Raw genomic sequence first — 57671 nt, 5'->3', positions numbered from 1 at the left:
CCTGAATCTCGACCAATAATGGGCGCGTCCCTTCCCACACCACCATCACTGAGCTGCCCGCCGTCACTTCATCCCCTCGGCTCAGGAAGATCGCCGACGGGTTACTGACCTCGCGCAGACCTTGCTCGGTCATGGCGAATACGCCCAATTCATTGACCGCGCCAAAGCGATTTTTGTGGCTACGCAAGGTGCGAAAACGTGAGTCGCCGTCGCCATCGAGCATCACCGAGCAGTCAATGCAGTGCTCCAAGACTTTCGGCCCCGCCAGCGAACCGTCTTTGGTCACGTGGCCTACCATCACGATGGCAACCCCGCGAGTTTTGGCAAAACGGGTAAGATAAGCTGCGGTTTCACGCACTTGCGCCACACTGCCCGGTGATGATTGGATATCCGCCATATGCATCACCTGAATGGAGTCGATCACCATCAGCCGCGGTTGTTCTTGTTCGGCAATCAGGCAAATCTGCTCAATGCTGGTTTCAGACAGCATATTCAGCCCGGCAGTGGGTAATCCTAGACGGTGCGCGCGCATCGCCACCTGTTGCAATGACTCTTCGCCAGTGACATACAGGGTTTTCATGGTTTCGGACAGTTTACACAGTGTTTGCAGCAGCAGAGTACTTTTCCCCGCACCGGGGTTGCCGCCAATCAGAATGGCGCTGCCGGGCACCACGCCGCCGCCCAGCACCCGATCAAACTCAAGAAAACCGGTTGAGAAGCGCGGTAATTCGTCCAGACTGATGTCGGATAATTTCTGAACCCGACTGACTCCGGCATCACCGGCATAGCCGCCAAAACGTTCATTGCGGGTCGAGGATGTCGCCGCCGCCAGCCGAATTTCGGTAATGGTATTCCAGGCATTACAGGCGCTGCATTGCCCCTGCCAGCGCGGGTAATCAGCGCCACATTCATTACAGACGAATGCCCGTTTTGGTGCTTTAGCCACGTTTCACCTCAATCAAATAATCAACATCTGCAGTTATTTTTCGTCACGCTTTAGACTGCCGGTCAGGATACACAGCACACTCAGCAAATCGCCGTGGCGGATAGCTACTTTTGCTTTGGCATAAACCTTTGGTTTAGCATGAAAAGCCAGACCCAGACCGGCGGCTTTCATCATTTTCAGGTCGTTGGCACCATCACCGATTGCCACGGTTTGCGCCACCGGGATATTCAATCTTTCGGCCAGCTTGAGCAGGATGTCGGCTTTGTATTGCGCGTCGACAATCGGCCCCAGCACTTTGCCCGTCAGTTTGCCGTCTTTGATTTCAAGCTCATTGGCGGCCACTTCGACCAGCCGCAGTTTATCGCGCAGATATTCGGCATAATAGGTAAAACCGCCGGAAGCAATTGCCACATGCCAATCTAACGCCTGAAGCTTGCACACTAAGCTGGTCAGCCCCGGCATCAATGGCAGTTCGTCACGCACCTGTTTGAGAATATTGGCATCCGCCCCTTTCAGGGCCTCGACGCGCTGGCGCAAACTGGCGGAGAAGTCCAACTCGCCTTGCATCGCGCGCTCCGTGACCGCTGCCACTTCTTCACCAACACCGGCCAACTTGGCAATCTCATCAATACATTCAATTTGGATGGCGGTGGAATCCATGTCCATCACTAACAGGCCCGGTGTGCGCAAATGCGGAATCGCGCCCAAGGGAGCCACATCCAGCCCGCTTTCATCGGCCAGCGTTTTAATGCGCGGAGTCAAACTACCCGCCAAACGGATAACTTGATAATCTTCCACACACCAGGCAGAGACAATCACCATTGCCGCGCCCAGTTGACGTTGGAAATCAGTAATGCGCTTTTTATCCAGTTTTCTGCCGTACAACAGCCAACCTGTATGACCAGCACGATAATCCAGCGGCATAACTTCATCGCCACTGAGTGAAAGTGGCAGACCCGGCCATTGATAGATCTCGGCGGGAAGATCGCAATAGGTCAGACTATTAGACATGAATGGCTCCTGTAAAAAACGGGGTAAAGGCAAGACAAAAGGACGCATCAAGCTATCCTATCGCCCTTGCTTCTGGCAACATAAAGTCATCAAATACGGCAAGGAACCTGCATGGCTAAGGCTAAATTAAAATTCCGATTGCACCGCACCGCCATTGTGTTGATTTGCCTGGCATTATTGGTTTTGCTTATGCAAGGTGCATCCTATTTCAGCCTCAGCCATCAACTCGCCCGCTCGGAGCAGGTTGAAGAGCTGGCAAAAACGTTGGCAAAACAAGTCACTTTCAGCCTGTCGCCGCTGATGGATACCAGTGATGATGATATTGATAGCCAGAAAGTCGATGAAATTCTGCAACAATTGACTCAGTCAAGCCGCATATTGGATGCCAGTGTATATCAGATTGACGGTACTTTGGTTGCCAGCGCGGGAGAGAATGTCAAAGTTCGTGACAGACTGGCTTTGGATGGTAAGCGCCCTGGCAGTTATTTCAATCACCAGATTGTGGAATTAATTCCTGGGAAGAGTGGGCCAACCGGGTTTCTGCGCATGACGCTCGACACCCACGTGCTCGCCACAGAATCCAAGCAAGTGGATAATACCACCAATTTACTGCGGCTGATGATACTGGTGGCGTTGGCTGTCGGCATTATTCTGGCTCGCACCTTGCTGCAAGGTCGCCGTAGCCGCTGGCAGCAATCGCCCTATCTACTGACCGCCAATACGCCAGTGAAAGAAGATGAAAGTGAGGATGAAACGGCGGAGTCAGACAAGAAACCGGATGATAAGAAACCGGATGATAAATAGATTCAGCGGCAGAGAGTTCTGCCGCTGAAGAGAAAAACTCAGTAATAAATTACTCTTTGTCGCCCAGCAAAACAGATTCCAATGCAATCTCAATCATGTCATTGAACGTGGTCTGGCGCTCAGCGGCGGTGGTTTGCTCACCGGTGCGGATATGGTCAGACACGGTGCAGATAGTCAGGGCTTTCGCGCCGAATTCAGCAGCAACACCATAGATACCAGCCGCTTCCATCTCCACACCCAGAATGCCGTATTTCTCCATCACATCAAACATTTGTGGGTCTGGTGTATAGAACAGATCCGCAGAGAAGATGTTGCCCACACGGACATTCAGACCTTTCGCTTTTGCCGCATCAACAGCATTGCGAGTCATGTCGAAATCAGCAATCGCCGCATAATCGTGGTCTTTAAAGCGCAGGCGGTTTACTTTGGAATCAGTACAAGCGCCCATGCCAATAACCACATCGCGCAGTTTAACGTCAGCACGAACCGCACCACAGGACCCCACACGGATGATTTTCTTCACGCCAAAATCAGTGATCAATTCTTTTGTGTAAATGGAGCAAGATGGGATACCCATGCCGTGACCCATGACTGAAATTTTGCGCCCTTTATAGGTGCCAGTGAAACCCAACATGCCACGCACATTGTTCACTTCGCGTACATCTTGCAGGAAAGTTTCGGCGATAAATTTCGCACGCAGCGGGTCCCCTGGCATCAGTACAACGTCAGCAAAATCACCCATTTCAGCATTAATATGTGGCGTTGCCATAATTATTTTCCTTAAAAATCATATAATTAAAATTTATATTACCGAACTATCCATCGGCAATCAAAGCATATTCTTCCCGTAATCCATTGGGGAAAGATCGAAATACTTGGCAACCGTCTGCCCAATATCAGCAAATGTCTCACGATGCCCCAATGAGCCAGGTTTCACTTTCGGGCCGTAAACCAAGACCGGAATATGCTCACGAGTATGGTCGGTGCCCGGCCAAGTTGGGTCACAACCATGGTCAGCAGTCAGGATCAAAATGTCATCTTCTTTTACCAGCGCCATCAACTCTGGCAGACGGCGGTCAAACAATTCCAGCGCGGCGGCATAACCCGCAACATCGCGACGGTGACCATAAGAAGAGTCAAAATCAACAAAGTTAGTGAAAACTATGGTGTTGTCACCGGCTTTTTTCATCTCTTCGATGGTGGCATCAAACAGAGCATCCAGACCAGTAGCTTTCACTTTCTGCGTGATCCCGACGTGGGCGTAGATATCGGCAATTTTACCGATAGAAACCACTTCGCCGCTCTTTTCTTCTACCAGTTTTTTCAACACCGTTGGCGCTGGCGGTTCAACAGCCAGATCATGGCGGTTACCGGTACGCTGGAAGTTACCGGGCTTATCGCCGATGAATGGGCGCGCAATCACACGGCCAATATTGTAGCCGCCTTCAGTCAGCTCTTCGCGGGCGATTTCGCACAGTTCATACAGGCGATCGAGGCCAAAAGTCTCTTCATGACAAGCAATCTGGAATACTGAGTCCGCAGAAGTATAGAAAATCGGTTTCCCGGTTTTCATATGCTCTTCGCCCAGTTGATCAAGAATCACGGTGCCAGAAGAGTGACAGTTACCCAAATAGCCCGGCAAATTGGCGCGTTTGACCAGTTTTTCCAGTAATTCTGGTGGGAAGCTATTCTCCACATCACTGAAATAACCCCAATCGAACAAGACGGGGACACCGGCAATTTCCCAGTGGCCCGATGGAGTATCTTTGCCAGAAGATAATTCGCTGGCATACCCATAAGCGCCAATGATGTCTGCATTTTTATCCAGCCCTACCGGGAATTTACCGGTAGATTCTTCGGCGGCTTTACCTAACCCTAAGCGGCTCAAGTTCGGCAGCTTCAATGGGCCGCTACGGCCGACATCAGCTTCGCCACGGGCGCAGGCCTCGGCGATGTGGCCCAGTGTATCGGCTCCTTCGTCGCCAAATTTCTTAGCATCAGCACTCGCGCCAATACCAAATGAGTCTAATACCATAATAAATGTACGTTTCATCATTTTCTCCTGCATAGGTTCACACGCTGTGCGGCACCTTTAAATAGGGTGTTTATTCAGTGATACGGCGATAAATTACCGGGGTTTCTTCTGGCTTTTTGTCGCCCAGAGTGATTGCTGCCCGCACCGCATCAGCCGCCTGCTGCCAGTCATCTTCATTATTGGCGTGAATCACGGCTAATGGCTGCTGGCCATCAACAGTAGCGCCCAAACGGGCCATATCGGTAAGGCCCACACTGTAATCAATCGGGTCAGTTGCCCGGCGGCGACCACCGCCGAGAGAAACCACGGCCATACCTAATGCTCGGGTATCCATGGCAGTGATGATTCCTGACTGTTCGGTAAATACCGGTTTGCTTAACATCGCGGCGGGTAAATAACTGTCATAACGCTCGACAAAGTCGCTCGGGCCTTTTTGCGCCGCGACCATGCGGCCAAAGATTTCCGCCGCTTTGCCGTTATCCAATACAGTTTGCAACTTAGCACGGGCATCGGCATCATCTTGCGCCAAACCACCGGACAACAGCATCTCGACACACAGCGCCATGGTCACTTCCAGCAGACGCGGATTGCGATATTCACCCGTCAGGAAGCGCACCGCTTCACGCACTTCAACCGCATTACCGGCGCTGGAAGCCAAAACCTGATTCATGTCGGTCAGCAGCGCGGTAGTTTTACAACCCGCCCCATTCGCGACACCGACAATGGCCTTGGCTAAATCCTCAGATAGCTGATAAGTCGGCATAAATGCACCCGACCCCACTTTGACATCCATTACCAGCGCATCCAGCCCTTCAGCCAGCTTTTTAGCCAGAATAGAGGCGGTAATCAGCGGAATGGAATCCACCGTGGCGGTGATATCGCGCGTTGCATAAAAACGTTTATCTGCCGGTGCCAGTGAACTGGTTTGGCCAATGATGGCGACGCCGACATCCTGAATAATTTTGCGGAATGCACTGTCATCGGGGAAAATATCAAAACCGGGGATAGCTTCCAGTTTGTCCAAAGTCCCGCCGGTGTGGCCCAAACCACGGCCCGAAATCATTGGTACATAGCCGCCGCAAGCCGCCACCATTGGGCCGAGCATCAAGGAAGTCACATCACCCACGCCGCCGGTGGAGTGCTTGTCCACAATCGGGCCGTTAAGATTTAAACTTTTCCAGTTCAGAACTGTGCCCGAATCGCGCATTGCCATGGTGAGCGCCACACGTTCGGGCATGCTCATATCATGGAAATAAATAGTCATCGCCAGAGCAGCAATTTGCCCTTCGGAAACCACGTTATCGCGAATGCCATTGATAAAGAAACGAATTTCTTCTTCGCTCAGTGCCTGGCCGTCGCGTTTTTTACGGATAATTTCTTGTGCGAGAAACAAGGTATCCCCCTGCTTATGAAATAAAAGCGGCACAGCGGACAACATAGCCCGCAGTGCATCTGCTCAGTTCAATGACTGAGATAATGATTAGTAGCCGGTGGTTTTGCTGTTGCTCTGATGACCTAACGTCGTCAATAAGCTACCTAACAGACTGGATGCGCCAAAACGGAAATGGCGCGCATCAGCCCAACCTTCACCCATTAATTGATCAGCCAGCTGTAGGAATTCCGCCGCGTCTTGCGCAGTACGCACGCCACCCGCCGGTTTAAAGCCCACGGTTTTCGCCACGCCCAAGTCACGAATGGTGCGCATCATGATACTGGCACTTTCCAGCGTGGCATTTACCGGCACTTTACCCGTGGAGGTTTTAATGAAATCTGCCCCGGCTTTGATAGCAATCTCGGAAGCCTGGCGAATCAAATGTTCTTGCTTTAACTCACCGGTTTCAATGATAACTTTCAGCAGCACATTGGCCGCTGCACAAGCTTCTTTGCACTGTTTCACCAGTTCAAAGCCGACTTTATCATTACCCGCCATTAAGGCGCGGTAAGGGAAAACCACATCCACTTCATCAGCACCGTAGGCGATCGCCGCCTGGGTTTCCGCCAGAGCGATGGCAATATCATCATTGCCGTGAGGGAAATTGGTGACCGTGGCAATGCGGATTTCAGGTGTTCCCTGTTCACGTAATGTTTTACGCGCAATAGGAATAAAGCGAGGATAAATACAAATTGCCGCGGTATTACCGGCAGGACTTTTAGCCTGATGACACAGAGCAATAACCTTATCGTCGGTATCGTCATCATTCAGGGTGGTTAAATCCATCAAACTCAGTGCGCGTTTGGCATAGCCGTTGAGATTCGCACAGGCGGTTAAATCGGTCATAAAACTCTCCAACACTATTTCAGCCCCGGCACCTTGCCAAAGCTGAGCATTTATTTATGAGCCGTATATACCCGTCATACTTCAAGCTGCATGTGCGTTGGCTGCCGTCGTTCACCCCAGTCACTTACTGCTGTAAGCTCTTGGGGATTCGCTCAGTTGCCGCCTTCCTGCAACTCGAATATTTAGGGTATAGCTCTGGCTCAATACGTTGGCGAGCGGACTTGGTTCCTTGAAGATAGCCCCGTATGGGTGGCAATTGAGATCCATCTCACCGCACTAACTTATATACTCTTCATCTTTCAAGTCGCAGATGTGTTGGCTACTCTCGCTCACCCGAATAACTTACCTATGTAAGTTCATCGGGACTCTCTCTTTTGCCGCCTTTCTGCGTCTTGAAATCTATTGTGTATCGCTCTATTTGAACACGTTATCAGCACATGAGATGTGTTCGGATTCACACTAATCAATAGTAACTTGTAACGAAACGAGATTATATGTGATTGGAATCACAAAATAACCTGATTTATGGCTTTATGCCAGTAAATGCCCACTTGCATCAAGGATAGCTTATGGGCAGAAATACGCAGGATTATGGGCCATCTTATCAAGACGGCCCTGTGGCAAAATTACAGGGCCAGGAAGAAACCGGCAATAGTGGCACTCATCAAATTAGACAGAGTCCCTGCGGCCACCGCTTTCAGGCCAAAACGCGCGATATCATGGCGGCGGTTCGGTGCCATACTGCCTAATCCACCCAACAAAATGGCGACAGAAGACAAGTTGGCAAAACCACACAATGCAAAGGAGATAATGGCTTTCGAATGGTCAGAAAGTACCTGTAAACCAGCCGCGCGCACCAACTCTTCGGCTTGTAGATACTGACCGAAATTCATGAATGCCACGAATTCGTTCACAATAATCTTCTGGCCGATAAAGGAACCAGCCACCATCGCCTCGCTCCAGGGAATACCGATCAGATAGGCAATAGGTGAGAACACCCAGCCGAGGATAAGCTCCATAGAGAGTTGTGGATAATCAAACCAGCCGCCAATCCCACCGAGAATGCCGTTTAGCAATGCAATCAAGGCAATAAAGGCCAGTAACATCGCCCCAACATTCAGTGCCAGTTGCAGACCGGAAGCCGCGCCCGACGCCGCAGCATCAATGACGTTAGCCGGCCGGTCATCTTCAGCAATTAAGGTGGCCGCATCCACATTATCGCGGGTTGTTTCAGTTTCTGGCACCATTAATTTTGCGAATAGCAGCCCACCGGGTGCGGCCATAAAGGAGGCGGCAATCAGATATTCCAGCGGCACGCCCATTTGCGCATAACCGGCTAATACCGAACCGGCGACTGAAGCTAAACCGCCACACATTATTGCGAACAATTCAGATTGCGTCATGGTGGCAATATAGGGGCGCACAACCAACGGAGCTTCTGTTTGTCCAACAAAAATATTGGCCGTTGCAGAAAGAGATTCAGTACGCGAAGTCCCTAGCAGCTTTTGTAGCCCACCACCTAATACTTTAATCACCAATTGCATCACGCCGAGATAATATAAAACGGCAATTAATGAAGAGAAGAAGACAATAACGGGCAATACTCGCAGGGCAAATACAAAACCGCCGCCGCCAAAGACTTCAAACATTTTGTCGGAAACCAAACCGCCAAACATAAATGAAATCCCTTCATTGCCATAAGCAATAACATTCGCGACACCTTCGGACATCCCGCCCAAGATACGACGCCCTAGCGGTACATATAACACCAGCGCACCGATAGCCACCTGGAGAATAAACGCCCCAACTACAGTGCGGATATTAATCGCCCTAAAATTACTTGAAAGAATTACAGCTATTAATATCAGTACTGCCATTCCGACCAAACTCATGAGCATGCTGATAATCCTGTTAATGATTTGTATTAAAATAATGTGGGATGGATTATACCGGCATGATCTGGCGTTCAAACAATCTCGGTCACAAATAAACACAACTAAAAGTAACCGTAAGGTAATTATCGTGACAGGGATCACATTAAAGTAGCAAGCAAAGTGTAGCTCGCTAACTATTAGTGCGATTTATTCAGTGAAATCCAAAATTAGCGTGCGGATTTATCGGCTGGCGGCAATTGAAATAAGCGCTGACTGTTGTGCAAAAGGTGAGCAGAAATCTCTTCTGGTGCTTCTTGCCGTAGCTGGCACAATGCAGCGAACACATTAGCTGCTTGCTCTGGCCGATTAGGTTGGCCCTGAAAACCGGCGAGAGGCATATCCGGCGCGTCCGTTTCCAGTAATAATGTAGACAGCGGTAATTCAGCCATGACATTTCGCGTTTTCTGCGCCCGTTCATAAGTGATGGTTCCGCCCACACCAATGTAATAACCCAAGCGAATGAATGCTTGTGCCTGCGCTAAACTGCCCGCAAAACCGTGTATCACCCCCGTGCGTGGTACCGCAGCTTTACGCAATGCTGAGGCCAGTTGATCATGCGAACGGCGCGAATGCAAAATAACCGGGAGATCATGCTGCTTGGCAAGCTTCAACTGGGCGTTTAAAAATGCCAATTGGCGTGGTAACTGCGGCTCATCCATATAGAGATCCAGGCCAATCTCCCCCACCGCCACCAGTTTTTCTGTTTTATCCGCCAGCGCTGTGGCCAGAGTGGCTAAATCAGCTTCCTGATGCTGCGCAATATATAATGGATGCAGACCCAGCGCGGCAAATAATGGCGGATAGTTAGCCGCCAACTCGAGAATACGTGGGAAATAATTCGCACTGACGGCGGGCACAATAATTTGCCGGACATTCGCCGCTGCCGCACTCATTAAGCTGACCGTTTCCGCGCCGCTGAAGGGCGGAAAATCAAAATGGCAGTGTGTATCGATAAAATAGGATGTATCGATAAAATAATGTGTATCGATGACATTCGACACTTGCCCGCTAATCAATGCCATTACGCGCTATCACCTTTGGTTCTCGCCACATCATCCGGCGGCAAGATAACCTCCGCTTGCAGTGACTTCTTTTTGCTCCGTGTCGCTGCCGGAATAATCAGCCCACTGTCTGCCACTGTCATCTGTGGCGGAAGAGCATGATGTGAGATTTTTGCGGCGTCGGCTGGCGCGGTAATATCCGGCGATTGAATGACATCAAATGAAAAATCATCATTATCAATCAACTCGGTCATATCTGGTTGGTTAATATCTTGCGGCTGAATAATTCGACGAGAAAGAGAAATCGAAGCTTTCTCACCGTGGATTTCAGACTGAGCCAACTGATCCCGAGGCAGCAACCAGTGGCCGACAGTGGCCAGAAAATAACGGCCACAACGACGCCCTAAATGATAATCACGATTCAACGCAGGGATCCGGCTCCCTAAAGCATTACTGGCCAGCGGCTTAGGCGGGAAAATTTCGAAAATGCGCAAGTCACCCGGCGGTTTTTCAATAAATTGCTGAATACGATGATAACTCTGCTCATGCTGCTGCATAATTCGCACCAATTGCTGCAAGCTACTTTCACTCAGCCAATGCTCCATCCGCTTCATCCATTGCGGCGTATAATAAGCCTGCGAAGGTACAGTGCGGATGACCACTATTGTATCGGCCCCACGGCGATAAGCTTCTTCGACCGGGATAGCATCACTAATACCGCCATCCAGATAACTAACGCCATCTAAATCAACCCCTTGACGATATAAACCCGGAATAGCACTGGAGGCTTTAATTGCCGGCAACCAACTTTCTCGAGTGGGGGATATATAGGTAGGTTCGAAATCATCACTGCGGCAAGCGCACATGAGAAACTCGCGGCCCTCACGTAGATGCTGTTCGGCTTGATCCATCGCCAGCGGCAATTGCTGGGAGGTGATATCCACCAGCCAATCGAGATCAATCAGGTGCCCACCACGAACAAAACGCAGTGGATTGAAGAAGTTGGCAGTGGTGGTGTAACGGGTAATGACACGGCGCGCGTAGCCAGGTTGGCCGCAGATAAAAGCAGAGAGATTTTGTGCGCCAGCGGAGGTGCCAATCATCAGATCAAAAGGGTTAAAGCGGGCGCGCTGGAATTCATCCAGCACACCGGCTGTAAAAATTCCCCGCTGCCCGCCCCCCTCGCAAACCAATGCCATTTTACCGGGTTGGTATGGTTTATAGGCGAGTGGCTCTATATTGCCGAGCGTGATAGGTATTCTGTATCCCACCATCCATCCTTAATTCCGTTACAACAGGTGTTGAGGATACCTCTTCTTGCCTGTACTGTAACCCTCGCCCCGGTCTAAAGGCGTTTACGTCCTGTAAACAAGCTGATGAGAAATAGAATAATACCGACGACAAAAACAACTTTTGCGGCCCAAGCTGCTGTACCGGCTAACCCACCAAAACCTAATGCTGCCGCGATTAGTGCAATAATCAGAAATATAATGCCCCAGCGAAACATAAGCTTCTCCTTCCCGTTTGAAAAAATGACTTCGTAAACTCACGTTCAAAAATCACTCTTTAACTCTTCTGTCTATTTAACAGTAGCGTATTTGACAGAAGTCGTATTATTTGGATTTATTGGATAAGTTATTTGGCTGACTAACTGACTTATTAACGAGTATTTCGCGGGCTATATTGTTGCCCCACGAAATACTCATCAGCCAGGTAATAATTAAGGCTTGATGCTGAGGTCGTTTTTAACGCTTTTTACGCCATCAACGGCTTTAGCAATACTTTCGGCACGTTCGGCCTGAGCTTTATTCTCAACATTACCGGACAATTGCACCACGCCATCAGTCGTTTCTACTTTAACTTTACGTGACGGTACGATGTCATCTGCCAGTAATTTGGCTTTAATTGAACTGGTGGTTGCCGCATCACCAGCATATTCGCTAACTGATTGGGTTTTCTGATCTTTCACATGTAACTTGTCACTGACAGATTTAACGCCTTCAACATTTTTGGCGATATCAACTGCGGTTTCAGCTTCAGCTTGAGAAGTGACAAAACCAGTCAGCGTCACCACACCATGGTTGGTTTCAACTGAGATATCAGTGCTTTTAAGGGTTTTCTCTTCCAGCAATGCGCTTTTTACTTTAGCTGTTGCGGCGCTGTCACCCATGTAATTATCGACTTTCTTCATCGAGCTATCGAGTTTCGCACCGGCGCTGTCCACAACGTTGTCAGCCTTATTAAGCATCGTTTCTTCAGCGAACACGCTACCACTTATCAGTGCGGTACCTAAAACAACAGCCATCATTGAACGAGCAAATTTTGTGTTTGTCATCGATTTCTTCCTTTTTGTTTGGAATCCAAAAACCGGAATAACGCCCCCAGATTTCGGATTCTTACGCCACCTTATATGGGCGGACATTTGATGAATACTTTACGATTATTGCAGGTTAACTGACTCGAATTTAGTACAAGCCTGTCCTGCCGGTACCTATAAAGATAGAGCATCCCAAGAGAACTACTGTCGGAATCGCCCTAAAATCAGAATATTGCTATTAAGTAGGAGTTATCTTAGAGAGGTAATAATGAGGAAAATTTATGAATCGGGGCACGGAGTACCCCGATAGAATGCAGCTTGCGGCTTGATTAATGCTCGCGCGTTTTACGGAAACGAACTTCCGGATAGCGCTCTTGCGTAATATTAAGATTAACCATGGTTGGCGCGATATAGCTCAAATTATCACCACCATCCAATGCCAAGTTAACCTCATTCTTACGTTTAAACTCTTCGAATTTCTTCACATCGTCACATTCAACCCAACGCGCGGTTGATACGTTAACGGATTCATACACCGCTTCCACGTTGTATTCGCTTTTCAGCCGTGAAGAAACCACTTCAAACTGCAACACACCAACAGCGCCAACAATCAGATCATTGTTGGTCAGGGGACGGAACACTTGCACCGCGCCCTCTTCTGACAACTGAACCAATCCTTTGAGCAACTGCTTCTGCTTCAATGGATCACGCAGACGAATACGGCGGAACAATTCAGGGGCAAAGTTCGGAATACCGGTGAACTTCATATCTTCACCTTGAGTGAAAGTATCACCAATCTGAATGGTACCGTGGTTATGCAGGCCGATAATATCTCCTGCATAGGCTTCTTCAAGGTGGGAACGGTCACCGGCCATAAAGGTCAATGCATCTGAAATCACCACATCTTTCTTGGTGCGCACCTGGCGCAGTTTCATGCCTTTGTTAAAGCGGCCAGAAACCACGCGCAAGAAAGCCACACGGTCGCGATGTTTCGGATCCATATTGGCTTGAATTTTAAAGACAAAACCGGTGAATTTCTCTTCAGCAGCCACGACTTCGCGAGTGTCAGTTTTACGTGGCATTGGCGCTGGTGCCCACTCAACCAGGCCATCCAACATATGGTCGACACCAAAGTTACCTAATGCTGTACCAAAGAATACCGGGGTTAAATCGCCCGACAGGAAAGCTTCATGATCAAACTCATGAGATGCCCCCTGAACCAGCTCCAGCTCTTGGCGGAACTGTTTAGCCAAGTCTTCACCTACGGCAATATCCAGATCCGGGTTATTCAGCCCTTTAACAATGCGTACTTCCTGGATGGTGTGGCCTTTACCGGTCTGGTACAGATAGGTTTCATCTTTATAAAGGTGGTAAACCCCTTTAAACAACTTACCGCAACCAATCGGCCAAGTAATTGGCGAGCAAGCAATTCTCAGCTCGCGCTCCACTTCATCCAGCACTTCCATCGGGTCGCGAATATCGCGGTCCAACTTGTTCATAAAAGTCAGGATCGGCGTATCGCGCAAGCGGGTAACTTCCATCAGCTTGCGGGTTCGGTCTTCGACCCCTTTAGCCGCATCAATCACCATCAAACAGCAGTCAACGGCGGTCAAAGTACGGTAAGTATCTTCGGAGAAGTCTTCATGCCCTGGGGTATCGAGCAAGTTCACCAAACAGCCGCCATAAGGAAACTGCATCACAGAAGTGGTGATGGAAATACCGCGTTGCTTTTCCATTTCCATCCAGTCAGATTTGGCATGATGGCTGGAGCCACGGCCTTTTACTGTACCGGCGGTCTGAATGGCGTTGCCGAACAACAACACTTTTTCGGTAATAGTGGTTTTACCGGCATCGGGGTGGGAAATGATGGCGAAAGTACGTCTTTTCGCAACTTCCAGTGCGTATTCACTTGGAGACATAGTTTGAAATTCTACTTTTAGGCCGCCCTGCTCTGGGCCACACATCTTATTGATACGCGGCCCAAGCAAAGCAAGGCATTGATTATGGCGCTATACCCCTTTACGTGAAAAGCCGCGTTATCAGCAGCGATTCCTATCACTTTTGGGTATAAGTGGTTATAGCGCGGTATTTTCCCTGATTTATGCGGGATAGACAATTTTTTCAAGACAAACAGTCGTTATTCAAGACAGAAAATCGGCAAAAAGGCGCTACCCCATCGGTAAGGCCATCATAATCGCGTCTTCACGGCCATCCGCACTGGGATAATAGTTGCGGCGCACGGAAACCTCGTTAAACCCGAGGCTCTCATACAAGGCTATTGCACGTGTATTTGAAGCCCGGACTTCAAGCCAAAACGTGACAATATTACGCGTTTCCAACTGCGCAATGACATGCTCAAGCAGCAAACGGCCACACCCTTGGCGCTGATACTGCGGATCAATAGCAATGTTAAATAAAGTTGCCTCATCCAATACAATTTGGGTGATAGCAAAACCCGCCATTTGCTCGCCAATATTCAGCTTGAAATTGAGGTAGCGCTCGCCTTGATTGCTGGCTAAGGTTTTCGCCGTCCACGGGAAAGCATGGCTGGCTTGCTCAATTTGGTACGCGGTGGCCAGATCGGCTGGCGTCAGGATAGAAATCTGCTTCATGATGACAAATCTGCTGCCAAAGTGTGCGCTTAGCGCTCGCGTCTTGATAAAGTCCGGTCAATGCCGGACTGTGTAACTGCACACCCGCGACCGCAAGCGGTTCACTGATGCCCAATCGCCAACTGTTGCATTGTGTCTCTTCGGGTAACATCGCTACCCTTTCCGGCGTCAGTGCATAAACTTGACGGGAAGTCAGCCCGAGGCTGCGCAACACATCGCACAACAACGGATCATCCTGATCAGGAAGCGGGTCTGCTACAATCAACAGGCGGGTATCGTCGGGTAAACGTATGGCGATTTCGCCCTGTAAAACGGCCGGGCGGCGCAATGTCCACTGCGTAATTCCAAGCTGTTTTAACAGCAAGTCTCGTCTTGATGCCATGCCCTTTCCTGTCAAAGCGACCCGAATTTCAGCGCTATGCTAGCAAACCCATCGAACATGCGCCAACAAACCTCTATAATCGCCGATTATATTCTTAAGGAGCCAAAGACTGATGTCTGCATTAACCCCAGCCAGTGAAGTGATACTGCGCCATAGTGATGAATTTATAGCCCGCCACGTGTTGTTTGCCGGTGATTTACAAGATGCGCTGCCAGCGCAATTTGATGCAGCCGGGATACGGGTTCACACCAATCAATATCACCACTGGCAATTACTGAGCAATACGCTGGAAGAGAATGTTCAATTCGGTCTTGTGGCGACCCCTGAAACAGTAGCAACCTGCGATACGCTGGTGTATTACTGGCCAAAAAGCAAACAGGAAGCCCAGTTCCAACTGGCGAATTTACTGTCTTTACTGCCCGTCGGTACCGATATTTTTGTGGTGGGTGAGAACCGCAGCGGCGTGCGCAGTGCAGAAGAAATGCTGTCAGATTTCGCACAATTGACCAAAATTGATAGCGCCCGCCGGTGTGGTCTCTACCATGGCCGTTTGGATAAACAGCCAGAATTTGATGCCGATGCTTGGTGGGAAAGCTATCAGATTGGCGATGTCATCGTAAAAACCTTACCTGGGGTCTTCAGCCGTGATTCGCTGGATTCTGGCAGCCATCTGCTGCTATCTACATTCAGTGAGTCGTTTAAAGGCAACATACTGGATGTGGGTTGTGGTGCCGGCGTGTTGGCCTCAGTGTTGGCGCCAAAAATGCCAAAAATCAAATGGACTCTGAGTGATGTATCCGCAGCCGCGATTGAATCCAGCCGGGCAACATTGGCGGCAAATAATATCGACGCACAAGTGATTGCCAGCAATGTCTATTCTGACATTAAAGGCCGCTTCGAGATGATTATTTCAAACCCGCCTTTCCATGATGGGATTCAAACTAGCCTGACTGCGGCTGAGTTGCTGATCCGCGGGGCTACCGCGCACCTGCATGTGGGCGGTAAATTGCGTATCGTGGCGAACTCCTTCTTGCCGTACCCTGCTCTACTGGATGCCGCCTTTGGTAGCCATGAAGTGCTGGCGCAGAATGGCCGTTTTAAGGTCTATCAGGCAACTGTCGGGCGTCCGCCACGCGATACTAAGAAAAAACGTTAATATTATCAATCAGTAATGTTAAGCGTTAAGATAAACCATCCCTTCCGCGCCGTAGCGTTCCCCTGCTGCGGCTTGGAATGGGAAGACTGCATCTAAAGCCGCCAACTCTTGCTCACTGAGCACCACATCCAATGACCCCAAATTCTCCTCCAGATAAGTGCGCCGCTTGGTTCCAGGGATTGGCACGATGTATTTCCCCTGCGCCAACACCCAAGCTAATGCTAATTGTGACGGCTTAACCCCCTTGTCTTGCGCCATTTTTGTTACTGTATCGGCCAATGCCAGATTCAGAGCAAAGTTATCACCTTGAAAACGTGGGTTATTACGGCGGAAATCATCAGCGGCTAAATCATTCGGGCTGCGTATTGCACCGGTCAGAAAACCACGGCCTAATGGGCTATAGGCAACAAATCCTACCCCTAATTTTTCGCAGGTCGCCAAGACGGAAGTTTCCACATCTCGTGTCCACAGTGAGTATTCACTCTGCACCGCAGTAATCGGGTGTACCTGATGGGCTTTTTCTAATGTTGCTGCCGAGACTTCACTCAAGCCAATGTAGCGAATCTTACCCGCGGTGACCAAATCAGCCAAAGTCCCAACGACATCCTCGACGGGAACCGTCGGGTCGCCCCGATGCTGATAATAAAGGTCAATAACATCAACACCTAAGCGCTTGAGACTACCCTCAACAGATTGGCGAATATAATCCGGGCGGCTGCTAACACCGCGAACCCTTGGATCTGTTGGGTCGCGCACAATGCCAAACTTGGTGGCTAAAAAGACCTGATCCCGCTTGCCCTTAATCGCCCGACCCACCAGCTCTTCATTAGTAAAGGGGCCATACATGTCAGCGGTGTCCAGCAGAGTGACGCCCAACTCCAGTGACCGGTGCAAAGTAGCAATGGACTCATTAATATCCTGATTAGTAGAGTAAAAATCACTCATTCCCATGCAGCCAAGGCCCAAAGCAGAAACCAGCGGGCCATTTGAACCTAATTGACGTTGTTGCATTGCGATACTCCCCATTAGTGGTGTCGGAAGAAAGTGTGGTTGTTTCGTGAGGAAAGATAAATAATGCAGATCACTCATCACTGTTCAAAAAACACCAACAATAGGCGAGCGCAGTTATGGACCAAATACAAGCCATGCAGATTTTCGTGCGGATTGTTGAGTTGGGCAGTTTCAGTCGCGCAGCAGAAAAACTGCAATTGCCGCGTGCCACGGTCAGCCACACCCTAAAGCGGTTAGAACAGCGGTTAGGAGTTCGCTTACTGGTGCGCACCACCCGGCAAGTGAATATCACCGCCGAAGGCACACTGTATTATCACCGTTGCCTGCAATTATTGTCGGCATTTGAAGAGGCAAACTCGCTGTTCAGCCACCAGCGGTTGCAACCGGAGGGGAAAGTTCGCATTGATATGCCACACTCACTGGCGCGCAATGTGGTCATCCCGGCTTTAAGTGATTTCTATCAGCGCTATCCTCATATCACACTGATTCTTGGCGCAAATGACAGCACCATCGACCTGCTACGCGAAGGAGTCGATTGTGTATTGCGCGCCTGGTTGCCCCACGATGAACAATTAGCTGCACGTAATATTGGTCAGCAACCACAAATTACCTGTGCGTCCCCGGCTTATTTGGAAAAATACGGTATTCCAATGTCACTGGATGACTTAGCGGGTCATCAAGCCGTGGGCTATTTCTCACAGTTAAATAACCGCGATTACCCGCTGGAGTTTGTTTATCAAGGGAAGGTTGAAAACCGTGTTTTGCCCAGTATTTTGAGTGTCAGTGGCGCAGATGCTTATATTGCGGCTGGAGTTGCAGGTTTGGGGTTGATTCAAGCGCCAACGGCGGGAATTCAGCATCAATTAGCACAAGGCGAATTGATTGAAGTGCTTTCCCACTTACCTCCGCCGGTAATGCCGCTGTTTATCATGTACCCTCCGGGCCGTTTTTTGGCCCCAAGAGTTAGGGTGCTAATTGACTGGCTAATCGAACTATTCGCCCATTATCCGCCCAAATCAGATGACTTTGGGGACAAAACATAAAATCAGAAAGACTTCAGTAATCAAATCAATTGCTCAACATATGATGCTTTTTACAGCAAACACCCAAATGAGGGGAAATAAGTATTGACCTGAACGCGAAAATCTCTAGAATTCGCCTCCGTAGTACAGATTTATATTGCACAGCACATGCGATGGTGGCGGAATTGGTAGACGCGCTAGCTTCAGGTGTTAGTGTTCTTACGGACGTGAGGGTTCAAGTCCCTCCCTTCGCACCAAGCTGGTGATATAAATCCTAAGTTTTACTCTTTTCAAGACATACCCTAAATAGTTCGAGTTGCAGAAAAGCGGTAACTGAGTAAATCTCCAAGAACTTACATAAGTCAGTGACTGGAGTGAATAAAAGTAGCCAACAAACATGCAGTTTGAAGTATAACGGGTACATGCAGTAAGAAATCATTTGGGCGATGGTGGCGGAATTGGTAGACGCGCTAGCTTCAGGTGTTAGTGTTCTTACGGACGTGAGGGTTCAAGTCCCTCCCTTCGCACCACGATGATTTCTAATTTCAGCACGACCTAACTTCCCCTTCCCTATAGCAATATTTTTCAATGCGTACTAATACCGCCACGTAAAATTAATTGTGCATCAATACTGCGACTATACCCGCCAAAAGCGCCAGACAAGATGGCAATAATAGAAAATGCCGTAACCGTGCGTGATACAGCATGCTCACAGTCGCCAGCATGGCAACTATAATCAAAACCCGCAACTGGCCCACAGTGATATCAGCCCACCCCAGCACCGGTAACAAAGCAAAAGGCAGTAACATCCCCCAACCACTGGACATCCCACGACTCAATAAACCGCTTATCCCCCATGAACGGTAAACTGCAAATCTGGCTGTAGTCATAATATCGCCCACCCAAGTGATAATGATAACCAATAGCATATATCACTCTGGCACAATCTGCATCATGAAGTTATTGCAAGAAAACACCTGATTCGACTGATCCGATGCCATTGACACCATCTATACATCAGATTTAGAGGAGTAAATTGATTAGTCGATCGACATCATGATGACAGGGTGAAACAAAAATGGTAATTTTGATTAAGAAAATTCCTAAATCAATGTAAAAACGCTTCAAACAAAAATAATTACTTAAAATAACTATTTATCGTGATGCTTAAATAAAAGGGCTTCATGAGGATATTGTTTATTTGTCTACTGACAACGCGGCATTATGCAGAGTGAATTGAATATGAATAGCCATTCCTACGATCAGCTTCTGAAAAGTAAGCATCGGCTCTCTTTGTTGCTTTTTCTATTTCTTAATGCGTCGTCAGCTATTTTTAGTATGATATTACCCGCCCCTGAAACACCGGCAGTGACATTACCTATCGTTATGATCACGTTTATCAGTCTCAGTGCAGTGGGGTATTTGGTTTTTATTTCGAAGAATTATGCCGATAAATTGAATTTATTTTCAATTACTCTGGGTGTGCTCTGGGCTTGGCAAATCATTCTTAAATACGAATATCTGGGTACTAATGAAAATAACTACTTATTGCTCAGCCTGTTTACCATTTTCTTTATCAGCACTATTGCGCTGTCCGATAACTTTCTCGCCTTTTGTCTACATACCGCCCCGCCTGCACTTACTGTTATTTTTCTGGATGATTTTCAAAATATTTTCCGCATCATATTCACCGTCATGTTGCCTCTGATTGGCTTTTCTTTACATCATTTGATGCTGCGCCGCAGTGATGATTTCACCCGCAAACTCGTGGCACACCTTTATAACGAAAGAGAAAAATTCAGCGATTTAAGCATGATAGACCCGCTCACCAGTTTGTATAATCGCCGGGGATTGGAAAATAAGCTTGAGACACTACTCGCACAGTCTCCCGGTAATCATTACGTGCTGCTACTCGATATCGACCACTTTAAAGCTTATAACGATAACTATGGCCATACTATGGGAGACCAAGCATTGGTGCGCGTAGCGGTCGCTATTCGTGATGCTGTCCGTTCGCGCGATATCGTGGTGCGCTATGGTGGCGAAGAGTTTTTAGTGTTGCTGACACATGTAAGTGAAGAATATGCCACACAGTTAGCTGAACGTGTAAGACAGAGAGTTTTAGGGCTTGATATTCCACATGTTTTCAATCATAAAGTGTCTACAACCGTCACTTTAAGTGCTGGGATTTCGCCGTTGCAATCCTATGATTTAGCATCTTCACTCAAAGCCGCAGATGAGGCACTTTACCGGGCTAAAAAAGATGGCCGGAATAAGGTTGCGTTTGCCAAAGATGAATTATCAAAAATTGAATCTTCGCCCTGACAAAATGACTGAAAGTGGCGCTTAATGATTAATTCTCATGTAAATGCATGGGTTGAATACTGCGGTATTATATTTTTCTTTTATTTTGTTATTAAACCCTTTCATTGCATATACAAAAATAGCTTTCTAACGCATCTGGTGATAGATAACATCTATCCCGTCATACTTCAGACTACATGTGTGTTAGCTGTTTCATTCCCCCCAATCAATAACTGTGTAAACTTTTGGGGACTCGAGCTATTGCCGCCTTCCTGCAACTCGAATTATTTAAGCTAATCATTCTAACTTTTCCAATCAAAACATAATGAGTTTGTGATTGACTCTATTATTCCCATCTTAGTGCCTATTACTCCTCCCAATGAAGCCCCCGTGTTGATAAAATCAATACGGGAATATAAGTAATGATTATCATTTATATTATATAGAGATAACTAAGGGAAAGTGCGCAAAATGGAACGAGAAGAGGACACATAAGTCCGGCAAATAACTCTCTTACAGGGTTTATCCTAAGCAGCTAAATTAGAAAGCAACTGCCCCTAGACAAAGAAAGTCCGTGGCTCACCGATATACATACCTGAGTTATTATCATTGGAGCGAGTGAAATAGCGCTGATCAAACAGGTTTTTTCACCCCCTGCGCCCAAGGTCAGGTTTGACCAAGCCGTCTGAGCTAATGTCACCGCCGGTTGGCAACATCTGTCACCATGATCGGAGCAGCTAAAACAGAAAATGATGCGGTGATCGCCAGATACACAGCGACTAATGATAAAAACCAGCTAACAATGCGACCGAGCATGAAATTTTCTTGGGTAAAGTTGAACGCTATGATAATCCATATCTTTTGAGAAACTAAATCATTGTCTGCGGTGTGACGATAAATTCTTTTCAAGAGGGGAAATAGGGCTTATTGGGTCATTTCACATAACTTGAGAACTGCGTATTACGTGACTCCGCGCATTGCGGCTATCTATCAAGGCCAGTTAGAATGAGTTAATAGTGACTAATTCACTCGGTGAAAGCATTAATCTGTGAAAACCAATAAACGTATTAGCATCAATGACATTGCCAAATCGGCTGATGGTATCGAAGAGAATTCTCTCCGGTTTTTCCCTCAATGAGCAGCACTGAGCCGCTTGCGACTCCGGCGCTAGTAGGGTCGTGGCAACGCTGCCAAAAACTGATGCAAGCCCAGCAATGGCGGGTTCCTCACCGTGCGGTGGGAGCAACTTTTCAGTCAATTTGTCAGCGAAAAAATGACTTACTGGTGTTAGGCCAAGCCGCACTGGAAGATGCCTATGAATACATGGAATCGCGCCACTGTGTTCTGCTAATTCTTGATGAAAGTGGCTGCACCTTGTGGCAATGCGGCCATCCACAGACCATCAGTCAGTTACAAAAATTGGGCATTGATAGTGGTAGTTATTGGGCTGAGGGATTAATCGGCACCAATGCACCCGCTCTGGCAATAGCTGAAGGACATCCAATACAGGTCAGCGGCCAGCAACATTTCAAGCAGGCGCTGCATCCGTGGCAATTTTGTGCCACCCCGGTGTATGACAATAGTGGCCGTCAACGGGCTGTGATTGTTCTGGGAAGTTTACTGGTTGATAACGCCGCCAGTGACTTGCCGCTGACACTGGCAATTGCCCGAGAAATTGGCAATTACCTCCACGCCGACACCTTATTGGCAGAAACTAACCGTCATCTGAATGAGCTCAATGCCCTGCTTGATGGGGTTGAAGATGGTGTCATGGCTTGGGATCAACGGGGGTGTCTGTTGTATCTTAACCGCCGTGCGGCCGCTATTTTGCAACTCGATGAAACCAGCAGCCTCGGCAAGCCCGTCACAGATTTACTCACCCTCCCCGCCTTGCTGACCCAAGCTATTTTGCACCGCAATCCTCTCAGCCATGTGGAAGTGACCTTTGAAAATCAGCAGCAATTTATTTCTGCCTTATTGACTCTCAAACCCATTCCCGATGGCGATCGCTGTGGTTTTATTGCACTTTTACATCCGCAAGAATTACTTCGGCAAATGATTCATAACCAATTAGGCCGAGCCAGTTATACCTTTGATGACATGCCCGTCGCGTCTCTAGAAATGCGCCGTTTGATTCGTTATGGCAAACAGGCTGCCAAAGGCCGACATCCCATTTTACTGCATGGGGAAGAAGGTGTCGGGAAGCAACAATTGGGGCAGGCAATTCATAATGCCAGCAATCGAGCCGCTGGCCCATATATCGTATTGAATTGTCAGGCATTGCCACAAAATCTTATGGCCCGAGAATTTCTTGGCTGTGATGCCAGTGAAGGCGAATCAGGGCAGCCCAGCAAATTTGAATTAGCCAACGGCGGCACTTTATATCTGGAGCAAGTCGAATACTTATCACCAGAAATGCAGTCGGCTCTGCTGCAAATGGTCAAAACCGGCATGGTCATGCGGGTAAACTCCAATCGGGTGATCCCAGTGGATGTGCGGATCATTACAGCTACTGGCGCAGACCTGCCTTTGTTAGTAAAACAAGGGCATTTTCGCCGCCAACTGTTCTATACCTTGCAATCTTTCGAGCTCCATATCCCCCCTTTGCGCCAACGTCAGCAAGATATTCCGCTGCTGGTTCAGCATACGCTGGCAAGTCTTGGGCAACATTTTCACTGCCAATATCAGCCAGACGAAAATGTGATTCGCCAATTGTGCCAATACCCATGGCCTGGTAATGATCAGGAGCTGAAAAGTGTGGTTGAGCGAGCCGCCATGGCCTGCCGCAACAACCGTATCAATCTCAATGATTTGCCAGAACATCTGCTAGGTGAAAAATTATTGTTGGAGCCGGATATGCCGCAACCTCAGCCAGTATTATCACTACAAGAATTAGAAAGGCAGGCTATTATTCGCGCCGCATTAGTCTGCCAAGGACAACTGAATGAAATGGCCGTTTTATTGGGAATAGGCCGTACAACATTATGGCGAAAAGTAAAATTCCACCGATTGGATATTCACCAATTCAAGGGTGGTGAATCGTTGCCAGTTTAACCTCTATAAATCCCCCTCAGTGACAAATCAGCACCAGATTAAACCCACACAACATTACTATCAATTTTGGATAAGTTTTGCGTTAACAGAGCATAAGACAAAAGTTAGAATTAATTCCATTTTGATGAATGGGGTTTAAATTATTATTGAGAAAACAAAATAATTACTTATCTTTTTAACATGATTTACAGAAATTAAAGATGATATTAAATATGCAGATGAATAAATAAAACCCGTTATTTATAACCGTTAGTCATTAAATATGTCTTTATAAAATCACCGATAAAAAACATCAAAAAAATATAGTTTGATAAACATGCATACCGATGCGCATTTATAAAAGCTTGCTGAAAAGAGATCTTTGAGATATAAAAAAAGAGAAATAAAAAAAGAGAAATAAAAAAATTTAACACACCCTTATAAAACAAATTAATTAATATATATAATTTTGTATTATTTATTTAAATTAATATCATTCATCAATAACAACCTAGTAAGGCAGGATATTTTTATCATGGGAATTAAATATAAAATAATTCAATTTAATATAAATGACTTTGGTGTGAATATAAAATCAATTCAAAAGGAACTATCATTTGAAAAACTAGATTGGGACACTAATGATATAAAATTATCTCAATTGAGATTTCTTATCAGTAAATGTTTTGGAAATAGAAAAGTAATTCTTCAGGAGGCACAACGCTATCTTGATGACAAGTTGCCCCCCAAGGGTATCCAGGCACTGATATCTACTTTATCGGTACCTGATAAAAAAATCTTTTACGCCTATAAGGCCTTTAGAAAAAGAGGAATCTGTCAATTCATTGTTGAATATATCGATAATAAATGGGTGATCAATAATATTGACCTGCCCGCATTAATCAACTTTACTCAACATGCTGACCATCAGTTAGATTTAAGGCAATTAATACGTCACTTTCCTCCTATGGATCAGGCCGCAGCCGAATCTCCGACATTAAAGATACTGATTAAGAGTTTTGTAGAAATGCTGTGTGAATGTGAACCTAAGCGAGAAATAAAAAAAATTGAAGTCACTTGTCATCAAGTATCGTTGATTATTGATAGCTCAATACACTCAGTGTCCAATTCACCTGAAGGTTTACATCAGGATGGTAGCGACTATATTGTATCCGCATTAGTTATTGATAAATATAATATTGAAGGCGGGGCGAGCAAACTTTACTGTACAGAAAAAGATGAAGTTATTAAATCACACACATTAGAACCGGGTGAGGGGCTATTCCACATAGATAAAAACTCAACTATTTGGCATCAGGTAACACCTATAAAGTTAAAGAAACCATCAATAAAAACAGGATATAGAAATATATTAGGATTTGATTTCAATTATATATTGTAATTATAACCTCATACAAAATAAATTTAATGACTATATAAAATGCAAAAAAAACAAAGTATCATATTATCGTTACTCTTTTTTATCCATGGTGTCACTTATGCCAGCTTGGTTCCATGGATTCCAGATTTAAAAGAAAAATTCAATCTCAGTAATTATATGGTTGGCATTATGATCTCAGCTATTCCAGCTGGATCAATAATTTTTGGATTATTCGCCAAGAAATTTATAAATTTCATTGGATTATATTTAGCAACAAATGTAACTTTTCTATTTTTAATCATTTTCATATCAACAGTCGCATTTTCATCATCATGGTATGAAATAACATTATTACTTTTTATATTCGGCGTTTTTGACTCTTGGGGAGACACTTGTATCAATGTACAGGCTCTCAATATACAAAAATCTTATGGGAAAAGTTTGATTAATCGGCTTCATGGTGCTGGCAGTATTGGTACAATCTGGGGAGGACTTATTGCAGTAACGGCCATTGGGTTAGGGTTTTCAATGGAGGAATTTAACCTTACATTACTCACTTTAAATTTAATAATGTTAGTTATTTATATTCTATTATTTAAAACAGAATATTTACAGAGTAAGTTTTCTCTTCGTAAAAATACCTCAAGAGGGACAAGACTATCAGAAATACAACTCTATATCATAGCCTTAATTATACTGGTATTTACATGCAGTATAGAGGAAACCGCGAGTATCTGGGGTGCAATATATATGAAGGAAATTTATAATGTTTCATCAGTCATTTCTGGTTTACCTTACCTTACTTGCCAAATATGTATAGTGATTGGTCGTATTTTAGGCGATCACTTTACAAATAAATTTGGTAAAATGACCATTTTAAGATATGGACTTATATTATCTATACTTGGGATAATTTTAATAATAAGCTTTTATTCCACAATCATTACAATCCTTGGTTTTTCTCTCATTGGATTAGGAATATCTGTTATATTCCCGCTAACAATATCTTTTATTGGACAATTACCTAATATAAATGCAACAAGTGGGATTACTTTCGCCACTTGGATGTCAAGAGTTGGTTTACTGATTACGCCTCCTTTAATCGGCTTATTAGCAGATTTGACATCACTGAGAATAGCGTTTATCGCCATACTGATTGTTTGCGTATTAATATTTTCGTTAATTAATATTTTAGCAGAAAAATCAATTCGACTGGATAGTTGATATTAGGAAAAGATAATGGACAAAATGAAATGGGCAGTTATATCCGGAGATGGTCTGCCAACAAGCGGTTTATTAACCATTTTTAGAAATGCGGCTGAAATAGCTATAAAGCATAATATGATAATGAATGAAATACCCACAGATCTTGGGTTTTCATGGCGACCAGATAAAGTTAATTTTTTCCCTCACGGTAATGCTGAGTCACACTACCCAACATGGATGAAACTCAGTTCTTTTTATCAGTACTCAATGTGTAATGAGGACTTTGGTAGTGATTTAATCAATATAAGGAAAAAAGTAGCTAAATATGAGCATTTAACTGAAGCAGAGATAATTGATGTTCAAAAGAAAATAAATTTAATTTCTGAATACTATAAGGATTATTTTATTAATTGGCTTGAGGATAATAGTGTTGACTGGGTTTTTTGTTTGAATATGACACTCTCTGATGCAGTCCCGGTTAACTTGGCTATCCATAATGCTGCAAAAAATTATTTTGAAAAAAAAGGCCATGGCGGTGTCATTTTCTGGGAACATGATATTTTTGGTAGCTATGCTATTTATGAGAATACCAAACGATTATATCCCCAAAACCCTAATATTTTGACTCCAATACCTCAGAATAACTCTCACACTAAATGGATAGTCGCGTCTGAAGCACTGGAGAATGAATGTAGAAACTATCCAACGAAACTGACAGCAGACATTATCCCCAATATATTACCTTCTATAGATAAATATTCTTTCAATAAAACTCATAGTGAGTTTTTAAATCAACATAACATAACCAAAGGTTCATCTGTTATTATTGTTCCTGTAAGGGTATTTAGAGTCAAAGGTATAGAGATATCAATTAATCTATTTGGCGCACTCATTGAGATTTATAAATCAAAAAATTTATGCTCTCCTAAGCTACTTATATTTGGAAGTATTAACGAAGATCCTGAATATGCAAGTTTCCTAAAGGAACAAGTTGATGTATTGCATCTTAATGATGACATTATTTTTTTAGATGAAGTCCCATTGCAGACTTATAAGAATAAAAATAATAAATGGTTTTTAGATGAAATAGATTTACTCATAATATGTCATGTTCTATCGGGTGCAGTTTTATTTACTCCAAATGTAGAAAATGTTGAAAGTGTCGGTTTAGGACCCGCGCTTGCAGCCATCGCTGGTGTCCCTTGTGCTGTGACAGAATATACCGCGTTCACTGAATTCTATGGTTCCGAATATCACCATATAAAAGTCAATCCGGCCTCCCCTGAAGATGCCGCACAACAGTTATTTGAATGGATGCGCATGCATGCGGCTGGAGATGCAGCTATTAAAATGCGTTTAGACAAAAATAAAATTCTTATTCAATCAAAATTCCCTAAAGGCCCATGGCTAGAGTTTATATATAAATTACAAAGAGAATTATATGGTTTTAATTTAAAACCATTGGTTTTTAAATAAAAACGTTCCTACTAGAGGATGCATAATGAAAAATATAGATTCGATAACACCCACAAAGATAACAGAGATCCCTGACAGAGTTAATATTCTGATATTAGGTGGAGGAATGTCAGGATTAGAATTAGCCAAACATTTAAACAATAGAAAAGTTGAAAATGTTGTTGTTATAGAGGCCGGCCCCGCTGACGATTGCAATCATATAAATGCAGGCGAAGAATATCAACGAGCTAATGAGTTTTGGAAGAATGAAGACTTAGATAAATATGCTTACCGCTCATGGTGCTCCTTAAGTGAACCTCATTTTTCAAAAGGAACATGCTTACGACGAAGAGTGGGTGGCCGATCACTCTATTGGCATGGTGTTATTTTACCAATAGAAGCCGAAATTCTCGAATATTGGCCTGCAATAATTGTCAGTGATTTAACAGAAAGCTGGTTAGAAGGCCCCCCTCTCTATACACAGGTACAGTCCGAAATATTAGCATGGGCAGAAAAGAGCTATGATGCTAACTATTCTTTAAATTTTGCTGGCTTTGAATTTAAGATAACCCCTCAAGTCACTAAAATATTGGGGGAATCTGGCCGTTGGGAGGCTTACTCCCCATTATCCTATTGGAAAGAAGACACCCCATACAGTGACCTCCCTCTTATCATATCTGAGTATGAAGCTGAATCCCTTATTATTAGAAATGGTAAATGTATAGGGGCTAAATTAAGAAATATAAAGAACAATAGGATATACGATGTGCTAGCGGATAAATGCGTTCTTGCTTTAGGCACCATTGAAAATTCACGCTTAGCCATTCAAGCACTTTACGACTCTGGTAATTTAATCGAGAAAAAAATAACAGGCGTTGTTGATCATATAGTACAGGGATTTAATGTCACCTTTGAATACAATAAAGCCCCAGAAAGAATTGGGAAGTTAATTGAGAGTCATCCCGACACTATATTTTTTAGCCCTAGTTTATCTGGGGAGAGATTTAATTTATTTTTTACTGTCAGTGAATCAGATTTTGGCATTGAATTAGAAGTATGGACAATGGGTGAGCAAATACCCTCCAATCATGGGAATATCAGTGTAGAGACAAGTGATGACGTCATGCCATTAACTATTGCGTGTGATTTCAGTGATGTTGACAACAGTCTAATACAAAAAGAAAAGGACGAATTAAATATATTCTGGCGTGATGTATGTAATGATACAAAAATCCCATTTGAACCTTTAGATTTTGAAGCGGGATTTATTATTCATGCCCGCACTATGGGAGATGTGCACAACCAGTTTTTTTCACCATCAAGGATCGCCAATTACAATGTGCCCATAACTTGGATTAGCCCTCTAGGGACAGAAAATCATGAAAGTAGCACTTTACCCTTAGGTGAAATATTAAATAACAATCATGAATTTAATCATATTAAGAATCTATTTGCTATCGGCCCAAGTACATTCCCACGACCAGGCGCAGCTAATCCATCATTAACAACACTCGCGATATCACGTAGGCTCGCTTATTTACTTAACTAACGACTTAACTAACTCTGTTATAAATTAATAAGGATATTAATTATGAAAAAACCAATTTACATTCTTGGTACAGTTTTATCCCACGATGGCTCAACCTGTCTAATGAAGGATGGGGAGATTATATTTGCAATTGAAAAAGAAAGAATATCAAGAATAAAGCATGATGGATTTAATGACAATATGACTATTCAGTATTGTTTAGATGCCGCAGGTATTGAATATAATGATCTTTCATTAATTGTAGAACAAAACTCTCACAACCCACTTTTTAGCGATCAATTAGAATATAGAAAAAACAGGGAACTCCCCCCCATGGTTCCTGTTGTAACACTTTCCCATCATTTAGCTCATGCTTATAGTGCAATAGGCACATCCCCATATGATGATATGGGTGTTGTCGTTATTGATGGACATGGTGGCAGTGTAGATAATTGTAATGACATGATTACGAGTATCCCCGGTACAGGTAATATTCATATTAATAATCGGTACCGCTACTGGGAAACATGTAGTTATTATGTCTATCAAAATGGGAAAATGATGCCGATATTTAAAGACTTTTCTCGCTGGGTTAACAGAAAGGACAGAAAAACCTATCCCGTTTCAACATGGGAAATAGAAAACTCTATTGGGGAATTTTACGAAGGAATAGCCCTGTATATTTTTGGTGAACTTGACTGTGCTGGTAAATTAATGGGCCTGGCTCCCTATGGAAGAGCAAATATTATTAACTGGCAACCTTTCTTTTTCAATTCAGGGAAAGTGATACTGCGTAATGATTGGTGGACAAATATAGACCCACTCCTGAATACTCATCCGACACATTTTCAAGATAACTTCCAATATTATGCAGATCTGGCGCATTGGGCACAAAATAAACTTGAAGAAGCCTTATTTTACCTGTTTAACTATTATTATCAACTTCATCCTATGGCGAACTTTGCTTATGCCGGTGGAGTTGCGTTAAATGCCACGGCGAATGAAAAACTCATTAATGAATGTAAGTTCGATAATTTATATATCCAACCTGCGGCTGGTGATAATGGGCTTTCTATCGGGTGTTGTTATTATGGTTGGCTGGAAGTCCTCAAGAAAGAGCGGGTTAAACATTCTGGTTCAACATATTTTGGAAAAAACTATAATGATATTAGCGTAGTGACAGAACTTGAAAAATATACTGATAAAATTGAATACACTTATTGTGAAGATATTGAAACCATGGCGGCCGATTCCATTGCATCTGGTCAGGTCATTGCCTGGTTTCAGGGGGAGTCAGAGTTTGGGCCACGCGCCTTAGGTAATAGAAGTATTTTAGCAGACCCCCGCAGCTCACAGATGAGAGACCACATTAATGCCAATGTGAAGTTTCGCGAGGATTTCCGACCTTTTGCTCCCGCGGTGTTGTGTGAGAAAGTGCATGACTATTTCCATTTGAGTCATGACAGTGACTACATGCTATATATTGCCGAGGTAAAAGAACAATACCGAGCTGATCTCCCCTCAATTGTCCATGTCGATGGCAGTGCTCGTGTTCAAACTGTTAAAAAGGATATCAATAGAAAATTTCATAAATTGATAACCTGTTTTTTTGAAGAGACTAAAATACCTATTTTGCTTAACACCTCACTGAATACTAAAGGTATGCCCATAGTAGAAACTCCAAAGGATGCGATTGATTTATTTTTGAATTGTGGTTTAGATCTTTTATTTATCAATAATTATAGAGTATCGAAGAAGATAAGTTCCTGACTAATAATTACATATCTATAAATCATATTTCTCGTTAAAATTCCGAGGTTTATATGCAAGGAAACATATTTCCACTTCACAAAAAAAACAACTTTAAAATAGGTGTTATTCATCTATCTACAGAAGGGGTTCAAATTTTTGTTGGTGGTGTCGGCTCTTATATTAGAGGGCAAATTCAAGCACTTCCTGATATTGTAGATTTATTGTCTATTCATGACATCTGGCTAGAACCACATTTTATTGAGATTGCATACAGCAAATATAATATTTTTTTTGATGCTGATAGTCACGCCCATTATATAGAGAAAATTCATGAAATGGGCGGTACATTCTCTACTGTACCAAACATGACATTAGGGAATGCGACGGGGTGTTTATGGCCCTACGGTGATGCTTTTCTTGGCGACATACAAAACTGGAAAATATCCTCGGCCGCTGCTGCTGCAAAAATTATTGATATCAGCGAAAATTACGATATTACCCTGGCATTCTGTCATGAACTGCCATTCTCATTTACGCCGTTAATTGCCAGCTTACATACCGCAGCAGAAGAGATAAATTTAAAGGTTATTTATGTTTCTCACGGCACCGCATTTAATCATGAAATGCCACTACCCAATCCCGAACGGCTTATGGCTGAATCATTACCCATTCAATGGGCAAAGGTTGATGCTAATATTAAAATCGGTACTATCAGCAACTTTTTGGCTAATCATTTAGTTTCACAATATGGTGCCGATCCACACACATTTATACCGGTTCCCGCTGGGATAAATATCAATGACCCCTGGTTCCGAATACGCAGTGAACAAGAAATCTGCAGCACTCTATCTTCTTATGGAATATCACTCGAATACCCACTGGCTATTACGTTAGGGAGAGGCGTGTATTATAAGCGCTATGATTTGTTACTGAAGGCAGCCAATTACCTGGGTAATGATATCCATGCCGTAATCGTGAGTGATCCTGTTTTACCGGAATTATCAGTATTAGCTAGCCAGTTGGATGTACGCACTTCGATTATAAATTCGTTTGATCGCGAACTGATGGCTTGCCTAATTCAGTGGCGTAATACCCGCGTGTGCGTTCTTTCTGCCGAAAATGAACCGAATGGATTAATTCCTATGGAATCACGCTGGTTAGCCAGAAAGCAGGGGGCTATATTAGTTGTCGCCGACTCAGGGGGGCTGAGTGAGCAAGTTGAGCACGGTATTAATGGGTTCCTACATATTCCAGGAGATGCTGCTCATTTAGCGGAGGTCATCCACCATATTGGCCAATTAACGGAGTTTGAAATAGAGACCATCCGGCATGCAAGCGCCACACTAATAGAAGAGCAATATAACTGGAAAACCCAGATTTTGACGCCACTGCGTAGTTTAATTCCACAAATAGCAGCCCTAAATTAAGGCTGCCATTTCAAAGCGTTAAGTTGAATCAGGGCAATGCCGCTCACTGGAGTTTAAGTTCTCCAGTGGCGGTATCTAATAGGGCTTTTTGGCCATTATGGCGGCTTTCAAGGCAACCAGTAGCACCCACTAACATCGGAATATCTAATTCGGTGGACAAAATGGCGCTGTGAGAGAAAATATTTCCCTTACTTAAACAAATTCCTTTTACTTGCTGGCGATTCAGCCCAATCATTTGTGACGGGAATAGCTCCTCAGCTAATAACAAAATTTCACGGTCTAGGGTAAGGGCGACTGGCGGTAGCCCCGTCAAATGGCCCAGAGTACGATTCAGAATATCGCGAATATCCAGTTCGCGGACGCGCAGATAGTCATCATCCAGAGCCAAATAGTCTGCCGCCATGCTCATTAACTCATCCTGTAATGCCGACTCTGCACACACTAACTGCTGTTCTATCCGCCGATCCATCGCCAGATAGAGCTCTTCATCATCAATTAGCATGGCATGCGCATTAAAGATAGCCGCCGCCTGAGCACTAATTTGGTGTTCTGCCTGCTGCGCCAATTGCTGTAAATCAGCCATGGTATGCGCCAGAGCCTGATGTAATCGCAGTTGCTCGTTAGCAATTTGCCCAGCATTAATTGTCTGCGGTAAGAATACCGGAATAGCAGGTAGCCACTGGAATATTGGCGCGCTGATAGTCCCACGCGGAACCATTACACCAGTAAATCCGCTGTCAGTGGTGGTGACCAATTCGCCAAAGTGCTGATGCGCCAGCAGCATAAAAGCATCCAAGGCTTCACCCGCTTGCTCGCCACTGGCTAGCAAACGAATAGTATCGCCTTTGCGTACTTGTAAAATGGCGAGCTGATTCAGGCTACGTGGATTCACACATTGACCATTTTTTTCTAGCAGTAAATCCGCTGTAAATGGCGCTAATACTTCAACCAATTTAGCCGCTGGCCGGACATGTAATCCATTAGGATTGCGCACCACCCAACTGACACTCTGTGCATCAGGGGCCACCTTGATAGCTTCAGTCTGGTTGGTACCAGGTGTGCTGACATTTTCACCGAGTTGCGCGGCTTTAGCGGCCAAAGCTTCCATGGCTTCAGCGCGAACCTCGCTCAATGAGGCCCCGGACGAGGCGGCAACCACCGCAGCCAAAGTCCCTTCGACCAGCGGAGCTGCGCAAAGCTGCACATTTTTTGCCATCTCTGGGTCTAATAACTCCAGCGCCGTTTCAGCACTGAGTAATGCGCTGCCTAAATCCATCAACACTAATACACCCGAGGAAGAGTAAACCGATTCAATGGCTTCCATCACTTTAATGGCGTCCGTGCCGATAGGATGATCCACATCGTCTACACCGGCGGCTACCGCTAACTGGCAGCCCCCTTGTGTCATTTGCTGTGCCAGTTCGGCCACACCCTGAGCCAGCAGCGCGCTATGAGAAACTACAACGAGATTGACCATCTTTCCTCCTGATAACCTTATCGGCTGAGCCACATTAGTGACTGGCAACCTGCCATAGCGCTTGCATCATCAACATCGCTGATGTCGCCCCAGGGTCTTGATGACCAATACTTCGCTCGCCAAGATAACTGGCGCGGCCTTTGCGGGCCTGCATAGTAATAGTCCCTGCCAATGCTTGCTGGGCACTTGCGACGGTTTGCTGCAAAGCATCCACCAGCGGCACACCCTGTTGATTAGCTTGCTCAAGTTGCGAGACCACTGCCCACCAAACATCGCACATGGTTTTATCGCCCGGCTCAGCTTTACCGCGCATCACCACCCCTTCGACCCCGTCTTTAAACATCTGGCAAACTGCTGGAAGATCAAGGCTTTGTTTAGCATTGGTACTTTGGGCTGCACGGATAAAGAAAGTCCCGAATAAGGGGCCGCTGGCTCCCCCGACACTTGAAAGCAGGGTCATACCGGTATTCTTCAAGATAAAACCAATGTCTTTATCGGCAAAAGAGGGCAGTTTTTCGACCACTTTATTAAAGCCGCGATTCATATTCAGGCCGTGGTCGCCATCACCGATGTCGGTATCCAACTGTGTCAGGAAATCCCGCTGTTCGCTGAAAACCTCAGCGCAGAGCTGTAACCAACTGACAATTTGTTGTTTGGTAAGTCCCATGGTTTTCTCCTGATGCATTATTTTTTAACCAGCGCCGGTGTATTCACCGGGGCATCCCACAATGACAGCAGCTCATCATCCACTTTCAAAAGCGTGATGGACATGCCCTGCATATCCAGCGAGGTGCAATAAGAGCCAATCAATTTGCGCTCAATGGTCAAACCAAAATCGGCGCAACAGGCCGCTAGACGATGCCAAACACCATAAAGTTCCGATAGCGGCGTCGCACCCAAATTATTGACCAGAGCAATGACTCGATCGCCTTTCGCCAGTGGTTGTTTGCTCTGGCGCGTTTCACTCCAGTCTTCTGCCTGTCTATCCCAATGACGCAATGTGCGCTGGTAGCTGCCGTGGTCAATTAGGGTCTGGAACATCGCATCCACAGTATCATTCAAAGAAATAAATGGCCGCCGTTCGATACCGGGTTCGCCATGGATCCCAACCCCAAATTCCATCTCGTTTTCAGCTAAGATAAAGGACGGTTTACCCGCTGCTGGCACCGTACAGGCTCCAAGCGCGACACCGATTGAATGCCCCTGATTATTAATTTTTTGACCGAGCGCCACACATTCATCCAGTGAATCACCACGAACCGCAGCGGCACCCAGTAGTTTTTCAATAATGACCGTATTGGCTACCCCACGCCGCCCGGCGGTATACAGGCTGTCTTTGACGGCAACATCATCATCAATCACCACGGTGCCAACCGCCGTTCCACCGGCATGTAGTAGCTCTGCCGCCGTTTCAAAGTTCAGAATATCGCCGGTGTAATTTTTAATTAGCATCAGCACGCCCTGCCCGCCATCAATGGCTTGGCCACACTCATACATTTGATCTGGCGTCGGTGAGGTGAAAATCTCACCAGGGCAAGCCCCATCCAGCATACCTTCGCCGATAAAACCACAATGCATGGGTTCATGGCCACTACCACCCCCCGACATCAAGGCGACTTTGCCCTTCACCGGCGCATCTGCCCGAGTGATAAAAAGCGGCTCCTGATGCAATGCCAGCTCCGGATGGGCTTCAACCAATCCCTTAATTTGTTCCTGCAATACACTCTCAACGCTGTTAATTAATTTTTTCATTTTATGCTCCGCGAACGGGAATGCTTGGAAAATAGGGCTGCCGATGCTGAGGAACACCGGCAAACTCAGTCAGTTAGTTTGTCTATCAATTAGCTTGTCTATCAATTAGCTGGCCTGCCACACGCGTTAATCGAGGAAAGCTTGGCCTAAACGGTCAGCCACAATAATAGCGGCATAAACGCTGTCTGCTGTGACGGCAAACGGCATGTTGTGAATAGTTTCACCTTCGGCACAGCTGGCCTCGGCGACCGCACGAATTTTGCGCTCGATATCCTGTGAAACACCCATTTCCGCCAATGTGATTGGTAGACCTAATTGTTGGCAGAATGAGAGCACGGTTTCGATCTCTTCCATACTGCTGTTCTGAAGCACGAGCTGCGCCAAGGTGCCGAAAGCCACTTTCTCACCGTGATACAGGTGATGACACTCTTCCAATACAGTAAAACCGTTATGAATAGCGTGGGCCGCCGCCAAACCACTACTTTCAAAACCAATGCCGCTCAGATAAGTATTGGCTTCGATGATGCGTTCTACAGCTTCGGTGACCACGCCAGCTTCCACCGCCAACTTGGCTTTGTAGCCCTCTGCCAGTAGGGTTTCGTAGCATAAACGGGCCAGAGTCACTGCGGCTAATGTCGAAGCGCCGCCGGCCATGCTGATAGCTTTGGCATCGAAACAAGCTTGAGCTTCAAAGTAAGTCGAGAGCGCGTCGCCCATACCGGCGACCAGCAAGCGCACTGGCGCTTTGGCAATAATCGCGGTATCCATCAATACAATGTCAGGATTTTTAGGGTAAATCAGATATTCAGCGAATTCGCCCTGCTCGGTATAAATCACTGATAACGCACTGGTTGGCGCATCGGTAGAAGCAATGGTGGGCACCACAATCACCGGGATATGCTGATAGTGAGCAATCGCTTTAGCTGTATCGAGAGTTTTCCCGCCACCAATACCAATCACACCATTGCAGTGATGTTTTTTCAGCTCAACCGTCAGCCGCTCAATTTCGTGGCGGGAACATTCGCCATTAAAGCGGCTAAAATGATTTTCTAGCTCACTCGCTTGTAGGCTGGTGCCAACCGCATCTGCCGTTAGCTTCATCACAAAATCATCGGCAATAATAAAATAGTTATTAGCCAGTAACTTAGCGAACTCGCCAATGGACTGTAGTGCATTGGCACCTTGAATATATTTAGACGGAGATTGAATGACTTTCAGCATATCTTGCTCCTGTTGCGTAGATATAATGTAAGAATGACTATTTTTTAGGGTCAATTTAATGAAACTGGAACCACTATAAGCGCAAAAAACAAGCTGAGAATCGAATGTGAAAACGTTCCATAATGAAACGTAGATAGGTGGATGACGTTTCATTATGGAACAAAATTGTGCGTAATCTGAGGAGGAAGAGAGGTAGTGCACAGAATGCTTTGGCGACATCAAAAGGAATCAAGGCCATTGGTGTCGCGCAAAAAAAAACAGCCCCAATAATGGGGCTGTTAAGGTTATTTCAGGCGCGGTAACACGCCACTATCCATTTGTTATTCACTGCACCCGTTATTCACTGACTGGCTCGTCATGCGAAGGTGTTTTAGGTTCTGGATTCATACAACTGTAAATCACTGGCAGCACCAGTAATGTCAGCACGGTAGCAAAGCCCAGACCGAACATAATCACCACCGCCATACTTTGGAAGAAAGCATCGCTAAGCAGCGGAGCCAGCCCCAATACAGTGGTAAATGCAGTTAGCATAATAGGGCGCAAACGCGCGGTGGAAGCATCAATAATGGCGTCGCGCAGCGGTTTTTCCTGCCGCTGTAAGCCTATCTCTTCCACCAGCACAATCCCGTTACGGATCAACATTCCACTCAGACTTAACAGCCCCAATAAAGCCATAAAGCCAAAAGGAATACCGGTCAGCAAGAAGCCCACTGTCACACCAATCAGCGCTAATGGCACTGTCAGCCAGATAGCCAGCGCGTTACGCACTGAGCTAAACATCAAGACGGTCACCACAAACATAATCAGGAATGCTATCGGTAAACTGATGAAAATACCGCGTTGTGCTTCTTTGGTACTTTCGTAGTCACCACCCCATTCAAGTTCATAGCCGCGTGGCAGTTGAACAGCTTCAACACCCGGTCTGATACGCTGCAATAACTCAGCTGAAGTTTCGCCGCCCTGCTGGGTCGGATCCGTTTGCACCGTCAATGTCCGTTTGCGATCCAAACGCATAATCAGCGGGTCTTCCCACTCAGTTTCAAAACTGGTGACGACGTTATCGATCGGGATAAAGGCAAGGCGCGCCTGACTCCAAACCATCACGTCATTCAACCGTTCGGCATTGAGGCGCTCGGAATCCGGCGTGCGCAGGACAATCGGCATCAGGCGGGTGCCATCGCGGTATAACCCGACAGGCAAGCCACCAAAGCTCATGCGCAAGGTGCCATCAACCTCGCGTTTATCCACACCCAACTCGCGGCCCAGATAGTCCGAGAATTGTGGCCGGATCATTTTGCTACGATCTTGCCAGTCATGCCGCGCACCATCCGCCATCGGATCAGCAATGATCGCTTTTTCCGCCTGGGCGGCCAAACTGCGTAATACCTCTGGGTCCGGCCCAATAAAGCGGGCTTCAATGGAACTGTTGTTTGACGGCCCGAACATGATGCGTTTTATTTGTGCATCAACTTGCGGGTATTCGTCATGCATATAGGCTTCGATTTCATCAATCAAACCCGGGATTTGGTCTAGCTGTTCAGTCCGAACCATCACCTGCGCATAGTTAGGATAATGACGCTGGGCGTTATAGGTCAGCATAAAGCGCATCGCGCCCTGACCTATCGTCGCCATGGTGTCAGCCACCCCTTTTTGCTGCTTGATATACTGCTCGACCTTATTGGCTACTCCTTCGGTATAACTGATATCCGTGCCATTCGGCAGCCAAATATCAACAAAGAAGATAGGCGTATTTGATGGTGGGAAGAAGCTCTGACGAACATTGCCAAAGCCCACCACCGACGCCACTAACATTGCTGCCAGTAGGATCAAAGTTACCGCACGGTATTGCAGTAACTTATTCAATACCACACGATAATAGCGGAACAACCAGCCATCATAAGGTTGCTTGGCGGGTTTATCGGCATCCACTTTCGCTGGCTTTTGGTTCTGGAATGCCCACTTGGAAAATACCGGCGTCAGCGTCAGTGCAGTAATCCAGCTCAACATCAGCGAGATCAACAACACTTGGAATAGCGATTTACAATATTCACCAGTTGCATCATTGGACAAGCCAATCGGGGCAAAGGCTAAAATGGCAATCACAGTCGCGCCTAACAGCGGCATCATCGAGCGCTTCACAACATTGCCGATCGCCGTAGAGAGACTTTCGCCGCGCTGACGGCCAACCACAATCCCCTCCACCACCACAATGGCGTTGTCTACCAGCATACTGAGCGCGATAATCAGCGCCCCTAACGATACCCGCTGTAGCTCAATATTAAACAGCCACATAATGAGCAAGGTGCCGAGTACGTTCAGTGCCAGCGAGATGGCAATGACAATACCACTGCGCACCCCCATGAAAATCAGCAAGGTGACAACAACAATCAATAGCGCTAACAGGAAGTTAAGGATAAAGCCGTTGACGGCCCCTTCGACTTCATGGGACTGGTCATAAAACACATTGATATGCATACCTGACGGGCGCTCGCCTTCCAACTGCGCCAGTCGAGCTTTAATGGCATTCCCCACATTCACCACGTTGACGTTCGGGGCGAATGAGATCCCCAGTGCCAATGCAGGCTTACCATTAGCGCGGTAAATATTGGTCGGTGAATGGCCAAAACCTTGTGTTACAGTCGCGATATCACGTAAATAGACGCTTTTCGGGCTACCGGGCTGACTAACTAATAAATTCCCCAGCTCTTGGACACTTTGGAATTCACCGGTTGGATGCAAACGAATCGACTCGCTGCCCACTTGTAGCTGGCCGGCATCGGACACCACGTTCTGGCGGGCAAGTAAATCGGATAACTGCTGCGGCGTAATGCCCGCCGCGGTCATCTGGGCGCGAGAAATCTCGACCTGAACTTCTTCAGGTAAGATACCGACGATCCCCACTTTACCGACACCCGGCACCAGTACCAGCTCACGCCGCAGTTGCTCGGCGAAGTTGCGTAAATCCTGATTGCTGTAGCCGTCCCCGGTGAGCGAGAAGAAGAAGCCGTAAACATCGCCGAAGTCGTCATTGACCATCGGCGCACTGGCCCCTGGCGGTAACCGCACGCTGTTATCATTTATCTTACGCCGCAATTCATCCCAGATTTGCGGTAATTCATTCGCACCATATTGCGCACGAATATTAATGGTGATTTGCGATAAGCCCGCGCTGGAAATGGAGGTCACGTCATCAACATAAGAGAGTTCCTGAATGGCATTCTCCAGAGGTAATGTGACTTCTTCCTCAACCTGCTGCGCCGACGCGCCATCATAACGGGTAACAACTACCGCCGTTTTGATGGTAAAAGCCGGGTCTTCCAACCTGCCTATATTGAGATAGGCAATAACACCCCCAATACCCAGCAACAAAATTGTTAGCCAGATACGGGTACTATTATTGATATAGTTATCAAGCAGTTTCATTAGAGACCCCGCTCACGTACCCAAGCCCGGACAACTTGATTTGGGCGAAGCTCACCGGTGCCTGCGGCGACAATCTGCTCACCATCAGCCAATCCAGAAGTGATTTGAATACCGTTCGCTGTCAATTGGCCCACTTGCACTTTGCGTTCTTCAACGTGCAACTGGCCTTCATCATTTTTGATGACCCAAACTCGAGCATCATTCAACTGGGTGTTATCAGGGTTAAATACGGCTTCGACTGGCACGACGATCGTCGGGTGGTCAGTACCTGACAGATTGCCAGAGTTAATTCTTACCCGCCCACTGATACCAGAAAGCAATGGCATATCCGCCGGGCGCTTCATAGTCAGTGTCACTTGGAAAGTCTGGGAAGCCGAAGTTGTCGAGGTGGTATGTTCTTTATATTCAGCAATAAATTCACGCCCCGGCATATGGTTAAGCAATACCGTCGGTTTGTAATTGCGGTTGCTGATGTCGAGTGTGGTAAACAGGCGCTCTGGTACACTGAAGACCACATCCAAGGTATCCAAGGCGCTTAATGTCGCCACTGCTTGGCCTGGGGCCATGACCTGATGGTTACGCGCATTAACATTGGCGATAATGCCATCAAACGGGGCGGTAATAGTGGCGTCACTGAGTTCTTTTTGCGCAATTTCTAATCCCGCACGTGCCGATTCCATCTCGGCGCGGCGAACATCCAACTCGGCGCGTGAGACTGCTCTTTGCCCTTGTAAGGTATTGAATCGGTTAAATTGATCTCGTGCCAGGTTAAAGGTGGATTGACGATCCCTGACGCGCAAAGTTAGGTCAGTGTCATTCAGTTTGGCAATCACCTGGCCTTTTTTCACCTGCTCGCCTTCGCGAACCAATAACTGTTGCAGCTGCCCACTGCGTTTAAAGGAGAGCTGGGTTTCATCACCCGCCTGTAACCGTGCCGGGAAATAACGAGTCCCATTTTGCCCACTGTCTTCGACGATAAATATTTTTACCGGGCGCACACTTTCCACGACTTCTGGGGGAGTTCGGTCGCAAGCTGCGAGAAGAAACGTTAAAAGCAAGGTGACGACTGTTTTTATCTTCACTATAAGATCTCGTTGAGTCAGGTTTTCAAAATTATTGCAGATTAGTTATTCACACTTTCGATTTATTTTCTGGACTACTGTTTTCTGGGCTACTTTTCTGTGACATATGTGACATACGGCGCACCAGCATTTTTAATCGTGTGATTAATAATCTCCCTGTAGATATTCCTAAAAGTAGATCAGCACAATTAGTGCTGAAATGGGTAGTGTTATTTGCATGAAAAGTGTTATTTGCGTGAAAAGTGAAGATAAGTTAATGGAGAAATAGCCAATAGCGAAATAGCATGACTCCGCTACTCACTATCGGCTATTTTTTAATCAACATTCCGCTGTGGCTTCAAGGCCGCAGAGCATCCCCAAAGTCATTGGAGCCACAAGTAGGCAGCCAGCAAACGAATCCCGATGAGCTGACTCAAGTCAGTGATTCGGGTGAGTGCGCGCAGCTAACAACCCTGTGGCTTCAAGGCCGCAGAGCATCCCCAAAGTCATTGGAGCCACAAGTAGGCAGCCAGCAAACGAATCCTGATGAGCTGACTCAAGTCAGTGATTCGGGTGAGTGCGCGCAGCTAACAACCCTGTGGCTTCAAGGCCGCAGGGGATTAGTAGTCCACAGGCTCTCTGATAATTGGACAAGTCATACAGTGACCGCCCCCGCGCCCGCGACCTAACTCACTGCCGACGATCTCAATGACTTCTACCCCTTCTTTACGCAATTGGGTATTAGTTTTGGTATTACGGTCATAAGCCAACACCACACCCGGCTCCAGTGCAACCATGTTATTACCGCTGTCCCACTGCTGGCGCTCGGTGTCGTAATCATTCCCCTCAGTTTCAACTACCCGCAGTTTTTTCAGGTTTAATGCCCCTGCCACCGCCTCGACAAAAGTGCCTTTATCGCGGCTTAATTTAATGCCGGTGGGGCCATTATCTGGGCGCAGTGAGAAAGTTTGAATCTGATTAACAATCGCCGGATAGAGGGTCACTACATCACGGTCACAGAAAGTGAACACGGTATCCAAGTGCATAGCGGCACGCAGTTTTGGCATAGCAGCAATCATCACGCGCTCAACTTGCCCTGCGCTATCTTTAAATAGCGATTGAGCTAACTGAGTAATGGCCTGATGAGATGTGCGCTCACTCATACCGATTAACACGGTTTTGTTGCCAATCGGCATCACATCGCCCCCCTCTAAGGTCGCGCTACCGTGATGCTGTGTTGGGTCACCCCACCACACTTTCACATTGGCGTCGCCAAAATCAGGGTGGAATTTATAGATAGCCGTGGTCAGGATAGTTTCTTCATGACGCGCTGGCCAATACAGTGGATTCAGGGTCACACCACCATAAATCCAGCAGGTGGTATCGCGGGTATAAAGGGTATTCGGCAACGGCGGCAACAGATATTCCGTGATACCAACCGCTTCGCGGATCAACTTCAGTTCTTCTTTGTCACATTTGCCATCTTTATGGAGTTCAGTGGTAGACAAGCCACCAATCAATACTTCAGCTAACAAGCGCGGTTCCAGACTTTCCAGATAGTTGCGGGTTTCTTGCAGAATGCCCAATGACACTTCATTTGGCACAATTTGCTGATCCAGAATCCACTTTTTCGCTGCCGGAATAGCTACGGTCTCAGCCAGCAGATTATGCATTTCAACCACATCAACACCGCGTTCGCGCATTTTAGTCATGAAATCAAAATGGTCGCGTTTAGCTCTCTCTACCCACAGAACATCATCAAATAATAATTCATCACAATTACTCGGTGTCAGGCGGTTATGGGCGCGCCCTGGCGCACAGACCATAACTTTATGTAACTTGCCAACTTCAGAATGAACGCCGAATTTGGTCTTGCCATGAGTTTTCTTAGCTTTATCTGACATAACAGCTCCAATAAATTATATGGTGATAATTCCGGTGGCGATGCTATAAATCGCCGCGACCGCAGCCACAATAAGAACAATAAACAGTATTCTTTCGTAGGTATTAAACGCTTTTTGATGCTGTTCACGTTTGGCAATCAGATACAAAATCGTGCCTGGGCCGTAAATAATGGCCGACAGCAGCAAGTATTTCATGCCACCTGCGTAAATCATCAGCGCAGAGTAGAAGGTCGCGATGATGGCAAAAATAAGATCTTTTCTGTGACCTTGTTTATTTGTTTCGTAAGTTTCACCGGTCCAGGCCAGTTTTAACCCATAGGCCCCGACCAACAAATAAGGGATCAAGGTTAATGAGCTGGTTAATTCTAATGCGAGCTGGAAAGCATAATCAGTAAACAGTGTCAGAATTAAGAACACTTGAATAAAGATATTGGTCAACCATACCGCCGCTGAAGGGACAGAATTACGGTTTTCAGTCGCGAACACTTTTGGCATGCTTTTACTCTTAGCCGCTGAGAACAACACTTCGGCTGCCAGCAATGACCAAGATAAATAAGCACCTAATACAGAGATAATCAGACCCACGCTGATGAAAATCGCGCCCCAGCGCCCGACAATAGCTTCCAGTACACCGGCCATGGATGGCTGACGTAATGCTGCCAAATCAGGACGTAACAGCACACCGTAAGACAACATGGTGATCAGCACCAGCAGACACAGCACACCAATAAAGCCCAGAACAGTGGCAATACCAACATGACTACGCTCTTTGGCATAACGCGAATAAACACTCGCGCCTTCAATACCTAAGAACACAAATACCGTCACCAACATGGTGCTACGAACTTGTGAGAATAACGACTCTGGTTCAGCCACCACTGGCATCACTGCCGCAGCATGGCCGACATAGCCGTAGTCATTCAGATGGGATAAATCAACACTCTTAACCACATCTGGCGTGCCCCAGAAATTCAGTGCAAACACATCACCTTTAAAGGCAAAAATCAGCACGATGACGAAGATGAAGATAGGGATTATTTTTGCAAAGGTCGCGATGGTATTAATTGCTGCGGCTTCTTTAACTCCTCGCAATATCAGGATATGAAATCCCCATAAAATAACGGAGGCCACCAATACGGCGGGGATAGTATTACCGTCACCAAATATAGGGAAGAATGCCCCTAAGGTTGATTTGATAAGTACAAAGTAAGAAACGTTACCAATACAAGTACCGGCCCAAAAACCTAATGCTGCTGCAAAACCAAGATAATCTCCGAAGCCCTCTTTTGCGTAAATGAATACACCGGAATCCAGATTAGGTTTGCGCTGCGCTAATGTTTGAAAAACAAACGCCAGCATTAACATACCACCACCAGCGATACACCAGGCGATAAGCGCACCAAACCCACCAGTTGCCCGCCCGAAAGTTGCTGGTAATGAAAATATGCCGGCACCGATCATTGAACCAACCACTAAAGACGTTAGGGCCGGTAGAGATAATTTATTCGTAGATGAATTGGCCATGATGTTCTCAATGACGTTGGATAAATTAAGTTAAATGTAGATTCGGCTTACCCTAAAAACAGATTCACCTGAACCCACTTACTGATATAAATACATATTTATCATAGCTTCATTTAAAACTATTGCATAATGTCCGAAAAGTAGACCAAACATTACAATTTGTAAATTGTTGCAGAAATTATCACATACCTCAGAATTTTCTAATAGTGATCTAAATCATCATTTCATATATTCAGAGAAAAACTCTCCAGTTTAATTCACTGAATAAAAGCTATTCCATTAGCATAGAAATCTGTTTTCTTTATAGGAGCCATTTGGGATTATTCCGGCATTGCCACTCTTTCAATTATGCAAGCACAAATAGAATTCATGCTATGTTGCACTTACTAATTTCATAGTCTAAGCTTAATGATTGACCCTTAAAAACTTAATTAAAAAACCCTTTAAATTCAACAAGTTAAATTAATGGCTCGGTATGAGAAAATAGTCCATTTCTTAGAGAAATTCTCTTTATTTTCTCATTCCCGAGCTTCTAACTTGTATTTTGGTTTTTATAAAACAAAGTCATATAACTTTTTTATCACTATGCCGCATAGCAACTCCGTCCTAAAAAATCAATAAAAGTCGTAATGGAATAATAAATTAATTACATTTCATTTAAGATTCATTTAGGTTTGCCCTTAAAATTGTGATTAAAACGTTAGTTTTTAATTTTTACATTCCCCCTAACAGAAACCATAGAAATCTAACACCAGGAAAAGATAAAAAGTTAGTGTTTTAATTTTAATAAAACAACGTAGTCAGAATAAAACACTGCCGTAACGAGTTAATTTAAATAAATAAAAACCGATTTTTCTTAATAGCAAGATTAGAGAGATTGATGTTTCATGTTGAAATGTCTGACGAGGGGAAAGACTATACTGATGAAAATCATGTAGGAATTATCCCCATTTAAGGCTCATTATTCTCATACTATAAAAAATAACGTAAATAAAACTGGTTAATTTAGTTTTAAAACTCACATTCCATTAAATAATTTACCATTCCGATATACATTTTGGTGGTCTCATTAAAGATATATCTGAAGCTTTAGAATCTCTATCATGACCCAATCCATGATAACGGTAGTAGTAGAAAAAAAAAGGCCCCCATAGGGAGCCGCGAGTTAGCCTGTAATATTGAATATGCTTATCACTCGGTCAGTCGCTTATCCGAACCTTGCTGAGTGCTTGCTACAGAATACCCCGCCAGGATGGCGACAAAAATCATAAATAGATGGCCTTCCGAAGAATCCAGCAGAAATGAATTAAAGAAGTTACACGCCATATAACTGGTCAATACGGCCAACAAGACATTACGCAGAACCGGTGTCTGTTGCCAAATAACACGGTAACAGCAGACAATCCAAGCCAGGAAAATAATTAAACCCACCACACCGGACTGGATGGTTTCCAACAGATATTGGTTATGTGGATTGTTGATTTTGTAATTTATTGTTGGATCTTCATAATAGAAACCACCAGCACCGTGACCCAGAATAGGGGCGTCTTTAATTAACCTGACGGCCTCAATAGCAAAAGCTGAGCGTTGCCCCATCGACGTGCGACAAGCGCCAGTGGCATTAGCCGCAGGCGCGGCCATGCAGACTTTAATCTCATCAATGCCCTGAGTTATCCGCTGCGTGGCTTTATTGGGAATCAGCAGCACGGCAACAAATCCAATGGCCCCCAGCACGACGAATAGCCAGCGTTGCCAGCGACCCAGCGAAAAGAACAGCCACACACCTAGCCCGACAACCAGTGCGACATATCCTGTGCGGCCCAAGACCACAAACAGAACACTGTAGCAGGCGGCGGCCACAAGCAGACCATAGCCCCAGCGTTTCCAGCCCTGATTTTTGAAGGCCAACATCAGCCACAGTATCGCCGACAAGGCCAAGAAGAAGTTCTGGGTAATTTGCAGTTTAAAGAGAGTTGGATTGGCGGGGTCGATATGTCCGATTGGAATGTGTAACACCCCAACAGCCAATGAACCTGCCAACACCACGGTGTTAGCGGCCAGGAAACCAATACAAAATAGTTTTACCCGCTGTGGCTGGTTAATAAAGAACAGAGCCAGCGGCAAGATATAAAGAAATTTCTTATCCTTACTCACCATTTCTGGGCCATAGCTATTGTGATGAAACAGCAGTGACAGTGCCAATAGCGCAAACATGGCGGCGGGCAGATAGACTAATGGATTCGTCAGTAAAGGCTTTAATTGCAGTGATTTACGGTTAATAATCAGGCTAATAAGGATTAAAACCAGAGATATATTAATCAGTGGATTCGACGTCGGCAGGGCAATACCTAACAGCAATGCAGCAAAACCGCTCAGTATTTCACTGCGCAGGTGAGCCGGGGACATGCCCGGCGCAGAAGTCGTTGGGGTTATCATAATTCTCTCAGCTTAAGCTGGTTGGAAGCCAAAAATTGGCTGATACAAATATGTTATTAAAAACAGGCCGTTATTAAAAACAGTCTGTTATTAAAAACAAGTCGTCTATTGGCTCATCACTGGCTTTGAGTCCGCCAATCATCAACGGCATCTATGACATCGTTCACCGGGATCGCGTTCAAATAACGATCGGTGGTGTCGGTATCTATCTCATTAGGATGCGGCAAAGTGCGGTAATGTCCGGCCCATAAAAGGGTATGTGGGGCTTGCCATGGGTGCCATTGGTTAAGGTTGCTGGGGCCAAATAACACCACTGCCGGGGTTTGTAATGCAGCCGCCATATGCATTGCCACAGAATCTACACCAATAAATAGCTTAGCGTTATCTATCAAGACAGCAAGTTCTGGCAGTGCCAAAAGGCCGGATAAATTAATCACTTTTTCAGGCTGTGTGCAGCCTGCAATGATGTCGGCGATATAATCCAGTTCAGCTTTGTCTTTACCGCCAGTTAGCAACACAGTTTCACCTTGTTCGGTGAGATGGTTTATCAATTGGCTGAATGACTCACTGGCCCAGGTTTTGAACTTCCAGCGCGCAGAGGGTTGAATCAAGATGTAATCAGCAATGTTATGTTGCTGACACAGTTGTTTTACCCGCTCAATGTCATGCGGGCCATAAGCCATCGTGACGTCAGTGCTGATATCCGTGAGATGTAACGGCGCGAGAATATCCAAATTATTGAGAACAGTGTGCCGTTCGGCTGCATTGGGAATATCGACTAATGTGGAATGACAGTAGCGCCATAGCCAGGTATCGCGTTTCGGATAATGAAAACCAATACTAAAGCCCGGTTTTAATAGACGACAATAGGCTGCGGCCCGCCATTGATCAGATAAATTGAGGATCAGATCATAATGGTGTGCTTTCAATGCATTAAACAGCGCTTTTTCACCGCTAATTTGCGCCTTTAAGCCCGCATGTTTGAGGCCGCGATCGACAATAAATGCATGATTAACTGTTTTGTTCTCTCGCAACATTTCTTGCGTTCCGCCATACAGCAACACGTCGATTTTCGCCTGTGGATAGTTGGCTTTCAACGTATTCAGCAAAGGAGTTGTCAGGAGAACATCGCCGAAATGGCGTAATTTAATCACTAAAATGCGCTTAACATTCTCTTTCTCCCGCAGTATGACCGATAAATTATCGGCAGGAGCAGAAAGTTGCCCGGCAGGTGATTCTGTCTTATTTGATGTATTCATCATAGGATGCGCCATCATCGGCAACGAAAGAGGGGCTGTAATGCTATACCAGCCGTTTACTGCATGGCAATTCTTTTATATCCGTCATACTTCAAGCTGCATGTGCGTTGGCTGCCCTCGCTCACCCCAGTCACTTACTTGAGTAAGCTCCTGGGGATTTACTCAGGTTGCCGCCATCTTGCAACTCGAATTATTTAGGCTATATCACGCCAATATCTTTCTCATTTAACTCTGTAGAGCCGCGAATGATTGTAATGATCATTCTGCCCCGAAGCTCAAACTGGAAAATTAAGGTGACCTATTAGAATTGGCGTCATCGGCGCAGGCAGATTGAGTGCGGACAGCGCGCAAGAACCGGAGCATACATCAGTATGTGACGGTGATGAGCACTGCCCCGAAGCTCAAGCTGGCAAGTGAGATAGCCAATAGAAAGAAATTGACGTCATCGGCGCAGGCAGATTGGGTGCGGACAGCGCGCAAGAACCGGAGCATACATCAGTATGTGACGGTGATGAGCACTGCCCCGAAGCTCAAGCTGGCAAGTGAGATAGCCAATAGAAAGAAATTGACGTCATCGGCGCAGGCAGATTGGGTGCGGACAGCGCGCAAGAACCGGAGCATACATCAGTATGTGACGGTGATGAGCACTGCCCCGAAGCTCAAGCTGGCAAGTGAGATAGCCAATAGAAAGAAATTGACGTCATCGGCGCAGGCAGATTGGGTGCGGACAGCGCGCAAGAACCGGAGCATACATCAGTATGTGACGGTGATGAGCACTGCCCCGAAGCTCAAGCTGGCAAGTGAGATAGTCAATTTTAAAGGCCGGGGGCTTTCCATAGAGAAGTCGTCAGCCCACTGTCTACTAATGTCAGTTGGTCGGTATACACCGCTTGCCAGTTGATTTTAGCCGCCTGATAAAGTGCTTTATGTTCAGGATTGGGCTGATATTCCCGCTCCCAGCGCACTAGACGCTCGCCAGTTTTATCGAGCGCTTCATATAGCCCGACCCCCACCCCCGCCGCAATAGCGCAACCTAATGCCGTGGCCTCTTTAACTACCGGTACACGGACTGGAATGCCGGTCACATCGGCTAGGATCTGGCTCCACAGTTTGCCTTTTGAACCGCCACCGGCAAATACCACCGAAGAAGCTTTGACGCCGGAGAACTCTGCAATTTGGGCCAAATTACAAGCCGAGACAATCGCGGCGTTCTCTTCCAGCGCACGGAATAAGGTCGCTTTGTTACATTTTTCAGGGTCGAGCGACAGGTTAATAAAGGAAGGGGCGGCGTGATACCAGGATTTAAAGCGCATGACATCAGAGAAAATCGGCATCACCCCGTAAGCGCCAGCGGGCACCCGCGCCGCCATATCTTCCAGCAAACTGTAAGTATCAATCCCCAGCCGTTGGGCGAGTAATTTCTCTTCGGCGCAAAATGCATCACGGAACCAGCGCATAGTCAGGCCAGTAAAGAAGCTGATGGATTCCGCTTGCACCATGCCAGGAATGACATGCGGGTTAATGCGCGTATTCATATTGGGGTCAGTAATCGGCTTGGGCAAGTTAACGACTTGCTGCCAGAAAGTGCCGCCCAACACCGCGGTTTGGCCCGGTTTTACCACGCCAAGTCCCAAGCAGCCGAGTTGGACATCGCCACCGCCCATGATGACTGGCGTCCCAACCTGCAAACCACACTCTTCTGCCGCTTGCGCGGTGACATGCCCGAGTAAAGTGCCCGTCTCTTTGACCGGCGATAAGATATCGGCGCGTAATCCGGCCATTTCCAACAAATTCGGTTGCCAGTTGCGAGTGACTAAATCCAGCATTCCGGTGGTGCCCGCATTGGAGGGGTCAACCGCCAGCTCGCCGCTGAGCATATTTGCCAGCCAGTCACTTATCATAGTCAATGTCCCGGCCTGACGATAAATATCTGGGCGGTAATGCGCCAGCCACAGTAACCGTGGCATGGCACTCAAGGCCAGGGTTTGACCAGAACATTGATAGACTTCGAGTTCAAATCCATTGTTGTGCAACTCTTTCAATTCGCTGACTTCACGGCTAGCACGCGCATCCACATTGGCACAGGCCCAGATAGGTTTGCCGCTGCGATCATAGAGCACGATGCCCTCGCGCATTGAGCATGCCGCTACCGCACGGATAGCACTGGCGGGTAGGTTGGCCTGATGCAGCGCCTGACGGATGCACTGGCAGGTCAACTTCCAGTTGGTGGTTAAGTCAAACTCCATTGACCCTGGGACATCGGGTACTGGCAGGTGTAGCCATTCAGCCTGTCCGGCGGCTATCTGATGACCATTAAGGTCAAATATCACAGCCCGGACACTGCCGGTGCCTGCATCCAAAGCCATCAGATAATCACCCGATGTGGTCGTAGAGAATTGACTCATTACGCTATCCTCTGTTTTATCTAAATTTATGAATAAATCTGTCCTCTACTGCTTTTTCTCGAAAAAATAAAAACTATTGGCGTGATTGTCGCGGTCAGATTGAGCACTGCTCAACCTCAAACCGGTAAGTAAAATAGCCAATTAAATCAGTTTGATAATAGCTCTTGCCGTCAATTCGTCCGTCACTAACGCGTTCACATACTGGCCTTTCAGCGCTGCAACAATCGCCTCTGACTTTTCAACGCCACCCGCGACCCCAATCACTGTCGGGATGTTGGTCAAGTCTGTCAGCGAAATACCAATTAATTCCTGGTGAATCTGCATATCTGCGGCCAGCGCGCCATCGGCCTGCATAAAGTAACCGAGGATATCGCCGACCGCGCCTTTGCGGCTAAACATCAGTTGCTCACCCTCACTGATATAGCCAGAGCGCAAAATAGTGGCTTCTTTTTGTTGATTGACCGAGCCAATCCCCACCACGGCGACATCCGCCGCACACGCCGCCAGCATCACATCGCGCACGCTATTTTCCTGGCGGAATGTTTCAGCGACTTTAGCGCTGGAAGCCCGCAACGGCGCAGGGATAATACTGACCTGACAGGCCGCATCAAGCTGCCCAATCCCCGTCATATAAGACCCCACTCCACCGGAAAGAGTGACTAAACGCACCTGCTGAGAGGCAATAAAGCCGCTCAAATGCTGCAAGGCGCACATGGTGGTTTCGCCAAAACCGACCGCTAATAGCTGCTGCGGTTGTATCAATGCCATCAATAAATGTGCCGCACCAATCCCCAACCGGCTGCTAATACTGAGGTCAGCCAGTGACGGCAAAATGCGGATATGCTTGAGGCCAAAATGCTGTTGCAGCGCGTTTTCCAGTTCCAGACAACCCTCATAGCGCGAATTGATCTGTACCCGAATAACCCCAGACTGACGGCCTTTCTCCAGCAATCTGGAGACCTTCAATCGGGTCAGCCCCAGCAGTTCGCCAATATCCCCTTGTGTTAAGCCATCGTGATAATAAAACCACGCAATGCGAGCGAGCAGTTCCTCTTCACTCATGCTATTACCCGGATATTTGTATTCATCGTTGGACGACATAAGTTTTTCTTTCATCATTAGCCGCGATCCCTATTGCCGCTTTCTCACTCTTCATTGTTCCATCATCGATCAGAAATCCACAGTCTGATAAATGCTATACCCAATAGATTTCAAGATGCAGGCAGGCGGCAAACGAGAAAGTCCCGATGAGCTTACATAAGTAAGTGATTCGGGCGATTGAGCGCAGCCAACACACCGGCAACTTGAAAGATGACGGGTATAAATCTTAATTGATAACTACGCTAACAGCTTAAACCACGATTTTGAACATATTTTAATTTAAATTTTTTTATTCACGATTTTGTGATCTTGATTACGCCATAAATGGGATTATGCAGCTATCTTTTTTGAACACTTTTAATTTTAATTTATTTTTGTTCACATTGCAGGAGCTACTGATGCCACAGACTAATCCGCCACCCCTGCTTCAGGTTCGTGGTATCAGCAAGCAGTTTTCCGGCGTCGTGGTATTGAAAAGTATCGATTTTACTCTGCTACCGGGTCAGGTTCATGCCCTACTCGGGGGGAATGGTGCGGGGAAATCGACACTGATGAAGATCATCGCCGGGGTGCTGCCCCCCGACAGCGGCACTATTGAGATAGATGGGCAACTTTGTTCCAACCTCACTCCAGCCAAGGCCCACCAGCTCGGTATTTATCTGGTGCCACAGGAACCCATGCTGTTCGCTAATTTGTCGGTGCAGGAAAATATTCTGTTCCGCTTGCCGAAGCATCAAGCTGATAAAAAGAAAATGACGCAGTTGCTGCACAGTTTGGGCTGCCATTTAGATTTGTCGGTCAGTGCCGGTTCGCTGGATGTGGCTGATCAGCAGTTAGTCGAGATCATGCGCGGCCTGATGCGCGACTCGCGTATTTTGATTCTTGATGAACCCACCGCCTCGCTAACACCCGCGGAAACTCACCGTTTATTTAGCCAAATCAAAATGTTATTGCAGCAAGGGGTCGGGGTGGTGTTTATCTCCCACAAACTGCCGGAAATTCGCCAATTAGCAGATTGGGTCAGTGTGATGCGCGATGGCGGGATGGCCCTGAGTGGCGCGACCGCTGATTTCTCCACCGAGGCGATTATTCAGGCGATGACTCCGCAAGCTAAAAACAGTGAATTAACCGATACCCAGAAGTTATGGCTCGAGCTGCCCGGTAACCGCCGCTCGCAAGCACGGGCGCAATCCAATCAGCCGGTGATACAAGTGAGCGACCTGAGCGGCGAGGGTTTTGCCCATATTTCTTTTGAGGTGCGCGCCGGTGAAATTCTCGGGCTGGCGGGGGTAGTCGGCGCGGGCAGAACCGAGCTGGCCGAAACGCTCTATGGCTTACGGCCCACCAGCAGTGGCCGCGTTATGTTGGAAGAGCTAGACATCACCGCCATGAAAACCGTCAATCGGCTGGCAACCGGCCTGGTTTATCTGCCAGAAGACCGGCAGGCCTCCGGCCTCTATCTGGATGCCCCGCTGAGCTGGAATGTCTGTTCGCTCACTCAGGGCAACCAAGGGATATGGACTCATCCGGCACAGGAAGCCGCTATTTTGGAGCGCTATCGCCGCGCGCTAAACATCAAATTTAGTCACCTCGAACAGCCGGTTCGGACGCTATCCGGTGGTAATCAACAAAAGCTGCTGATTGCTAAATGTCTGGAAGCCAACCCGCTGCTACTGATTATTGATGAACCGACCCGTGGTGTGGATGTGTCGGCCCGCAGTGATATTTATCAATTGATCCGCAGCATTGCTTCGCAGCATGTAGCGATCATTTTTATCTCATCGGATCTGGAAGAAGTGGTGCAAATGGCGGATCGCGTGTTGGTCATGCATCAGGGGGAAATCAGTGGCGCGCTGGAGGGCGATGCAATGAATGTCGACACCATTATGCATCTGGCCTTCGGTGAACATCAGACCGACGCCCATCAGTCTGCTGAAAATGAGGGCGTATCATGTTGAAATTCATTCAAAACAATCGCGAAGGCACCGCCCTGCTGGCGATCCTCGCCTTATTTGCCCTGCTCGGTGTGATTGATCGTAATTACTTCAATTTGCAAACTTTCACCATGATCTTCAGTAGCGCGCAGATCCTGATCCTGCTGGCGATCGGCGCGACTATGGTGATGCTGACCCGCAATATTGATGTCTCCGTCGGCTCAATCACCGGCTTGTGTGCGGTGACGGTCGGCATGGCGCTCAATGCCGGTTTCGGGCTGGCGGTATCTTGCTTGTTTGCTCTGCTGGTCGGCATGGTAGCCGGTTTCTTTAATGGCATTCTGGTGACTTGGCTGCGCATCCCGGCGATTGTCGCCACACTGGGCACCTTGGGGCTGTATCGCGGCCTGATGCTGTTACTGACCGGCGGTAAATGGATTGAGGGGCTGCCCGCTGACCTCAAAAGTCTATCAACGCCAATTCTGTTTTCCATCTCGCCCATTGGCTGGCTGATTATGTTGCTGATTGTGGCCATGGCCTTGCTGCTGGGCAAAACCGCCTTTGGTCGCAGCTTCTACGCGACCGGCGATAACTTGCAGGGCGCACGCCAATTGGGGATCCGCACGGATAGCATTCGTATTTTTGCTTTCTCGATGAATGGCGTGATGGCAGCTCTGGCGGGGATTGTGTTCGCCTCACAAATTGGCTTTATCCCCAATCAAACCGGTAGCGGCTTGGAAATGAAAGCCATTGCCGCCTGTGTTCTCGGCGGCATCAGCTTGCTCGGCGGCACCGGCACCATCATTGGTGCGATTCTCGGGGCTTATTTACTGACACAAATCGACAGCGTGCTGGTGCTGCTGCGCCTACCGGCGTGGTGGAATGACTTTATCGCCGGCTTGGTGTTGTTGGCGGTGCTGGTATTCGATGGCCGCCTGCGTTGCGCCGTGGAGCGCAATATCCGCCAACAAAAATATGCGCGTTTTACCGCCCGTCCGGCGGGGTCGGATAAGAAAGTAAAACCGAACAATAACAAAGCACCGAGTAGTAAATCATTTACTAAGAAGGAGGCGGCACGATGAATATTTACCGGCGTTATGGATGGGAGCTGACACTGGCCGCCTTGTTAGTGTTGGAAATTGGGCTGTTTGGTTTATCAAATTCGCGCATGTGGGACATCAATGTGCTGCTGTTCAGTACCAGTGATTTTATCTGCATCGGCATCGTCGCCCTGCCGCTCACCATGGTGATTGTCAGTGGCGGCATTGATATCTCATTTGGCTCCACTATTGGCTTGTGCTCAATATTTCTCGGGGTGATGTTTCAAGCGGGCATCCCCATGAGCCTCGCTATCCCACTGACACTGGCGGTGGGCGCACTCTGTGGTTTGATTAATGCCGGGCTGATTCTGTATACCGGCGTCAACCCGCTGGTCATCACCCTCGGCACCATGTATCTGTTCGGCGGCAGCGCCTTGTTGTTATCCGGTATTTCCGGCGCGACCGGTTATGAAGGCATTGGCGGCTTCCCAACCGCCTTTACCGATTTCGCCAATCAAACTTTATTCGGCCTGCCGGTGCCGCTGGTCATCTTTATGGTCTGCGTGTTGCTGTTCTGGTTGCTGATGCACCGCACCCACAGCGGCCGTAACATTTTTCTTATCGGGCAAAACAGCCGGGTGGCGCGATACAGCGCCCTGCCCGTCGCGCGCACCTTGTGCATCTTGTATGCCTTGACTGGTGTGGCCTCCGCCATTGCCGCGGTGCTGTTAGTTTCTTACTTCGGCTCGGCACGATCTGATTTAGGGGCATCATTCCTGATGCCTGCTATCACCGCCGTGGTGTTGGGCGGGGCCAATATCTATGGTGGATCCGGCTCCATCCTCGGCACGGCACTGGCGGTATTACTGGTGGGTTACTTGCAACAAGGCCTGCAAATGATTGGCACGCCCAACCAGATATCCAGTGCGCTGTCTGGCGCATTGCTGATTCTGGTGGTGGTCGGGCGATCCATTAGCCTGCATCGGCATTTGATTTATGAATGGCTGCAACGTCGCAGAAATATTGTTAATTAACCTGTTGTTTTTATTGAAATTGCCAACACCTCGATCCCATATCGGAGATAGCCATGAAAACACCAAGATTAAAAAAGCTGGCGCTGATTTGTGCCCTCGGATTTGCCGGTATCACTTTTAGCGCTATAAATGCCGCGCAAGCTGCGGAACGCATCGCATTTATCCCGAAATTAGTCGGGGTGGGTTTCTTTACCAGCGGCGGTAAAGGTGCCGTCGATGCCGGTAAAGAGCTAGGGGTAGATGTCACCTATGATGGCCCGACCGAACCGAGTGTCTCCGGTCAGGTCCAGTTAATTAATAACTTTGTTAATCAAGGCTATAACGCCATTGTGGTCTCTGCAGTTTCACCCGATGGCCTGTGTCCGGCATTAAAACGCGCTATGCAGCGCGGGGTCAAAATCCTGACTTGGGACTCTGATACCAAACCAGAATGTCGCTCGCTGTATATCAACCAAGGAACGCCCAATCAGCTGGGGTCGATGCTGGTTGATATGGCGGCCAATCAGGTGAAAAAAGATAAAGCCAAAGTCGCATTTTTCTATTCCAGCCCGACAGTCACCGACCAAAACCAATGGGTGAATGAGGCGAAAAAGAAAATCCAGCAAGAACACCCCGGCTGGGAAATTGTCACCACCCAGTTTGGCTATAACGACGCCACTAAATCACTGCAAACCGCTGAGGGTATTTTAAAAGCCTACAGCGACTTAGACGCGATTATTGCTCCCGATGCCAACGCCCTGCCCGCTGCGGCACAAGCAGCAGAAAACCTTAAACGCGACAATGTGGCGATTGTCGGCTTCAGCACCCCGAATGTGATGCGCCCTTATGTTCAACGCGGCACGGTCAAGGAATTCGGCCTATGGGACGTGGTTAACCAAGGCAAAATCTCGGTGTATGTCGCCAATGAAATGCTGAAAAAAGGCGACCTGAATGTCGGCGATAAGATTGATATCCCGAACATTGGTGTGGTCGAGGTGGTGCCCAACAGTGTTCAGGGCTATGACCATGAAGCTAAAGGTAACGGCATTGTATTACTGCCACAGCGGGTCATTTTCACCAAAGAGAACATCGACAAATACGATTTCTAATCTCGGCGGCCCGCCCGATCGGCGGGCTTGAACAGACCTAAGGGAGTAATGACAGATGGCTGATTTAGACGATATCAAAGACGGTAAGGATTTCGGTATTGGCGTACCACAGCAGAATCCTGCATTTACACTGAAAGGCTGCGGTTCGCTGGATTGGGGGATGCAATCTCGTCTGGCACGGATTTTTAATCCCAAAACCAACCGCACGGTGATGTTGGCGTTTGACCACGGCTATTTTCAGGGGCCGACCACCGGTCTGGAGCGAATTGATATCAACATCGCCCCGCTATTTGAATATGCCGATGTCTTAATGTGTACTCGTGGCATTTTGCGCAGCATCGTGCCCGCCGCCGCCAATCGCCCGATTGTACTGCGCGCCTCTGGAGCAAACTCAATTCTGACGGATTTATCCAATGA

At 46.7% G+C, this 57671-nt stretch carries 44 protein-coding genes and 2 tRNA genes (2 of these 46 only partly in view); 18 read left to right on the top strand and 28 right to left on the bottom strand.

What is annotated here, in order from left to right; genetic code table 11:
* A protein-coding gene (radA, locus tag OP863_RS03100) for a DNA repair protein RadA (RefSeq protein WP_038636492.1) crosses the window boundary here: on the bottom strand, positions 1–946 show its 5' portion. It extends 437 nt beyond the left edge of the window; only the first 946 of its 1383 coding nucleotides appear in the window; it begins with the start codon at positions 944–946; its stop codon lies beyond the left edge, outside the window.
* 33 nt (positions 947–979) lie between these two features.
* Positions 980–1957, bottom strand: a complete 978-nt coding sequence (gene serB, locus OP863_RS03095) for a phosphoserine phosphatase (protein WP_265525884.1) — start codon at positions 1955–1957, stop codon at positions 980–982.
* Between the two features lie 111 nt (positions 1958–2068).
* On the opposite strand from serB, the gene OP863_RS03090 reads away from it, so the two are divergent.
* Complete coding sequence (locus OP863_RS03090) at positions 2069–2761, top strand: YtjB family periplasmic protein (RefSeq protein WP_145588698.1); 693 nt, start codon at positions 2069–2071, stop codon at positions 2759–2761.
* A 49-nt stretch (positions 2762–2810) separates the two neighbouring features.
* On the opposite strand, the gene deoD is transcribed toward OP863_RS03090, so the two are convergent.
* From deoD to OP863_RS03030, 12 genes are all read right to left on the bottom strand, one after another.
* Positions 2811–3530, bottom strand: coding sequence for a purine-nucleoside phosphorylase (deoD, locus tag OP863_RS03085; RefSeq protein ID WP_038636501.1), 720 nt, complete (start codon positions 3528–3530; stop codon positions 2811–2813).
* Positions 3531–3590: 60 nt separating this feature from the next.
* The gene (gene deoB / locus OP863_RS03080; protein WP_038636504.1) at positions 3591–4814 is read right to left on the bottom strand and encodes a phosphopentomutase; all 1224 of its coding nucleotides are present in this window, start codon (positions 4812–4814) and stop codon (positions 3591–3593) included.
* Positions 4815–4866: 52 nt separating this feature from the next.
* Positions 4867–6189 (bottom strand): thymidine phosphorylase, encoded by a 1323-nt coding sequence (gene deoA / locus OP863_RS03075; protein ID WP_145591833.1) that lies wholly within the window; start codon positions 6187–6189, stop codon positions 4867–4869.
* 87 nt (positions 6190–6276) lie between these two features.
* Positions 6277–7074, bottom strand: a complete 798-nt coding sequence (deoC, locus tag OP863_RS03070) for a deoxyribose-phosphate aldolase (RefSeq protein WP_050113630.1) — start codon at positions 7072–7074, stop codon at positions 6277–6279.
* 626 nt (positions 7075–7700) lie between these two features.
* A complete protein-coding gene (locus OP863_RS03065) occupies positions 7701–8972 on the bottom strand; it encodes a NupC/NupG family nucleoside CNT transporter (RefSeq protein ID WP_072089064.1) in 1272 nt (423 codons plus the stop codon).
* Positions 8973–9175: 203 nt separating this feature from the next.
* A complete protein-coding gene (locus tag OP863_RS03060) occupies positions 9176–10030 on the bottom strand; it encodes a TatD family hydrolase (RefSeq protein ID WP_145588689.1) in 855 nt (284 codons plus the stop codon).
* Positions 10030–11283 carry a patatin-like phospholipase family protein gene (locus OP863_RS03055; protein WP_265525883.1) on the bottom strand — a complete coding sequence of 418 codons (1254 nt, stop codon included), beginning with the start codon at positions 11281–11283 and terminating at the stop codon, positions 10030–10032. Before OP863_RS03055 ends, OP863_RS03060 begins: the two co-directional genes overlap by 1 nt.
* A 71-nt stretch (positions 11284–11354) precedes the next feature.
* Positions 11355–11516: a DUF1328 domain-containing protein gene (locus OP863_RS03050; protein ID WP_011191683.1), complete on the bottom strand. Its 162-nt coding sequence runs from the start codon at positions 11514–11516 to the stop codon at positions 11355–11357.
* Positions 11517–11729: 213 nt separating this feature from the next.
* Positions 11730–12344: a molecular chaperone OsmY gene (osmY, locus tag OP863_RS03045; protein ID WP_145588686.1), complete on the bottom strand. Its 615-nt coding sequence runs from the start codon at positions 12342–12344 to the stop codon at positions 11730–11732.
* 311 nt (positions 12345–12655) lie between these two features.
* Positions 12656–14245 (bottom strand): peptide chain release factor 3, encoded by a 1590-nt coding sequence (prfC, locus tag OP863_RS03040; RefSeq protein WP_038639837.1) that lies wholly within the window; start codon positions 14243–14245, stop codon positions 12656–12658.
* Between the two features lie 249 nt (positions 14246–14494).
* Positions 14495–14938, bottom strand: coding sequence for a ribosomal protein S18-alanine N-acetyltransferase (gene rimI / locus OP863_RS03035; protein WP_145588684.1), 444 nt, complete (start codon positions 14936–14938; stop codon positions 14495–14497).
* Positions 14883–15320 (bottom strand): DNA polymerase III subunit psi, encoded by a 438-nt coding sequence (locus tag OP863_RS03030; protein WP_145588683.1) that lies wholly within the window; start codon positions 15318–15320, stop codon positions 14883–14885. The genes rimI and OP863_RS03030 overlap by 56 nt, the downstream gene beginning before the upstream one ends.
* Before the next feature lie 112 nt (positions 15321–15432).
* Between OP863_RS03030 and rsmC the strand changes: the two genes are divergently transcribed.
* On the top strand, positions 15433–16476 hold the full coding sequence (gene rsmC, locus OP863_RS03025) for a 16S rRNA (guanine(1207)-N(2))-methyltransferase RsmC (RefSeq protein ID WP_038636526.1): 1044 nt from the start codon (positions 15433–15435) through the stop codon (positions 16474–16476).
* A gap of 18 nt (positions 16477–16494) precedes the next feature.
* On the opposite strand, the gene OP863_RS03020 is transcribed toward rsmC, so the two are convergent.
* Complete coding sequence (locus tag OP863_RS03020) at positions 16495–17487, bottom strand: aldo/keto reductase (protein ID WP_265525882.1); 993 nt, start codon at positions 17485–17487, stop codon at positions 16495–16497.
* 116 nt (positions 17488–17603) lie between these two features.
* Here OP863_RS03020 and OP863_RS03015 point away from each other — a divergent pair, with 116 nt between their 5' ends.
* The 3 genes from OP863_RS03015 (at position 17604) to OP863_RS03005 (ending at position 19039) form a co-directional block, all read left to right on the top strand.
* Positions 17604–18530 carry a LysR family transcriptional regulator gene (locus OP863_RS03015; RefSeq protein ID WP_050291575.1) on the top strand — a complete coding sequence of 309 codons (927 nt, stop codon included), beginning with the start codon at positions 17604–17606 and terminating at the stop codon, positions 18528–18530.
* Between the two features lie 149 nt (positions 18531–18679).
* Positions 18680–18766, top strand: a tRNA-Leu gene (locus tag OP863_RS03010).
* 186 nt (positions 18767–18952) lie between these two features.
* Positions 18953–19039: transfer RNA gene (locus OP863_RS03005), tRNA-Leu, on the top strand.
* Between the two features lie 84 nt (positions 19040–19123).
* Here the strand turns inward: OP863_RS03005 and OP863_RS03000 are convergent.
* Positions 19124–19399, bottom strand: coding sequence for a DUF1435 domain-containing protein (locus OP863_RS03000; RefSeq protein WP_038639840.1), 276 nt, complete (start codon positions 19397–19399; stop codon positions 19124–19126).
* Between the two features lie 334 nt (positions 19400–19733).
* On the opposite strand from OP863_RS03000, the gene OP863_RS02995 reads away from it, so the two are divergent.
* The 8 genes from OP863_RS02995 (at position 19734) to OP863_RS02955 (ending at position 32595) form a co-directional block, all read left to right on the top strand.
* Positions 19734–20834 (top strand): GGDEF domain-containing protein, encoded by a 1101-nt coding sequence (locus OP863_RS02995; protein ID WP_145588679.1) that lies wholly within the window; start codon positions 19734–19736, stop codon positions 20832–20834.
* Positions 20835–21947: 1113 nt separating this feature from the next.
* Positions 21948–23867 carry a dihydroxyacetone kinase operon transcriptional regulator DhaR gene (gene dhaR / locus OP863_RS02985; RefSeq protein WP_265525881.1) on the top strand — a complete coding sequence of 640 codons (1920 nt, stop codon included), beginning with the start codon at positions 21948–21950 and terminating at the stop codon, positions 23865–23867.
* 514 nt (positions 23868–24381) lie between these two features.
* Entirely contained in the window at positions 24382–25248 is an 867-nt protein-coding gene (locus tag OP863_RS02980) for a 2OG-Fe dioxygenase family protein (protein ID WP_038636541.1), read from the top strand.
* A gap of 39 nt (positions 25249–25287) precedes the next feature.
* Entirely contained in the window at positions 25288–26451 is a 1164-nt protein-coding gene (locus OP863_RS02975; RefSeq protein WP_265525880.1) for an MFS transporter, read from the top strand.
* Positions 26452–26466: 15 nt separating this feature from the next.
* Entirely contained in the window at positions 26467–27909 is a 1443-nt protein-coding gene (locus OP863_RS02970; protein ID WP_265525879.1) for a hypothetical protein, read from the top strand.
* Between the two features lie 25 nt (positions 27910–27934).
* Positions 27935–29437 (top strand): GMC family oxidoreductase, encoded by a 1503-nt coding sequence (locus tag OP863_RS02965; protein WP_265525878.1) that lies wholly within the window; start codon positions 27935–27937, stop codon positions 29435–29437.
* Positions 29438–29479: 42 nt separating this feature from the next.
* Positions 29480–31186: a carbamoyltransferase gene (locus tag OP863_RS02960; protein ID WP_265525877.1), complete on the top strand. Its 1707-nt coding sequence runs from the start codon at positions 29480–29482 to the stop codon at positions 31184–31186.
* A 53-nt stretch (positions 31187–31239) separates the two neighbouring features.
* Positions 31240–32595 carry a glycosyltransferase family 4 protein gene (locus tag OP863_RS02955; RefSeq protein WP_265525876.1) on the top strand — a complete coding sequence of 452 codons (1356 nt, stop codon included), beginning with the start codon at positions 31240–31242 and terminating at the stop codon, positions 32593–32595.
* A 43-nt stretch (positions 32596–32638) separates the two neighbouring features.
* Here the strand turns inward: OP863_RS02955 and dhaM are convergent, their stop codons facing one another.
* From dhaM to lsrR, 12 genes are all read right to left on the bottom strand, one after another.
* Positions 32639–34072, bottom strand: coding sequence for a dihydroxyacetone kinase phosphoryl donor subunit DhaM (gene dhaM / locus OP863_RS02950; RefSeq protein WP_265525875.1), 1434 nt, complete (start codon positions 34070–34072; stop codon positions 32639–32641).
* Between the two features lie 34 nt (positions 34073–34106).
* The gene (gene dhaL / locus OP863_RS02945; protein WP_038636552.1) at positions 34107–34739 is read right to left on the bottom strand and encodes a dihydroxyacetone kinase subunit DhaL; all 633 of its coding nucleotides are present in this window, start codon (positions 34737–34739) and stop codon (positions 34107–34109) included.
* Between the two features lie 17 nt (positions 34740–34756).
* Positions 34757–35824, bottom strand: a complete 1068-nt coding sequence (gene dhaK, locus OP863_RS02940; RefSeq protein ID WP_162928725.1) for a dihydroxyacetone kinase subunit DhaK — start codon at positions 35822–35824, stop codon at positions 34757–34759.
* A 126-nt stretch (positions 35825–35950) separates the two neighbouring features.
* The gene (locus OP863_RS02935) at positions 35951–37045 is read right to left on the bottom strand and encodes a glycerol dehydrogenase (protein ID WP_145589153.1); all 1095 of its coding nucleotides are present in this window, start codon (positions 37043–37045) and stop codon (positions 35951–35953) included.
* A 336-nt stretch (positions 37046–37381) separates the two neighbouring features.
* Entirely contained in the window at positions 37382–40468 is a 3087-nt protein-coding gene (locus OP863_RS02930; protein WP_145586590.1) for an efflux RND transporter permease subunit, read from the bottom strand.
* Positions 40468–41550, bottom strand: coding sequence for an efflux RND transporter periplasmic adaptor subunit (locus tag OP863_RS02925; protein WP_145509991.1), 1083 nt, complete (start codon positions 41548–41550; stop codon positions 40468–40470). The genes OP863_RS02930 and OP863_RS02925 overlap by 1 nt, the downstream gene beginning before the upstream one ends.
* A gap of 599 nt (positions 41551–42149) precedes the next feature.
* Positions 42150–43433 carry an arginine deiminase gene (arcA, locus tag OP863_RS02920; protein WP_038636562.1) on the bottom strand — a complete coding sequence of 428 codons (1284 nt, stop codon included), beginning with the start codon at positions 43431–43433 and terminating at the stop codon, positions 42150–42152.
* 15 nt (positions 43434–43448) lie between these two features.
* On the bottom strand, positions 43449–44957 hold the full coding sequence (locus tag OP863_RS02915) for an amino acid permease (protein ID WP_038636565.1): 1509 nt from the start codon (positions 44955–44957) through the stop codon (positions 43449–43451).
* A 1191-nt stretch (positions 44958–46148) separates the two neighbouring features.
* Positions 46149–47393 carry an O-antigen polysaccharide ligase WaaL-ps gene (waaL-ps, locus tag OP863_RS02910; RefSeq protein WP_265525874.1) on the bottom strand — a complete coding sequence of 415 codons (1245 nt, stop codon included), beginning with the start codon at positions 47391–47393 and terminating at the stop codon, positions 46149–46151.
* A gap of 116 nt (positions 47394–47509) precedes the next feature.
* Positions 47510–48655 (bottom strand): putative lipopolysaccharide heptosyltransferase III, encoded by a 1146-nt coding sequence (gene rfaQ, locus OP863_RS02905; RefSeq protein ID WP_265525873.1) that lies wholly within the window; start codon positions 48653–48655, stop codon positions 47510–47512.
* Between the two features lie 812 nt (positions 48656–49467).
* Positions 49468–51057: an autoinducer-2 kinase gene (gene lsrK / locus OP863_RS02900; RefSeq protein ID WP_186368235.1), complete on the bottom strand. Its 1590-nt coding sequence runs from the start codon at positions 51055–51057 to the stop codon at positions 49468–49470.
* Positions 51058–51198: 141 nt separating this feature from the next.
* Entirely contained in the window at positions 51199–52176 is a 978-nt protein-coding gene (lsrR, locus tag OP863_RS02895; RefSeq protein WP_145589149.1) for a transcriptional regulator LsrR, read from the bottom strand.
* Positions 52177–52556: 380 nt separating this feature from the next.
* On the opposite strand from lsrR, the gene lsrA reads away from it, so the two are divergent.
* The 5 genes in view from lsrA to lsrF are tightly spaced (at most 55 nt apart) and all read left to right on the top strand, a layout consistent with a single transcriptional unit that may run on beyond the window.
* The gene (lsrA, locus tag OP863_RS02890) at positions 52557–54116 is read left to right on the top strand and encodes an autoinducer 2 ABC transporter ATP-binding protein LsrA (protein WP_265525872.1); all 1560 of its coding nucleotides are present in this window, start codon (positions 52557–52559) and stop codon (positions 54114–54116) included.
* Complete coding sequence (gene lsrC, locus OP863_RS02885; protein ID WP_265525871.1) at positions 54110–55174, top strand: autoinducer 2 ABC transporter permease LsrC; 1065 nt, start codon at positions 54110–54112, stop codon at positions 55172–55174. Before lsrA ends, lsrC begins: the two co-directional genes overlap by 7 nt.
* Complete coding sequence (gene lsrD / locus OP863_RS02880) at positions 55171–56166, top strand: autoinducer 2 ABC transporter permease LsrD (protein WP_145589146.1); 996 nt, start codon at positions 55171–55173, stop codon at positions 56164–56166. The genes lsrC and lsrD overlap by 4 nt, the downstream gene beginning before the upstream one ends.
* A gap of 53 nt (positions 56167–56219) precedes the next feature.
* Positions 56220–57254 carry an autoinducer 2 ABC transporter substrate-binding protein LsrB gene (lsrB, locus tag OP863_RS02875; RefSeq protein ID WP_050094953.1) on the top strand — a complete coding sequence of 345 codons (1035 nt, stop codon included), beginning with the start codon at positions 56220–56222 and terminating at the stop codon, positions 57252–57254.
* Between the two features lie 55 nt (positions 57255–57309).
* Positions 57310–57671: the beginning of a 3-hydroxy-5-phosphonooxypentane-2,4-dione thiolase gene (gene lsrF, locus OP863_RS02870; RefSeq protein WP_038636585.1), read on the top strand. 514 nt of this gene lie beyond the right edge of the window; the window shows 362 of its 876 coding nt (coding positions 1–362); the start codon lies at positions 57310–57312; its stop codon lies beyond the right edge, outside the window.

This window comes from Yersinia sp. SCPM-O-B-9106 (C-191), from assembly GCF_026183365.1.
Classification (GTDB): domain Bacteria; phylum Pseudomonadota; class Gammaproteobacteria; order Enterobacterales; family Enterobacteriaceae; genus Yersinia; species Yersinia rochesterensis.
This window is presented reverse-complemented; position numbering and strand designations above follow the sequence as displayed.

Excerpts from the sequence above, each read along its gene's own strand:
- deoB (WP_038636504.1), bottom strand. The coding sequence starts at position 4,814 with ATGAAACGTACATTTATTATGGTATTAGACTCATTTGGTATTGGCGCG.
- OP863_RS02995 (WP_145588679.1), top strand. The coding sequence starts at position 19,734 with ATGCAGAGTGAATTGAATATGAATAGCCATTCCTACGATCAGCTTCTG.
- lsrB (WP_050094953.1), top strand. The coding sequence starts at position 56,220 with ATGAAAACACCAAGATTAAAAAAGCTGGCGCTGATTTGTGCCCTCGGA.
- lsrD (WP_145589146.1), top strand. The coding sequence starts at position 55,171 with ATGAATATTTACCGGCGTTATGGATGGGAGCTGACACTGGCCGCCTTG.
- lsrK (WP_186368235.1), bottom strand. The coding sequence starts at position 51,057 with ATGAGTCAATTCTCTACGACCACATCGGGTGATTATCTGATGGCTTTG.
- OP863_RS02970 (WP_265525879.1), top strand. The coding sequence starts at position 26,467 with ATGGACAAAATGAAATGGGCAGTTATATCCGGAGATGGTCTGCCAACA.
- OP863_RS03030 (WP_145588683.1), bottom strand. The coding sequence starts at position 15,320 with ATGGCATCAAGACGAGACTTGCTGTTAAAACAGCTTGGAATTACGCAG.
- OP863_RS02955 (WP_265525876.1), top strand. The coding sequence starts at position 31,240 with ATGCAAGGAAACATATTTCCACTTCACAAAAAAAACAACTTTAAAATA.
- OP863_RS03060 (WP_145588689.1), bottom strand. The coding sequence starts at position 10,030 with ATGGCATTGATTAGCGGGCAAGTGTCGAATGTCATCGATACACATTAT.
- osmY (WP_145588686.1), bottom strand. The coding sequence starts at position 12,344 with ATGACAAACACAAAATTTGCTCGTTCAATGATGGCTGTTGTTTTAGGT.
- OP863_RS03020 (WP_265525882.1), bottom strand. The coding sequence starts at position 17,487 with ATGCAACAACGTCAATTAGGTTCAAATGGCCCGCTGGTTTCTGCTTTG.
- dhaM (WP_265525875.1), bottom strand. The coding sequence starts at position 34,072 with ATGGTCAATCTCGTTGTAGTTTCTCATAGCGCGCTGCTGGCTCAGGGT.
- OP863_RS02965 (WP_265525878.1), top strand. The coding sequence starts at position 27,935 with ATGAAAAATATAGATTCGATAACACCCACAAAGATAACAGAGATCCCT.
- OP863_RS03050 (WP_011191683.1), bottom strand. The coding sequence starts at position 11,516 with ATGTTTCGCTGGGGCATTATATTTCTGATTATTGCACTAATCGCGGCA.
- OP863_RS02960 (WP_265525877.1), top strand. The coding sequence starts at position 29,480 with ATGAAAAAACCAATTTACATTCTTGGTACAGTTTTATCCCACGATGGC.
- serB (WP_265525884.1), bottom strand. The coding sequence starts at position 1,957 with ATGTCTAATAGTCTGACCTATTGCGATCTTCCCGCCGAGATCTATCAA.
- lsrA (WP_265525872.1), top strand. The coding sequence starts at position 52,557 with ATGCCACAGACTAATCCGCCACCCCTGCTTCAGGTTCGTGGTATCAGC.
- deoC (WP_050113630.1), bottom strand. The coding sequence starts at position 7,074 with ATGACCGATTTAACCGCCTGTGCGAATCTCAACGGCTATGCCAAACGC.
- prfC (WP_038639837.1), bottom strand. The coding sequence starts at position 14,245 with ATGTCTCCAAGTGAATACGCACTGGAAGTTGCGAAAAGACGTACTTTC.
- OP863_RS03065 (WP_072089064.1), bottom strand. The coding sequence starts at position 8,972 with ATGCTCATGAGTTTGGTCGGAATGGCAGTACTGATATTAATAGCTGTA.
- rsmC (WP_038636526.1), top strand. The coding sequence starts at position 15,433 with ATGTCTGCATTAACCCCAGCCAGTGAAGTGATACTGCGCCATAGTGAT.
- dhaL (WP_038636552.1), bottom strand. The coding sequence starts at position 34,739 with ATGGGACTTACCAAACAACAAATTGTCAGTTGGTTACAGCTCTGCGCT.
- rfaQ (WP_265525873.1), bottom strand. The coding sequence starts at position 48,655 with ATGATGAATACATCAAATAAGACAGAATCACCTGCCGGGCAACTTTCT.
- OP863_RS03000 (WP_038639840.1), bottom strand. The coding sequence starts at position 19,399 with ATGACTACAGCCAGATTTGCAGTTTACCGTTCATGGGGGATAAGCGGT.
- waaL-ps (WP_265525874.1), bottom strand. The coding sequence starts at position 47,393 with ATGATAACCCCAACGACTTCTGCGCCGGGCATGTCCCCGGCTCACCTG.
- OP863_RS03090 (WP_145588698.1), top strand. The coding sequence starts at position 2,069 with ATGGCTAAGGCTAAATTAAAATTCCGATTGCACCGCACCGCCATTGTG.
- rimI (WP_145588684.1), bottom strand. The coding sequence starts at position 14,938 with ATGAAGCAGATTTCTATCCTGACGCCAGCCGATCTGGCCACCGCGTAC.
- OP863_RS02935 (WP_145589153.1), bottom strand. The coding sequence starts at position 37,045 with ATGCTGAAAGTCATTCAATCTCCGTCTAAATATATTCAAGGTGCCAAT.
- dhaR (WP_265525881.1), top strand. The coding sequence starts at position 21,948 with ATGAGCAGCACTGAGCCGCTTGCGACTCCGGCGCTAGTAGGGTCGTGG.
- dhaK (WP_162928725.1), bottom strand. The coding sequence starts at position 35,824 with ATGAAAAAATTAATTAACAGCGTTGAGAGTGTATTGCAGGAACAAATT.
- arcA (WP_038636562.1), bottom strand. The coding sequence starts at position 43,433 with ATGTCAGATAAAGCTAAGAAAACTCATGGCAAGACCAAATTCGGCGTT.
- lsrR (WP_145589149.1), bottom strand. The coding sequence starts at position 52,176 with ATGATGAAAGAAAAACTTATGTCGTCCAACGATGAATACAAATATCCG.
- OP863_RS02915 (WP_038636565.1), bottom strand. The coding sequence starts at position 44,957 with ATGGCCAATTCATCTACGAATAAATTATCTCTACCGGCCCTAACGTCT.
- OP863_RS02980 (WP_038636541.1), top strand. The coding sequence starts at position 24,382 with ATGGGAATTAAATATAAAATAATTCAATTTAATATAAATGACTTTGGT.
- lsrC (WP_265525871.1), top strand. The coding sequence starts at position 54,110 with ATGTTGAAATTCATTCAAAACAATCGCGAAGGCACCGCCCTGCTGGCG.
- OP863_RS02930 (WP_145586590.1), bottom strand. The coding sequence starts at position 40,468 with ATGAAACTGCTTGATAACTATATCAATAATAGTACCCGTATCTGGCTA.
- OP863_RS03055 (WP_265525883.1), bottom strand. The coding sequence starts at position 11,283 with ATGGTGGGATACAGAATACCTATCACGCTCGGCAATATAGAGCCACTC.
- deoD (WP_038636501.1), bottom strand. The coding sequence starts at position 3,530 with ATGGCAACGCCACATATTAATGCTGAAATGGGTGATTTTGCTGACGTT.
- OP863_RS02975 (WP_265525880.1), top strand. The coding sequence starts at position 25,288 with ATGCAAAAAAAACAAAGTATCATATTATCGTTACTCTTTTTTATCCAT.
- OP863_RS03015 (WP_050291575.1), top strand. The coding sequence starts at position 17,604 with ATGGACCAAATACAAGCCATGCAGATTTTCGTGCGGATTGTTGAGTTG.